Origin of the sequence: Chromatium okenii (genome assembly GCF_002958735.1) — a bacterium.
In the GTDB taxonomy this organism is placed as follows: Bacteria; Pseudomonadota; Gammaproteobacteria; order Chromatiales; family Chromatiaceae; genus Chromatium; species Chromatium okenii_A.
Map to the genome: position 1 here is coordinate 264072 of NZ_PPGH01000035.1, position 57671 is coordinate 321742.

Below are 57671 nucleotides of genomic sequence, written 5' to 3' on the forward strand. Positions count from 1 at the left end.
CCAAAGCATATTCAGTATTTTCGTGATGCAGATATTCGCCGCTATGATGGGCCAGAAACCTGTTTGCGTTGTCATGCGACCATTCGGATTCAACACGGTGATGGTTCTCATGCGACGGTGGACACGTTGAATGATCTTGTTAATTCGGTGCATTTCAAGTTTCAAAGCGAATCCGGTGGCTTTTCAACCTATGGTTATGATGGGCGGCAAGTGAATAGCGGCGGTCATAAAATTCCAGTTGGTAAAATCAATCGCGCTTGTGGTATTCCCGGCAGCTTTACTTGGACGGGTTGGGCAGCTTTAGTTGCCAGTCATCCTGAACAAAATCATGGCGCGATGACGTTGCGCAGTGAAGGTTGCGGGCAATGTCATATCGGTGGCAATTATCAGCCCGCGACAGAAAAAATGATGCCCATTGGTGATGTGCCCAGTGAGGCAAAAAACGGCATTGATTGCTTGATTTGTCATGCAGCAAATTATGCAATGAATGAACGCTATGTGATTAAAGATGATAAGGGTTTACGGTGGAATCAGGATCGCAGTTTACGCGCTGCATTAACGGTTGAATCAATCAGTTCGGACACCTGTTTGCGTTGTCATCAGCACAATATGGGTGGCGATGCGTATCAGCATAATGCGGCAGCGCAGGAATTGGGTTATATCAATCAACGCATTCTGCATCGCGGAGCAAAACGCGGCAATCCATTTAGTCCAGAAGATGATGTACATGCAGCGGCGGGTATTCAGTGCACCGATTGTCATGTTCCTGAAGGTCATCATATTCCGCGTGGACGTAAAGGCGTTGATTTGGTCGCAAATGATATTCCAACAAAAGATGTGACTTGCGAAAGTTGTCACGGTCAAGCGCCGCACAATCAATCGGAACACAAGGCGCTATTAAATGGTCATATTGCGCGGCTGGCATGTGAAACCTGTCATATCAAAGAGTTGGAAGCAAATAATGTGGTGCTGCGCGATTGGGTGCATCCCACTTGGAATACGGAAGAAGGGATTTTTGAGCCAACCGATATTTATCGTTCTGGTGCACCAGGCAAAGGTTTTATTTTCTTGTGGTTTAATGGCAATGGGACGTTTTTAGCGAATGCACTCGGTAGTAATCCGAATGGTGCGACGACCTATAATCCATTGATGCAGCAGGTGGCGCGAATTACCGATCCAGAGGTGATTGCTGCTGTGCGCAATCAAGCAATAGAACTTAAACAGCGGTATTCCGATATTGATGTTGAGGCTTATGTGGAAATGGCGACCAATCCATTGTCACAATTATCACCGGAATTGTTGGCGAAACGTGAGGCGATGATTGCAAATAATTTGCGTAGCGCGATGATGCAGGGCGAAAGTCGGATTTATCCATTCAAGCTATTTAATGCGATGATGTATGAAGATATGTCAAATCAGGGGCCATTTGGTGCGATGATTTTGCCATTTGATTATGCGCGTTATTATGAAACTGGCGATAGTGCTGCGGCAGTAAAGGTGGCAATTGCTGATCCGATTATTCAGCGCATGTATCAGGAACCATTTAAGCGGTATATGATGGATGAATTCATGGCGTATTTCGGTATCACTGATGGTTGGAAAACTATTTATCCATTGGTGAATGGGCAATTGGTGAATGTCGAGCCGCATTGGATGCGACAAATGGGAACGCTGATGGTCAATCACGGCATTCAAAGCAAAGGGCGGGAGTGCGTTGAATGCCACGCGCCGAATGGAATCATGGATTTTAAGCAGTTGGGTTATTCCACCGAACAGGTGGGAAAACTGGAGCAACTGGATGGGATTGACCTGAACCATAAAACAGATTGATTGCAGCACTAAAAAAACCTCGCCTTGGCGGGGTTTTTATTGCGCCAATCTGTCCCCAGTGAACTGGCTTCTCGCAGCGGGCGGGAACAGCGTTGTGATCGTTGCAGTGTTTAAGAAAATCATCATATACCGCCAAAACTTCTCTATAATCGGTTTTGGATTGGATGCGGAACATGACCAATCCGCGATTGCCGTTTCCCGGCATTCGCTTTTCTTTCAGGGCGATGACGCCCATCACCACAGATAAAGAGACTTTAATATGGCACTTGACCAGTCAGCGCGTTACTCCGACTTGAGCCTGAAAGAAGCCGATCTGATTGCGGGCGGCAACCATATCCTCGTCGCATATAAAATGAAGCCGAAGTCGGGCTATGGCTACTTGGAGGCTGCTACCCATTTTGCAGCCGAATCCTCGACCGGTACCAACGTCGAAGTTTGCACCACTGACGATTTCACCAAGGGCGTCGATGCTCTGGTTTATTACATCGACGAAGCGACTGAGGATATGCGCATCGCTTATCCGCTCGATCTCTTCGACCGCAATATAACCGACGGGCGCATGATGATCGTGTCCTTCCTGACCCTGTGCATTGGCAACAATCAGGGCATGGGCGACATCGAACACGGGCAGATGATTGACTTTTATGTCCCTGATCGCGCCATTCAATTATTCGACGGCCCCGCGAAAGACATCTCCGATCTGTGGCGCATTCTTGGTCGCCCCGTGGTCAATGGCGGCTACATCGCCGGCACCATTATCAAGCCCAAACTTGGTCTGCGTCCTGAGCCATTTGCGGCAGCGGCATATCAATTCTGGCTCGGCGGCGATTTCATCAAGAATGACGAACCGCAGGGCAATCAAACCTTCTGCCCGTCCAAAAAAGTCATTCCGTTGGTGTATGACGCGCTCAAGCGTGCGCAAGACGAAACTGGTGAAGCCAAGCTGTTCTCCGCCAATATCACCGCCGATGATCATTATGAAATGTGCGCTCGCGCTGATTTCATTCTGGAAACCTTTGGCCCCGATGCAGACAAGGTCGCGTTTTTAGTTGATGGCTTTGTCGGCGGCCCCGGCATGATTACCACCGCTCGCCGTCAATATCCTGGTCAATACCTGCATTATCACCGCGCTGGTCACGGCATGATTACTTCGCCATCTTCCAAGCGCGGCTATACCGCATTTGTATTGGCGAAGATTTCCCGTCTGCAAGGCGCGTCCGGTATTCACGTCGGCACGATGGGTTACGGCAAAATGGAAGGCGGCGCGGATGACAAAATCATCGCGTATATGATTGAGCGCGATGAATGCCAAGGACCGGTTTATTTCCAAAAATGGCACGGCATGAAGCCCACTACGCCGATTATTTCTGGCGGCATGAATGCGCTGCGGTTGCCCGGTTTCTTCGAGAATCTGGGTCACGGCAACGTCATCAACACCGCTGGCGGCGGCGCTTACGGTCATATCGACTCCCCAGCAGCGGGCGCAATTTCGTTGCGGCAGTCGTATGAATGCTGGAAAGCTGGCGCGGATCCGATTGAATTTGCGAAGGAACATAAAGAATTCGCACGCGCCTTCACCTCGTTCCCGCACGATGCCGACAAGCTGTTCCCGGGCTGGCGCGATAAGCTCGGCGCAGCGGCTGAACACAAATAAGCCAGTGCGTTAATTGATTCAAAAAGCCTCCGTTTTACGGGGGCTTTTTATTGGGCAACATTCACCCAACTCTCTCTTCACCCCTCATTTTTTAATTCTGAGCTGCCATGATGAATACTGACATCGCGCAATACCAAGTCAAACAGGAACCATTTTATCAACCGCAAGGTAATGAAATCGCGCTGTATGAAGCTGCGTATCAACGCCGTTTACCTGTCATGGTGAAAGGGCCGACTGGCTGCGGCAAATCGCGGTTTATTGAATACATGGCGTGGCGGTTGGGCAAACCGCTGGTCACGGTCGCGTGTAATGAAGATATGACCGCTTCTGATTTAGTGGGGCGTTATCTATTGGATGCGACGGGCACACGCTGGCTGGACGGACCATTAACGATTGCGGCGCGGATTGGCGCGATTTGTTATCTGGATGAAATTGTCGAAGCGCGGCAAGATACAACCGTCGTCATTCATCCGTTGACCGATCATCGCCGCAATTTACCATTGGATAAAAAAGGCGAGGTGGTCACTGCGCATTCTGATTTTCAGCTCGTGATTTCGTATAACCCGGGCTATCAATCGCTGATGAAAGATTTGAAGCAATCGACAAAACAACGTTTTTCCGCCTTGGTATTTGATTATCCGCCGGCTGAATTGGAAGCGCAGATCGTGGCGACTGAAACGGGAATTGGTGCGGAATTGGCGACGGGTTTAGTGAAGATTGCGCTTGCTGCGCGCAATTTGAAAGGGCATGGATTAGATGAAGGAATTTCGACGCGGCTGCTGGTATACGCTGCCAATTTAATAGAGGCTGGAATTGCACCAACTGAAGCCTGCCGCATGGCATTGGTTGATCCAATTACTGATGATGATGATATTCGTGCGACGCTGCATCATGCAATTGATGCGGTGTTTGGATAAGGCGGCAGAAAATAGTGGGCAGTTGTCAGAAAATGTTGTATTGACAACTGCCACTAAACGAACAGCCATAAAACGGAAATGTAATTTTATGAAAAAGCTGAAAACGACAGATGCGTTGCGGTCTGAATATAAAAGGTCTGATTTTGGTGAGCTTGTGCGCGGTAAATATGCGGATCGAATCACAGAAGAATCTAATGTCGTTCTTCTTGAACCGGATATTGCACGAGCATTTCCAAACGATGAAGCGGTCAATAAAGCTCTTCGTTATTTGTTAGAAGTAGCCGAAGTTTCAACTCGTCTGATCAATCGCTAGAGTTTGGTTTTTTTACAACAAAGCCCGCTACAACGAATATCAGATCAATACATAATGATTTAACCAAAACGCCAGCTAATACTGCATCCATCTAACCACTTTTTAGGAGTTTCTAATGTCCGCACTCCTCCCGCTCGCTGCTGCTGAACTCCAACCGTATCGCCAGCAATTGCGCTGCAATTTTCCACAACTCGATCAAGTATTTCCCGATTGCATGGCAGAAGCACAATTGCTATTAAGTGCCACGGGAATTCACGATTATTTACACGGTGCTTCAATTATTTGCGGTATTGGGCGCGGCTTTGAGCCAGTGTTGGTGTATTTAGAAAAGATGCCGCAAGTCGCCGCTGAATTGGGCGAGGAAACATTGGCGCTGGTGTCAGATGCAGTGTGGAAAATGTCGCGCAGTCCAAATGGCAAAGCGATTTTGCCGTTTTTACAAAGCATCGCTGAAGTGTCGCGTCGATTACCGTGTACCGATTTATTCGGGCGTTATATCGATATTATTTTAGATTTTATGGAGCGCACGACCGGATCAATTCATGGTTTTCATACCACCATTCCCAGCCCCAGTTTACCGGATTTATTGGAACAAATTCCATATCTATTGCGCCAATTAACCTGTCACGGCTTGCGCAATTGGATTGATTACGGGCTGCGTCATTATGGTGATCATCCCGAACGCCAGCGCGAGTATTTTAGTTTGCAAGCCGCCGATAGTCGCGCCGTATTACAACGCGAACGGCATGGCACTTTATTTGTCGATCACGAGCGCCAGCTTGATTTATATCTCCGCGCTTTATGGCAAGAACATCAAATGCTCGTGCCTTATTCCGAGGCATTTGATGAATTGCGCAAACCGCTTCCGTATTTCGATGCGCTCGGCGTGCGCGTTCCCGATTGTTATGACGACCGCGCTGGCGTCAGCGGCATTGATCGGTATCGCGCCGTGCTCGCGCATATCGCCGCGCATTGGCGCTGGAGCACGCCGCAGGTCGCGGATAATTTAAGCCCTTTTCAACGGGTTGCGGTTGAAACCTTCGAGGATTGCCGCGTCGATACGCTGGCGCTGCGCGAATATCCCGGCTTGCGGCGCATCCTGTTGGCGCTGCATCCGCATCCCGCCGCCGACGATTGCGACTCGGCGCAGGAGTCGTGTATTCGGCATCGGCTGGCGATGTTTTCTCGCGCTGCGCTTGATCCCAATCACGGTTACGAACAGCCGGAACTACTTGATTTTGTTGCACGATTTCAGGCTGCGTTGGCCGACGGCACAACCTCCAGCACCGCCGAAATCGCCAATCTCGCCATTTCCTACATCGCCCGCACCCGTCGCCAGCAGGATTTGTCTTCTAACGTCTATTTCACCGACACCCACGTCGATTACCGCGACGACAATCGGCATCTGTGGCGCTACATCGAAGAGGGCGATGAAGAGGAAACGTTCGCCGAACGCCAGCCGCAGCGAGCGGATGACATTGAGACTTTGCCGCCGCGTCATTATCCAGAATGGGATTATCAATCAAAGACTTATCGCCCCGATTGGGTCAGTTTGTATGAAGGGTTGCATCCCAGCGGCGATCCGGCATTGATTGATGCGCTGCTTGATAAACATCGGCAATTGGCCAAACGCTTAAAACAAATTCTCGATTTGCTTAAACCGCAGCAATACGTCCGGCTGCGTTATCAAGAAGAAGGCAGCGAATTGGATTTGGATGTCGCAATTCGCTCGCTTATTGATTATCGCGGCGGTGCGACGCCCGATCCGCGTATTAATATGAGTCATCGTCACGACGGGCGCGATATTGCGGTGATGCTATTATTGGATTTGTCGCAATCTATTAACCAGATTCCCGACGGTTGTACGCAGAGCATTTTAGAATTGAGTCAGGAAGCAGTGGCATTATTGGGCTGGGCAATTGATCATCTGGGCGATGAATTCGCCATTGCCGGTTTTTCATCAAATACGCGCCACGAAGTGCGTTATCAACACATTAAAGGCTATAGCGAACGCTGGGACGATCAAGTCAAAGGGCGATTGGCAGCATTAGAAGCGGGTTATTCAACGCGCATGGGTGCGGCATTGCGTCATGCAGCGCATTATTTAAGTGCGCGTAAAGCGGAAAAGAAATTGCTGTTAATTCTCACCGATGGACAGCCGCATGATATTGATGTCACCGATGAACGCTTGTTGATTGAAGACACGCATCAAGCCGTGCAAGAATTGGATCAACAAGGGATTTATACCTATTGCATTAACCTTGATGCGCACGCGGATGAATATGTGCGCGATTGCTTTGGTAATCGGTTTACGGTGATTGATCGCGTGGAGCGGTTGCCAGAAAAATTGCCGCGTTTATTTATGGCGTTGACGAAATAAACCACGCACCCAGCAGTTGAATGATTTTGCGCACACGCACCAAAATTATTTAACTGCTCCGCGCTTTATTGAGTGCCAATAACTGCTGTAAAACTTCGGTTTCGCTCAATTCGTTTGACCAGCCATAAGCTGCGGCAACCGCTTGATCTAATTTGACATGCTCATTCACCAACCACGCCGGTTTTTTATTATACAAATTGGTCAGGGTACGTTGTTTTAATAGCGCCGCGTAAGTTGGTTTGGCAATGATGCGATCAGGATAACCCGCCACCACTTCCGGCACTCGCTCAATCCATTCTGGCGGATTTAACCAATTCTCACGCAATTGATTGAGTTGAAATGCTGCCTCAGCAATAGCGACTGCGTGATCTCGGTATTCTGCTGCAACCGTTGGAATAATTGCGCCGCTGTCTAAAGTTTCAATTCCGCTGCCAGTATCCGCTGGCGTTAAACCCATTGGAAATGGAAAGGTCTCAAAACAAGATTTAGCATTGTAGGTTGGTCTACCACCTTCATTTCCATCACCATGCCATGAGCAGGTTGCTAGTGACCAAATTTGATGAATCTGTGATGATAAAATTCCGAACGTCATATCATCAGATCGCGCAACAATTACTAATCGCGTGTCAGGTAAAACGGTTTTATCTAACCAAACAAAAAACCGATATTTAGCTACTCGCGGAGTGCAAAGATAACGCGACAAGCCGGTTAATGCTTTACGCATTCCAGAACGTGCTTCTTCATGAATCCACCAATTTTTTCGAGTTCTTTCGCGTCTCACCGTATCACGATAGGGTTTGACATTATTTAGTAGATGTTGGAATGGAAACTCATATAAAGCGGCATCAATTTCCGACGTATTGAGACCAAAATCAATGATCCAAGTATCAGATGCTCGACTGGCAATGTCTTTTCCATTGCGCCAAGGTTTAACGACATTACTGGTTGGGAGTCCATGTGGATTAGGAATTGCCAGCCATGATCTTGCGAGATCGCCAGAAATATCAAAAGCACCGTATTTTTTTGTTCCTTCAAAACTAACATTGTTATTTTCAAGCAGTAATTTAGCAGTGGTTAAATTCAATTTTTTATCATTATCGCTCTCCGTTAAGTCAGCATAAATTGCTGCAACTTTTTCGCCATTCAATACTGGCGTTACTTCTGTATTCCCGAAGCAAATCAAACTGACGCGCACCGCAGCGCCGCTGTTAATCCAAGGTTCATCTGACCACGCATTAAAAATGGTCGTTGTTTTACAAATGCGTTCTAATACTTGACGATTTGCCCCTCCGCGAATTGAATTCGTTGACACTAAGCCAGCAGCGTTGGCTTTTTTCGTTTCAATCTGCGACCGCGCTTTTTCAAACCAATACGTTACTAAATCCGCACCTGCGGGAATGCGTCCAGCATAAATAGTTCCCAGCGTTGAAAAATAATCATCACCCAATACGCCGCGCTTTTTACTACCACCCAAAAACGGCGGATTACCAACAATGACATCAGCGGTTGGCCAATTCGGTTCCGAGCCATCTGCATTCACCACTGCATCACGTTGGTCAATGATATTGATGGTTTTCAGAATTGGATTTTTTGCCAATGAAAACCCGTGATTCAGCATCCATTGAATTTCACCAATCCACACCGTCACCCGTGCTAGTTCAGCAGCATAGGAATTTAATTCAATGCCCAGCACGTTTTCTGGCCCAACCAAGGTAAAACTACGCGGCAATCCTAAACGCTCCGCATCTAAAATAACGTCGTGTTCTAAATTCTTCAAACCGCGCAACGCCAATAATAAAAAGTTTCCCGAACCACACGCAGGATCAAGCACTCGAAAATTCTGCAAGCGTTCAAATACTGCTGACAATAATGCTTGCGCAGATTTAATCGTTTTGTTGCGAGTGATTGTAGATTTTGCTGCATCCGCTTTTTTCATTAGCGCCGCAATTTTAATCTTTTGAAGACGCCATTCTTCCCGTAATGGATCGAGCACCACCGGATTAACCAACCGCATAATGGATGCTGGGTCGGTGTAATGCGCACCGAGTTGTTCACGTTGATTAGGATCAAGTCCGCGTTCAAATAACGTGCCGAAAATACTCGGCTCAATGGCAGACCAATTCAACCGCGCCAATTCCCGCAACATTCGCACATCATCGCGGGTTAACGGCAGCGGCGTTACTGCATCAAACAATCCGCCATTAAACCAATCAATTTCTTCAGTACCAAAGAATCCGCCAGTTGCCATCGTATTAAATAAATTGGTGAGCATTAGCGGCAAATGCTCCAAACGCTTCTGCCCGATTTCCAATAACTTGCTAAACGATTTGTTGGGTAATAAACCAATATCTTCAGCAAAAAAACAAAACAGAATTTGCTGGCAAAAATGCGCGATCTGCTGGGTATCGTGACCACGTTGGCGCAAGGTTTGCGCCAATTCACCGAATTGTCGCGCCGCGTTTTCCGTTAATGCTGCAGTGGTGAGCGTTGGGCGCAACCGTTCCGGCTCAGAAAATGCCCATTTTAATAATTGCAATTTGGCGGGAATGCGCAAATCTTCCAACGCCAGCGAATGCACTTTAGAAACCGTACCATTAAATGCCGTATGAATAATAATCCGTTCCATATCGGAAACAATTAGCAGTGGCGGATTTTCCAATGCCGGAGCGTAGCGATGCAGTTGAATAAAAGCATCGTTTAAGTTTTTGCGTTTACCTTTGTATTCCCAACCGAAATGATCGCGTTTCCATACATCCGCCCAACCATCACCGCCAGTGGTTTTCTTCGCTCCCTTTTCAAAGCAATAAAAATCGCCAGTTGGATCAATTGACGCCGGTGTTGGTTCATTTAATAATTGGCACAAATCAAGGAAATGTTCTTGTGCAGCAGAACGTTCTTTTAATGTGGTAGATTGCCATTTGGCAATGAATTCATCTGGAGTCATGGCGTTTAGTCGCTCATTAAAGAGGAATTAATATGTGTATGTTACCCAAAACTGTCCGTATGGATGACAATAATTTATGGGTCGAATTGCACGACGGCAGGACAGTCGGTGTGCCGTTGGCATGGTTTCCGCGTTTGCTGGCGGCAACGCCGGAACAACGCAATGATTTTGAACTTAGTCCCAGAGGAATTCATTGGGATTTACTTGATGAAGATATTGCAATTGCCGGGCTGTTGGCTGGCGTGGGCGATATGACAACGCATCGTTGTAAAGCTGCGTAGATTTCAACATGAATCCGTCAACTGGAATATCAATATTGGTTACACCGCTGAAGGTATTGGTGAGATGACGATTCTGGATGCACAAAAAAGCGGATTGTATCCATTACAGATTGAGCGTGTTCACGCAGAAGCCGCTTGATTTTAACTGCTCCGCGCTTTATTGAGTACCAACAACTGCTGTAAAATTTCAGTTTCGCTCAATTCATTTCCACAGCCACGCTGGTTTTTTGTTATACAAATTGATCAGAATGCGCTCAGGATAACCCACCACAACTTCCGGCACTCGTTCAATCCATTCTGGCAGATTTAACCACTGCTCGCGCAATTAATTTAATTGAAATTCCTTCAAGGTAATGGCAGAGACAGCTATACAGAGCTTTGAGATTTTCATCGGTTTTTAGTAGCGGCAGCATGATGTAATTGCTCGACGCATTGCGCTGATGTGAATGAAAAAGCCCCACAAATGCGGGGCTTTTTTGTGTCTGCGTTTATTCAAAAAATCCCATCAGAAAAAGCCCCCCTTTGAAAAAGGGTGGTTGGGGGGATTTAAAGCGGCAAGGATTGTGGATTGATATACGCTTCCAATCGCGCTAATAACTCAGGAAAACGCTCCACGAAAAACAGCGGCTGCGTCTCGCGGGGATTATTCGGACTGGTTTCATTGCGCCCATATTTCAAACCCTCCTCGGTTAAGCTCCAGAACCATTTAATCGTGTTGCCGGTGCTCTTGCGGGAAAGATGTTCCAGAATGCCCATTGCTTCTAATGCCGGATTGACAGTCTTGGCAACGTGATGAAAAAGCGGACTCCTCATCTCTTTTAATAGCGGAGTGATCGCTCTGACCAGTGGTTCATCGACATAATCAGGAAGAAAATCAGGATTGATTCCTTCTGATTCACTGAGTTTAGCCAGCATCCGAATCTTGCTGGTTTCTGATACGCGCAATGCCCGCATTGCTAATTCAAAAATCTGAATCTTCATTGCTGGCTGATAGGGTAAAGCCGAATTGACGGGTTGCAATGTACCTGTAACAACGGCATCAAAGGTACGAATGACCTTCAAATGAAACGACGGGCTGATCCACATTGCGTAAGCGTAGACCAGCTCCTTGACGACGAAAGTGCCAAGTCCTTGTTTTGCAAAGATAGACGGAATTCCGTCTATCTCGCATTCTTTAGCAAGATCAATCGTTTGCTGATTTTGAAGCCAAGTTGCTGGGCGATTTTTAACCGCACCACCTGAAGCCTTGTGCAGATCGTTCAGGCAATACCGACCTTCGGCATCCCTGTGAATTGTGACATCGTCAATGACGATAGAAGAAAAAGACGGATGTTGCGAAACCATAAAGGCCTCCTTTCAGGTTTTCTCAAAGTAAATGCTTAAAAAATAAGCATCCCGCAGGGGCTTGAGACCGCTGAAAGACGGCGAGTTCATTCGTGAGCATCCTGCTCCTTATTTCACCGCACCCCTACGAAATACCGTTAATCTTGGTGTCGTATTACACACAAAAGTTAGATATAAAAAACCGCTAATTCTCGTGTGCGGGTAACGCTTTCAGGTGTGTCTCAAGCACCTACCAATAGAAAAACACGCCAACAAACCAATGTCAACCACTAAATCAAGCGCATTTTCCCCGCGCCAGATTCAACGCTAATAATCGCTGCAAAATCTCCGCTTCATTCAATTCTGCTGCGTCATTTCCCCAGCCATAAGCTGCTGCGACCGCTTGATCTAATTTGACATGTGCATTCACCAACCACGCCGGTTTTTTATTATACAAATTGGTCAGAGTGCGTTGTTTTAGTTGCGCAGCAAATGCGGGTTTAGCAATGATGCGTTCAGAATAGCCAGCGACAATTTCCGGCTGGCGTTCAATCCATTCTGGCGGATTTAACCAATTCTCACGCAATTGATTGAGTTGAAATGCTGCCTCAGCAATAGCGACTGCGTGATCTCGATATTCAGATTTAACTGTCGGAATGATTGCACCGCTGTCTAAAGTTTTAATTCCACTGCCAGTATTCGCTGGCGTTAATCCAATTGGAAAAGGAAAAGTCTCAAATGTCGTGGTTGGAGTATAGCGCGGATTATTACCTGAACAGTGGTAAGTACACATCCGCAATGTCCATAATTTATGAAAAAGTGAGTGTAAAATGCCAAAGGTGGTGTCATCAGAACGGGTAATTGCTGGAGTTGCGCTGTAAGGTAAAACGCTGACTGGTGCAAATGTAAAAATAAGATGTTTTGCCACCAACGGAGTAATGATGTAGCGCGAAATATCTTTTAACGCTTTTCGCATTCCCGGACGCGCTTCTCCATACTGCCACCAATACTTGCGATGATTATCACGTCGAACGTTGTCACGCACGGGTTTAATACGATCTAAAACATAACCGAATGGCATTTCATACAATGCCGCTGTTTCTTCTGGCATTCCGCAACCAAAATCAATCATCCAAATATCACGATTGCGCCGCACAACATCTAAACCGTTCCAGCCCGGACGTAATACATCACTATTCGGTTTTCCATGTGGATTCGGTGACAACAACCATTTCCGCGCTAAATCACCAGCAATATCAAATTCTCCAACTTGCAATACGCCTTGAAAAGCAACGCCAGCATTTTCAGCCAATGTTTTAGCGCCGGTTAAATCCGACATTGCTTCATTTGTGCTAGCTGTCAAATCTGCATAAATTGCTGCAACTTTTTCATTATTCAACACTGGTGTTAATTCTGTATTCCCGAAGCAAATCAAACTGACGCGCACCGCAGCGCCGCTGTTAATCCAAGGCTCATCTGACACGCATTAAAAATGGTCGTCGTTGCACAAATGCGTTCCAATACTTGACGATTTGCTCCACCACGAATTGAGTTGGTTGATACTAAACCAGCAGCGTTGGCTTTTCCCATTTCAATCTGCGCCGCGCCTTTTCAAACCAATACGTCACCAAATCCGCACCGCCCGGAATGCGTCCCTGATAACAATTGCGCAGTCGTTTGACGTATTCATCGCCCATTGCGCCGAGCATTCGTTTATCACCTAAAAACGGTGGATTGCCGATAATGACATCAGCATCTGGCCAATTCGGTTCCGAACCATCTGCATTCACCACTGCATCACGTTGGTCAATGATATTGATGTTTTCAGAATTGGATTTTTTGCCAATGAAAACCCGTGATTCAGCATCCATTGAATTTCACCAATCCACACCGTCACCTGCGCTAATTCAGCAGCATAGGAATTCAATTCAATGCCCAGCACGTTTTCCGGCCCGACCGATATAAAGCTGCGCGGCAATCCTAAACGCTCAGATTCTAAAATTACCTCGTGTTCCAAATCTTTCAATCCGCGCAATGCCAATAATAAAAAGTTTCCAGAACCGCAAGCTGGATCAAGGACGCGAAAATTTCGCAACCGTTCAAATACCGTTGATAGCAATGCTTGCGCAGATTTAATCGTTTTATTACGAGTGATTGTAGATTTTGCTGCATCCGCTTTTTCCATTAACGCAGTAATTTCAATCTGTTGCAGACGCCATTCTTCGCGCAATGGATCAAGCACTACTGGATTGACCAGCCGCATAATTGAAGCCGGATCAGTATAATGCGCACCGAGTTGTTCACGTTGATTGGGATCCAATCCGCGCTCGAATAAGGTGCCAAAAATACTCGGTTCAATCGCTGACCAATTTAACTGCGCCAATTCCCGCAAAATTCGCACATCATTGGGGGTTAATGGCAGCGGCGTTGCTGCATCAAATAATCCGCCATTAAACCAATCAACCGGATCATTCCCAAAGAATCCGCCAGTTGCCATTGTATTAAATAAATTGGTGAGCGTTTGCGGCAAATGTTCCAAACGCTTCTGCCCGTTTTTCAATAATTCACTAAACAATTTATTTGGCAATAAACCAATATCTTCAGCGAAAAAACAAAAGAGAATTTGCTGGCAAAAATGCGCGACCTGTTGGGTATTATGACCACGTTCGCATAATGTTTGCGCCAATTGACCAAATTGTCGCGCTGCCTTTTCCGTTAATGCCGCAGTGGTGAGCGTAGGGCGCAACCGCTCTGGCTCAGAAAAGACCCATTTTAATAATTGCAATTTGGCGGGAATGCGCAAATCTTCCAACGCCAGCGAATGCACTTTAGGCACTGTACCATTAAATGCCGTGTGAATAATAATCCGTTCCATATCGGAAACAATCAGCAGCGGCGGATTTTCTAATGCCGGAGCGTAGCGATGCAGTTGGACAAATGCTTCATTCAAATTTTTGCGTTTGCCTTTATATTCCCAACCGAAATGATCGCGTTTCCACACATCCGCCCAACCATCACCGCCAGTGGTTTTCTTTGCGCCACGCTCAAAACAATAAAACTCGCCAGTTGGGTCAATTGATGCCGGTGTTGGTTCATTTAATAATTGGCACAAATCAAGGAAATGTTCTTGTGCAGCAGAGCGTTCTTTTAATGTGGCAGCTTGCCATTTAGCAATGAATTCATCTGGAGTCATGGCGTTTAGTTGCTCACAAGAAAAGGATGATGGTTTATTGATCGTGATCCAATTGCTGCGCAAGTAATTCAACGGGATGACACACTTCAACGGCTAATCCCATTTCACGCAATCCCGCTGCAATATGTAATGCGCAACCAGCATTAGTAGTAATGAGATAAGTTGGCGCGAATGCCGCAATTGCGATGAGTTTGTCATTCAATAGCGCAGTTGCCATCTCTGGCTGTTGCAATAAATAAGTGCCAGCCGCGCCGCAACAGCGGTCATTGCCGGGCAACGGGATAATTTCCAATTCAGGAATACGTGCCAGCAATTGATAAACCGCAGCATTACCGCCGAGCAAATTGCGGTGTGAACAGGGTTCGTGCACGAGAACGCGCTGTGGCAATGGTTTGATTTTTAGGGTTTTTGGCCAAGAAACTTGATCTAAAAATGCGCAAATTTCGGTGGTGTGTTGCAGTGCTGGAGAGGTGCGCAATTCCGCGACGCAGGCGCTGGTGAGTCCGATCAGTTGCTGCGCAGCGTGGCGCTCGGCGCAGTTGGCGAGATGCGCAGCGGCGGCGGCGGGATAACCGTTGTGCCGCAACAGTGCGCCGCAGCAGGCGGATTTTGTGGAGGTGTTTATCGGCAAACCCAGCCGTTCGCACACGCGGAGCGCAGCGACGATTACCGCACCTTGGGCGCTGGCATCCATGCAGCCGATGAATAATTCCAACGCAGCATTTGGTGCGGAATGCGGCGCGAGGCGGCGGGCGGTGAAACTCAATGCGGTTGCCATGCGGTGATAGGGTCGCAGTGCGGAAAGACGCGCCAATCCGCTGCGTTCGCTCAAACTTGCAACGCCGCTGGTGCGGTAAACGCTGGCGATTTGACCAATTAAATCAGTGATATGACGCTGTGATAACGCAGCCAACCAGCCGTACTGCAACCAGCGTCGCCATGCAGGTAACGCAGCGATGCGGTGCGCTTTGGCGGCATCGGCGAGTTGACCGTAAGCAACCAATGATGGGCAAGCTGCTTCACAAGCGCGGCAGCCTAAACAGCCATCAAGATGCGCGATGAGTGGCGCAGTCAACGCGAGATTTCCCGTTAACCAGCCTTGAATCAATGCGATACGTCCACGCGGAGAATCTGCTTCATGGCGAGTTTGTTCATACGTTGGACACACGGGCAAACATAGCCCACATTTCACGCATTGATCAGCGAGACGCAGCATGTCCTGCGGAGAAATTGATTGAACCTTCATAGATGATAATGGATAAAAACGGACGGGATAATGCGATGAATGGCGGTTAAGTGTACGCGAATCGTTGAATTGATTAGCACTGCATTGAGTGTTGCAGTGTTGAATCGCTATATTAAATGTTCGCTAACTTTCGAGACCTAACGCGATGTCGTTTTATCGTCACCATGTGTTTTTCTGTACCAATCAGCGCGAACCAGATTGTGTCTGTTGTGGTCTAGCGAATGCTTCGGCGCTGCGTGATTATTTCAAACAAAAGGTGAAGGCACTGAAGCTGGAGGGAATACGCATCAATTCAGCAGGATGTTTGAACCGCTGCGCACTGGGACCGGTGATTGTGGTTTATCCCGAAGCAGTGTGGTATCGCTATGCAACAGTTGATGATCTCGACGAAATTTTGCATGAGCATCTCATTCATGGACGTCCCGTTGAGCGTCTCAAACTGCCGGATTAGATCGGATTGCGCAACAGTTTTTCGGAACCTGATGCTTGTCTTGATAAAAATGATCACGTAACATGCGCGATCTTTCTCGACCCAGAAATTCATATTTTTAAGGTCTGTACACCCAAATTTTAGTGGTGAACAGTCCTCTCGGAGCCTAGATCATGACGACGACTGTTAGCGCCAAACCCGCCGAGGTTCGCCGCGCCTGGTATCTGGTTGACGCCGATGGTAAGACCCTCGGGCGGTTAGCAAGTGAGCTGGCACTGCGTTTGCGCGGCAAGCATAAACCGCAGTACACGCCTCACGTTGACACCGGGGATTATCTTGTTGTTGTGAATGCGGAAAAAATTCGGGTAACCGGAAACAAACTCCAAGACAAGATGTATTACCGTCACACCGGTTATGTTGGCAACCTGAAATCTACCAATCTCGCTAAGTTGCTTGAAACCACACCCGAACGCGCTATTCAACTGGCAGTAAAGGGAATGTTGCCACGCGGACCGCTTGGTCGTGCGATGTTCCGCAAACTGCGTGTTTACGCCGGGCCAGAACATGGTCATCAGGCACAACAGCCCCAAGTTCTCGATCTCAACGTTTAGGAATTGACGCATGTCGGAGACGCAACACGCAATCGGCCGTCGTAAGACTTCCGCCGCACGAGTTTTCTTATCGGTTGGCTCAGGTACGATCACAGTCAACAACCGTCCGTTGGATCAATTTTTCGGTCGTGAAACAGCGCGGATGGTCGTCCGTCAGCCGCTGGTCACTGCTGGATTAGTTGATCGCGTTGACATCAAGGTGACAGTCACTGGCGGCGGTAATACCGGACAAGCTGGCGCAATCCGTCACGGTATCGCCCGCGCTTTGGTCATTTATGACGAAAATCTTCGTTCACCGATGCGCCGTGCTGGTTTCCTAACCCGCGATGCGCGTGAAGTAGAACGTAAGAAAGTCGGTCTGCATAAAGCCCGTAAGCGTCCACAGTTCTCGAAACGTTAAACGGTTTCCTTGGGGGATCGTCTAGCGGCAGGACAGCGGACTCTGACTCCGCTAACCTAGGTTCGAATCCTAGTCCCCCAGCCAAACAAAAAGCGCCTAACTTAATAGTTAGGCGCTTTTTTTGTGAGCTATGATCAGTTTTGCCGTGAACACAATTTTGGTTTGCGCCACCCAGCAATCACAAAGCACAATTGCCACGAAATTTTAGTCAGTCTATTCAGCGCAACTGTCTTTATTTTGTGCTATTCAGGATCATGCAAACGACGTATCTGAGCTCAGGACACCACTATGGCACTCGTCAAGAAAACTGGTCTTTCTGCATCCACAACATCCACCGAAACGCGCTCTAGTGCTGCAACTACCCGCGAAGCCGAGGCGCAGCGTAAACGCGCCCGTACGCTCGCCAAGCAGCAACAGGCTGCCGAGCGTGTGGCCTCCGCTACCGCGCAATTAGCTTCTGGAATCAATGAAGCAGCTTCTGCTGCCGAAGAACTCAAACGTTCGGCGGATCAAATTGCCACCGGTGCTGAAGAAGCCTCTGGTGCCGCACAAGAATCGCTCGCTGCGTTTAAGCAAGTTGGCACGGCACTTGGACGACAACTGGACAGCGCCATACAAGCACAGACCAAAGTTGATGCGACGCAGGCATTGATCACGCGGGTAAGCGGCGACGTGATCAGTCTCATTACCAACGTTGGTTTTTCGGCACAGCGACAAACCGATTCCGTGAAAATGGTCGCCGAACTCGAACAGCAAGCCGCGAACATCGGCGACATTGTGAAAGCGGTTGCACGCATCGCCGATCAAACCAATTTGCTGGCGCTGAATGCGGCGATTGAAGCAGCGCGAGCTGGCAAACATGGCAAAGGTTTTGCCGTGGTCGCTGATGAAGTACGCACACTTGCGGAAACTTCCGAAAAAAGTGCTAAACAAATTCAAGACCTTGTGGCGCAGATTCAATCAGAAGTGCAGACCATTTCTGATGGCATCAACACTTCTGCGGCCAAAGTTCAGGCAGAAGTTGATAACGGAAGAACCATCAACAATCAGCTTGACCAGATTCGCCTTGATGCAATTGAAGTTGCACGCGGCGTTCAAGAAATCGCCACGACTGCGCAGCAATCCAATGCCGCTGCACATCAAGCGTTAAAAGGCACGGAAGAAATTGCGGCGGCGGCTGAAGAACAATCCGCTGCCTCCGAGAATCGGTCAAAACCGTTGCCGAACAAACGCAAGCCCTCACTGAATGCGAACAGGCAGCACAGAATCTGTCTGAATTGGCGGAAGAATTGAAGAATTCGACTGACATCGCCAAAAGTGCCGAAGAGGTCGCATCGGCCGCCGAGGAGCTGTCTTCGGCAGTGCAGGAAATCAACCGTTCTGGCGGGCAAATTATGACTGCCGTGGAGCAGATTCGGAAAAGTGCTCAGGTGCAGGCTTCGGCAACTGAGGAATCTGCGGCGGCGATTACGCAAATTGAGAAGGGTTTAGAAATTGCGCTGGCGCGGGCGCGATTGGCGAATGAAAAAGTGCAGGCGATTCGAGCATTACTTGGTACTAACAAAAGCAGTATTGAGTCATTGATTGCTGGCGTCTCTGAATCGGTGGTCGTGTCGCGCTCAAATTTCAAACAAATAAAAGGTTTGGAATTAGTTTCACGGCGAATTGATAAAATCGTTGACGCAATTACTACGGTCTCAATTCAAACCAACATGCTGGCAGTCAACGGTTCAATTGAAGCAGCACGCGCTGGTGAATTCGGTAAAGGATTTGTCGTCGTTGCTACTGATATTCGCAATTTGGCGCACGATTCAGCCGAGAATGCCGATCGCATTAAAGATTTAGTGAAAGCAGTTCAGGATCAAATTGGCATCGTTGGGCGTGATTTAGAAGAAATTATTTCTTCAGCGAGTGCGGAGACCGAAAAAGCTAAAGTCATTACCAGCGGTCTTATTACCATCGAAACCGATGTCAGTTTGATTGAACAGGGCACGAATGAAATTCTCAATGCCGCTGGCGAAATTGCTGCGGCAATTGCGCAGATTAAAACCGGTGTTGATCAGATTTCTGCTGCGGCACAAGAAGCAGAAAAAGCAGCGGGAGAATCTGCTGCTGCGGCGAAACAACAGTCGCAAGGCGCAGAAGAATTAGCGGCTGCTATTGAGGAAATCGCCTCACTCGCTGACGAATTGCAAAGCGCCTGAACGTCATCGCCGGTACGCAGGAGCGAATCAATATGAGCAATGAACAGGTCGAATCTCAGCGCGATAACGCCGCGCCAGAGCGCGAGGCAGACATTCGGCAATTCGTGATTTTCATGTGCGATAGCGAGGTTTTCGCGGTCGATATGACGCCAGTGCAGGAAATCATTCGCGTACCGGACGTGGTGCGCGTGCCGCTCGCGCCAGCCACGCTGGAGGGTTTGGCGAATCTGCGTGGAAAGGTGTTACCAATCATCAGTTTGCGCCGATTATTTGGGTTTGCAGAGTGTGCTAACGATGATGCCACCCGTGCGCTGGTGATTGATCTCGGTCAACCGCTGGGTTTCGTGGTGGATCGAGTGCACAGCGTCGTGGGCGTGGAGCTGGGACGCATTGAAAGTGTGGACACGCTCACTGCGACCGTGAGAACCGATTTGTTATCGGGAATTCTCAAGGATGTCGGCGGCTATCCGATGGTGCTGGATTTTGAGCGGCTGATTCGTACTGAATTTGCAGCGATTGCGGCATTGACGCGCAAACAGAGCGGCGGCGGATTTGGCGCAGCAACCGGCATTGATGCTGAAGACGATGAAGCGGCGACTGACGAATTGCAGCTGGTCAGTTTTGAAGTTGCCGAGCAGGAATATGCGATTCCGATTGAGAATGTGCAGGAGATCGTGCAATTTCCTGAACAGATCGTGCACGTTCCGCGTTCTGAAGCGCATGTGCTGGGCGTGATGACGCTGCGCAATCGGTTATTGCCGCTGGTGTCGCTGCGCTGCCTTTTGAATTGCCGACGCAGGTCGCAGATGAACGCAGCCGAATTGTGGTCGTGCGGCTCGGCGAATTGTCAGTCGGGCTGGCAATGGACAGCGTGAATGAAGTATTGCGCGTGCCTCGGTCGGCAGTGGACACCATGCCCAAGCTGCTGGCGCGTCACGGCGATCTCTCTGATATTACTGAAATTTGCCGACTTGATGCTGGGCGGCGACTGGTGTCGATCATTTCCACTGACCACCTGTTTCGCCATTCATCCATTCAGGAGGCGCTCACCAGCGTTGCCGCCATGCACGATGACACGCAGTTAGACAATGATGTAGACAGCGACGATCAAACTGATGATGAAGAACAGGTCGTGGTGTTTCGGCTCGACAAGGAAGAATTCGGCGTACCGATTGAAAGTGTTCAGGAAATTGTGCGCATTCCCGACGAACTGACGCATGTCCCCAAAGCGCCGAACTTTGTCGAAGGCGTGATCAATCTGCGCGGTTCCGTGTTGCCGGTAATTGACCAACGACGGCGGCTGGGACTGCCGACGTTGAGCGCAATGATCGGCAGCGCATCATGGTGTTTTTACTTGACGGTGTGCGCACTGGGTTTATTGTTGATTCGGTGGCGGAAGTATTGAAAATTCCCAAAGCCGCAATTGAAAGTGCGCCGCATTTATCGCCAGAACAAACCCGGTTAATTGCACGGGTTGCCAATTTGGAACAGCAAAAACGCATGATCCAGTTAATTGAACCCGCGCATTTAATCGCTGCGGAACAGCGTGAAGAAATGGCGGCGTTGAATAAGGTTTGAACATAATCGGCATGACGCAATTGATTTGATTGGCAGTTAGCAGTTTTCAATTGTCTGCGGGAAACACGATGTGTCACTGCCAACTGACAACTTATAAACTGATTGAGGCGCTTAGTGATTAAACTGCTGATCGTTGATGACTCCGCGCTCATGCGTCGTCAATTGACGACCATTTTTCAAGATGCAGGTAATTTTGAAATTCGCACTGCCCGCAATGGACGCGAGGCAGTGGAAGAAAATCGCATCTTTGCGCCGGATGTCATCACCCTTGACATCAACATGCCAGAAATGGACGGACTAACGGCACTGTCGTTGCTGATGGCTGAACGCCCCGTGCCGGTGGTGATGGTGTCATCGCTCACGGAAAAAGGCGCACTTGCTACGCTGGAAGCACTCAACCTCGGCGCAGTCGATTACATTCCCAAGCCCGGTGGGACGATTTCGCTGACCATTTCCGAAATCGAAAATGAAATCATCAGCAAAGTGCGGGCAGCAGCACGAGCGCGGCTAAAAACCACCCGCAGTTTGGCAGCGCGATTGCGCGACGATATGCGCAGTAAACCAGCGGAAAAACCAGCTCCAGCGCCAGTGTCGCGCCCATTGATTCGGCGCGGTGGCGTCCGCGATAAAGGCGTTGTTTTAATTGGCGTGTCCACGGGCGGACCGCGCACGTTAGAGGAAATTTTGCCGCTGTTACCAGCAGATTTCGCGTGGCCGGTGCTGGTGGCGCAACACATGCCAGCCAGCTTTACCCATCCATTTGCTGAACGGATGAACGCGCTCTGTCCGCTTACCGTGTCAGAAGTGAGTCGCCCAACGCCATTGGAAGCTGGCAACATTTATATTGGCAAAGGTGGTGCTGATATGGTGCTGGCGCAACGCACCAATAAACTCATCGCGCTGGTGCGACCAGAACATCCAGAATTTCTGTGGCATCCATCAGTGGAATTACTCGGACGCTCGGCGTTAGAACATTGCGATCCCGCAAATGTGATTGCCGTGATGCTCACCGGAATGGGTTATGACGGAGCGCAAGCATTCACCGATTTGAAACGACAGGGCGCACGCACCATCGCCGAATCGGAAGAAACCGCTATTGTTTTTGGAATGCCCGCTGAATTGATTGCGCGCAATGGCGCGACATTGACGTTGCCTGCTGATCGCATCGCGCTGCAATTGCAAAATTGGATAGAACGTTAAAATTTCTTTCGTGTTGCCTTGATTGAAATACAAACCAGAGACCGAAATGGCACTGACCAAAGCGGCGTTGCAGCCGACAACCACTGACGATGAACGGCAACATTCCCGCGATCAAGCCGGACTATTGCTGGCGCTTGCCGATCCCAGTTCGCTGGTGCGGCGCTGGGCGGCACGCGATTTGCTGGCATATCCCAATGCTTCAGCAGCACTCGTAGAGCGGCTACTGATCGAAACCGAACCGAGCGTGATTGAAGTGATTTTGACCACCTTGACGCGCATTGGTGACGAGTGCGCAGTGGCTGGACTCATCCGCTGTTTGCGCACTGAAAACGCGATGTTACGCAACGCAGCGATTGAAGCCATGAAACTGCTGCCGGACGAAGTCGCACCATTGATGGGTCGCCTGCTCAACGATGCTGATCCTGATGTGCGCATTTTCGCCGTCGATGTCCTCGAATCCTTGCGGCATCCGCAGGTAGAATTTTGGCTCATTCACGTCATCACCGAAGATGCACATCTCAATGTCTGCGGCGCCGCAGTTGATCTGCTCGGTGAAGTAGGTAGCGAATGCGCCCGCCCAGCATTACTGGCGCTAAAACAGCGGTTTACTGATGAACCGTACATTCAATTTGCCGCTGATTTGGCACTGACGCGGATCGCCGCAGGCTGACCAGAATATGGCCACGCCGTTAACTATTAACGATGAAGATTTTCTAAAATTCCGCGAGTTTTTCTATCGCAAAACCGGTATTTTATTTGAAGACAGTAAGCGTTATTTCGTTGATAAACGCTTATTGGAACGCATGACGGTCACTGCAAGTGAAAATTTCCGCAGCTATTTCACCATGCTGCGCTTTCAAGCCTCTGGCGAAGAATTGCAAACACTCATTAACACAATGACCGTTAATGAGACTTATTTTTTCCGTGAAGAATACCAGTTTCAATGTTTAGTCAATTCAATGTTGACTGAAATCATCGCGCATCGCACCACGACGACCCCAATTCGCATTTGGTCAGTTCCTTCCTCTTCTGGTGAAGAACCTTATGGAATTGCCATTTATTTACTTGAATACTGGTCACAATTAAGTGATTGGGATGTAGAAATCATCTCTTCTGATATTGATACCAGCATTCTCAATCGTGCCCGACAGGGTCATTATAGTCCGCGAGCAGTGCAATATCTGCCAGCGACACTTCTGAACAAATACTTTCATCATGATGGCGAGTATTTTCAGATTAATAAAGAATTGCGTGACGCGGTTGAATTTACTCGCGTCAATGTCACTGATGCGACTGAGATGCGTCTACATCGTTATTTTGACGTGATTTTTTGTCGCAATCTGTTGATTTATTTTGACGATCTGTCACGCAAACAAACCGCAGAATCTTTTTATGATGCCCTTAATCCCGGTGGATTCATTTGTTTAGGACATTCTGAATCGATGAGTCGAATTTCTGCATTGTTTCGTGTGCGCAAATTCCCAGAAGCAATTGTTTATCAGAAACCTTGGGGGGTTAAATGAAGCGCATTCTGGTCATTGACGATGCCGCAACTGTGCGCCTTTATCATCGTGGCATTTTGGAAGGCGCGGGATTTACGGTGATCGAAGCGGTCAATGGCTTAGAAGCATTGGAGCGGGTCGCCAATATGACATTTGATCTCTATTTGGTGGACATCAATATGCCTAAACTTGATGGCTACGGTTTTCTGCGTGAATTGCGCAGTAAAGATATTCCGCAAGCGCCAGCAATTATGGTTTCAACTGAAGCCGCTGCGAATGATCAAAAACTCGCTTATGCCAGCGGTGCAAATCTGTATCTCATTAAACCAGTACGTCCGCAGCGGCTGCTCTCACATGTGCTGACGCTGCTCGGATTAACGCTACCGAACCCGGATCATTTGTTATGAATCCGTTGCTTATTCAATTCCTAGCTGAAGGACGCGAGTTTCTCCAAAGCATTAGTGAGAAATTGCTGGCGCTTGAAAATGATCCCAGCGACAGCACCAGCATGAATGAGCTGTTCCGACTGGTGCACACGCTCAAGGGCAACAGCGGGCTATTCGATTTCCCAGAAATGAGCCGCGTTCTTCACGCCGCTGAGGATGTGATGGATGCCGCTCGCGCTGGGCAAGTGACATTTAGTCGGGCGCTGGCGGATCAATTGTTAGAGGCGATGGATTTCGTCTCCGGGTTGCTTGATGACATTGATGCAGCGGCGAGCGATCAACTGCCTTCAACCCATCAACACGCGACCGAAGCAGCTCGGCTCGGCGCAGCACTGCGCGGATTGATGACCCAATCACTGACGACGGTTGCTGCCGCTGCACCTGAATCCGTGAGCACCGCAGCGCCGCCAGTGGAAAATTCCGCGCCAGCGGAGTGGGTTGTCGCCATTTCCGAACCAGTGCGGATGGAGCTTTATCGTCGTTTAGACGCAGGCGAAACGCTGTACCGCTTGATTTATCAGCCAGAAGAAGATTGCTTTTTCAAAGGTGAAGACCCGTTTTTCCAAGTCATTCAATTGCCTGAAGTGCACTGGCAGCAAGTCACAGCGCGGGAAGACTGGTCGCCCTTGGCGGAACTGGACGCTTATCGCTGCATCCTACGTTTTGAGCTGATTTTAAGTGCTGATGCTGCGGATTTAGCCGAGCATTTTCGCTATGTTCCCGATCAAATTGAAATTTTGCCACTGAACGCAGCGATGCTGGTCGTGCCTACGGGACGCGCTCAGGCAGAACCGATGGCTGCCGATTTCGTGCGAGCAGCGCAAACAGCGTTGGCATCTGCGGATTATGTCGCGCTGGCGCAGGCCACGCGCACCTTGCTGGAACTTTCCGCGCCGGATTTGTGGATTGCCTCGGCGCTGCGTTGGCTGTTGTTATTGCTGGATTTACCGCAATCAGCCGATGACTGGTTGCAGTTGCTGTTGGCAGAAATTGGCAAGCATTTAGTCTCGCAACTCCCTTCCGCCCCGCTTTTTGCAAAGAGTGGAGTTAAATCTCCACTTTTACCAAGTGGGAAAGAAGAAAAGCCCTCCGTTGAAAAAGGAGGTTTGGGGGGATTCATCAGCTCTGACACGCTCTGGTCAGCGCAGGTGGTGCTGGAGGCACAACGCGAAATCCTCACGTTGCCTAATCATCCGCCATGGTTGAGCGGGCAATTAAAAGCAGTGGCAGCGAGCTTGACTGGCGTGTGTATCAGTCTCGGTCGGGAAGCGGAATTAATCACGCTGCAACAAGCACTTGAAACCGCGTTAACCGAAGCTGCGCCGCAAGCATTACTGACGTGGCTCGACCAACAAACGTTGCCACCAACAGAGCCGCTGCCGCAATTCGTACCCGCGCTATCCGTTGTTAAATCAGCATCTTCTGCGCCAGCAACACCTGCTGCACCCAAAGAGCCGGTGGCATTCAATCGTCGCGCCGAAGATCATCCGAGCAGTTCGCCAACGATCAAAGTTGAGCAAGTCAAAATCGACCGTTTGATGAATCTGATCGGCGAAATGGTCGTCGCAAAAAATGCGCTGCCTTATCTCGCCGGACGCGCTGAAAATGTGTTTGGTGTCCGCGAGTTATCCCGCGAAATTAAAAGCCAATACAGCGTGATCAACCGCATCGCCGAGGAGATGCAGGACGCGATCATGCAGGTGCGCTTGCTGCCAGTGTCCTTTGTGTTTCAACGCTTTCCGCGTTTGGTGCGGGATTTGGCGCATCGGCTGGGAAAAGAAGTGCGGCTGGTGATGGAGGGCGAAACGACCGAAGCCGATAAAAACATCATTGAGGCGCTCGCCGATCCGCTGATGCACATTGTGCGCAACAGCCTCGATCACGGTCTGGAAACACCGGAACTGCGCCGCGCTGCGGGCAAACCCAGCGAAGGGCGATTGACGATTCAAGCGCGGCAGGAATCCGACCGCGTGTTGATTGAAATCAGTGACGACGGGCGCGGCATTGATCCGATGGTGATTCGTCATAAAGCCTATGAAAAAGGCGTGATTGATGAAGCGACGCTGGAACGCTTGACCGATCAAGAGGCGATTAACTTGGTGTTTGCCGCAGGTTTTTCGACTGCCGAACAAATTACCGATGTGTCGGGGCGCGGCGTGGGCATGGATGTCGTGCGCGATGCGATTACCCGCGTCAATGGCACGATTGAACTGCGCAGCCAAGTTGGGCAAGGAACGCGAATTACTTTGTCATTGCCGCTATCAATGGCCGTGACCAACGTGATGATTATTGCGTCAGCGGGGCAGCGTTTTGGCGTTCCAATGGATGCAGTGGTGGAAACAGTGCGGGTTCCACGCTGCGCCATTCACACCATCAAACGCCGATTGACGACGGTGTTGCGGGAACGGCTGGTGCCGCTGGTGTCGCTTAATGAACTGCTGGCGCTGAATACGCTGCAACGCACGAATAGCGATGATGAATTTGCGGTATTGGTGGTGCGCATTGAGGGCGAATATCTTGGCATCATCGTCGATGATTGCCGCGAAACTGTAGACATTATCTTGAAACCGCTGGCAGGTTTTCTGGGCGCAGTGAACGGTTATGCGGGATCGGCGCTGCTCGGTGATGGCTCAGTGTTGCTGGTGCTCAATCCACGGGAGTTGTTGTAAATGCCATTTGAAGCGAAAAAAACTACGCTGATCGCCGGAGAATTATTAACAATTGAAGACGCAGAATCGTTATTGGAGTGGCTGCTGAAACATCCACGTGGTCAGCTTGATTTAACGGCGTGCACCCATCTTCACGCCGCTAATTTGCAGGTCTTACTTGCTGCTCGTCCAAAAATTGCTGCGTGGCCACAACACGCGCCGTTGGCTACTTGGCTACACACTGCGTTGAATTGAGAGAATAATTTATGGCAAAAACAATTCTGGTTGTTGACGATTCCGCCACGATGGTAATGAGTCTGAAATCCAGTTTAGAAATCGCTGGCTTCAAAGTCGAAACTGCGAATGATGGAGTGCAGGCGATTGATAAACTAAAATCCGGTATTAAACCCGATCTCATTATTACTGACATCAATATGCCCAATATGGGCGGTATTGATTTTATTCGCAATGCTCGTGCTTTACCGGGATTGCGCTTTACACCAATTCTCGCGCTCACCACTGAAAGCCAGCAGGAAAAACGCGATGAAGCGAAAAAAATCGGTGCGACCGGCTGGCTATTGAAACCGGTTGGCGGTACGGATTTAGTAAAAGTCATTAAACAAGTATTGCCGGGCGCGTGAGGTTGGAATGATGTCACAGCGTTATCAACGCCAATCCATTATTGATGCGAATCTCGTGCAAGCGAAATCATTGCAGCGAATGATGGCGGTATTCACTCTGGTTGGAACGGTAGTGCTGTCGCTGTTTATTTATTTTAGCCATGATTGGATTGTTGCTGAAGCCAATCGATTTGGCGTCAGCGATGAACTGTTTCATGCGCTATTCGTTGGCAGTGCGTTGCTGGTGACGAACTTTATTGCCGGTCTAATTTTTTTCGGATTAAACGCTCGCACCACTAGCACAATGGAACGCGCACTTAATAGCGTTAAAGAAGCATTGATCCGCGCAGAACACAAACACGATGCCGGAATTAAAACGCTGGTGCTCACGGTTAATCAAGATCAAGCAATGCAGGAGCAATTGAATGAGGCAGTGCGCGATACTGAAAATTCGGCATTGACGCTGGTTGAGCGGGCAACCAATCTTAATCAAGCAGCGAGTACGTTATTGAATTATCTCGATCATTCCGCTCGCAGTGCTTTGGATATGGAAGATGATATTAATCTTGGTGTTGAGGACATTACTGAAGTAGCCAATTTTGTGCAGGAATTGCCGCAGAAAATTAATGATGACATGCAGGCAATTCAGCACGTTTTGGGCAACATTCGCCAATTGGAAGGATTGGCAATGTCAATTAAACGCATCAGTAAACAAACCAATTTGCTGGCGCTTAATGCCGCAATTGAAGCGGCACGAGCAGGTGAAGCTGGACGTGGATTTGCTGTGGTTGCTGATGAAGTGCGGGCATTAGCGAATGATGCAGCAATAGCAGCAAATACGATTGAAGCAGGATTAAGTCAGGCGTTGGGTGCAGTTGAACACAATTTACAACTTGATTTACTTGGTGCTTCCAGTCAGCAATTAAATCGCGCCAATCATGCCGTTGAATCAATTCAACATCTCCGCGATAACTATGAAGATATGCGGCAATTTTATAAAACGCTATTTTCAGTGATTACCCAACATAATAAAGCATTGGCAGAACAGATTTCTGACATGCTGGGAATGCTGCAATATCAAGATGTAGTCCGGCAGCGCATCGAGCGAGTGCAGGTATTATTAACCCAGCGTGGTGAATTATTTAACGCCTGCGCCAGCGATGATAACGACGACAATTTATTCACGTTGCCAGATCAATTAACGCAAGTGCTGGAGAAGTATTTAGTGAACGAGGCGTGTCATTCTCGCTCAACCGCAAATAGCAATGCTCAAAATGAAGTGCGTATTGAATTGTTTTAACCTGAGTTGGTAGTTTTCAGGCGTCAGTTGCTAATGAACTGTTATTTAAAAACTGCCAATTGAGATTAAAACCATGTGCGGAATTTGCGGTGAATTGCGGTTTGATGGAGCGCCAGCCGATCTCGGCGCAATTGCGGCAATGTTGAATACTTTAACGCGACGCGGTCCTGATCACGGCGGGAGTTATAGCGATGGAGCGCTGGCGTTCGGCCATCGGCGGTTGGCGATTATTGATCTTTCGGTGCGTTCCAATCAGCCGCTGGTGGATGCGGCGTTGGGGCTGGCGCTGGTGTTCAACGGGACGATTTATAACTACCGAGCACTGCGCGGCGAGCTGCAAAACAAGGGCTATCAGTTTTTCTCTGAGGGCGACGGCGAGGTCATTCTGAAGGCGTGGCACGCTTGGGGTACGGATTGCGTCGCTCGTTTGCACGGGATGTTCGCTTTTGCAATTTGGGATGCGAATCAACGAGTTCTGTTTCTGGCGCGAGATCGGCTCGGCATCAAACCACTTTATTGGACGCAGCAGGGGCAAATTCTGCGATTCGCTTCTACACCGCAGGCGCTGCTCGCTGCCGGTGGCGTGGATACCAGCATCGACCCAATCGCGCTGCACAATTTATTCACCCTTCATGCCGTCGTTCCTGCGCCGCGCACCATTTTTAACGGCGTGCGCAAACTTGCCCCCGCGCATTGGCTCAAACTCGACGCCAGCGGCAATCACACCGAACAAGCCTATTGGCGACTGCAAGCCACGCGCCCCGAATGTGTATTGAGTGAACCCGAATGGCTGGCGGCAATTGCCAGCGCCCTGCGTGAAGCAGTGCGAATACGCAGCGAAGTAGCCGATGTGCCAGTTGGCGTATTGCTGTCGGGCGGACTGGATTCCAGTTTGCTGGTCGCGCTGTTGGCCGAAGCTGGCGCGAGCGATTTGCGCACCTTTTCTGTTGGTTTTGAAGACACGCCGGAGGAAGCGGGCAGCGAATTTCAGTATTCCGATCAGGTAGTTGAACGTTACGCCACCCAGCACCGCAAATTTTTAGTGCCCAATCAGCAGGTGCTGGCGCGGCTGCCAGAGGCGATTTCCGCCATGGCGGAGCCGATGTTTGGACAAGACGCAGTGGCGTTTTATCTGCTCGCCGAGCAGGTCTCGCGTGAGATTCGTGTCGTGCAATCGGGTCAGGGCGCAGATGAAGTATTCGGCGGTTATTTTTGGTATCCGCGCATCGCTGCCGAAACCAGCGGCAGTTCGCTGGAGCGGTTCAGCAAACATTATTTCGACCGCGATCACACAGAATATCTGCGTTTAGTGACAACCACTTACGGCGGCGCAGATCACACCAGTGCGTTAATTGCCGAGCGGCTCGCTGAACCCGAAGCCGATGAATTGATGGACGCAGTGCTGCGATTGGATGTGACCACTTTAATTGTCGATGATCCAGTCAAACGAGTGGATAACATGACAATGGCGTGGGGATTAGAAGCGCGAGTGCCATTTCTCGATCATCAATTAGTTGAATTGGCAGCGCATTGTCCACCAGCATTAAAACTAAAAAACGGCGGTAAATATCCACTCAAAATGCTGGCGCGGGGCATTCTGCCAGATGCAGTGATTGACCGCCCGAAAGGTTATTTCCCATGCCCGCGCTTAAATATGTGCGCGGGTCATTTCTTGAATTGATGCGCGATGCAGTCACTTCGCAACGCTGCCGTGAACGCGGTATTTATCAACCGGAATATCTCAATCAATTGCTCAATGCACCTGATATGCACCACACGCGCATTCAGGGAAATAAACTGTGGCATCTCGCATTATTGGAATTGTGGTTGAATAGCGTCGGCGTATGAATTGCATTTTACAATCCTTTATCGAGCATCAACGCCTTAATATGTCCAATTGCGCGAGTCGGATTGAGCAATTTTGGACACGCTTCAACGCAATTCATAATGCTATGACAGCGGAATAGTTTGTATGGACCAGCCAGCGCATCGAGGCGTTCATCACTCGCTTGATCGCGGCTATCCGCAAGAAAACGCCAAGCCTGTAACAGCGCAGCAGGTCCATGAAATTTATCTGGATTCCACCAAAACGACGGGCAAGCAGTGGAACAACAGCCACATAAAATGCACTCATAAAGTCCATCTAAACGCTCGCGCTGCGCTGGCGTTTGCAAAATCTCTTGTTCTGGCAAGGGATCATGCCGCACTAAATATGGCTTAATTGCTCGATATTGTTCATAAAACTGCGTCATATCCACAATTAAATCACGAATCACTGGACGCCCCGGCAATGGGCGTACTTGCAGCGGCAAACTCAGGTCAGCAATCGGCGTGATGCAGGATAAACGTTGTGTCCATTGACATTAACGCCATCAGAACCACAGACTCCTTCGCCACAGGAATGACGAAAACTAAAGGATTCATCCTGCTGCTTAATGGCTAATAACGCATCGCGCAGCATCATGCCCGGAACAATGTTGATGTCGTAATCCTGCATTAAAGGTGCGGTATTGGTATCTGGATCATAGCGATAAACGCTGATATTCATGTATTCGTCCTAAAAGTTAAGCGGCGAACGGTTAATGTGACTCGTTTGAGCTTTATTCAAATGGCAAGGATCAACGCTACTTCACAGTAAAATTGCGTTCTCGTCAATCTCATTGAAAGTGAACAAATACGCATGAATCTATTCGATGCTCGCACGGTTTTTTTGTTCCATGGCATACTTTCCGTTATGGTTTCTTTTGCCTTATGGGGGACATTAAAACGACGAAATATCCTCGGTTTATCACTATGGTGTAGTGCGTCGTTTATTCTTGGAATTGGCATGATTCTATTAGCTCTGCGCGGATTGCTGCCAGACGTGCTGAGTTTTACGGTTGCCAATGTATTTTTATATGGTCATACGGTTTTACGGATTCAATCAATACGATTGGTGCTCGGCACACCGGAACCAGCTTATCGCATTATTCTTGGCGTTCTGCTCTTTCTCAGCGTATATGAATATCTCAGGCTGGTGATTGGTGGTGATTTACTACGCTTTAGCTTTTCAGTTTTAGTATTTGCTTTAATGTCTCTGCGACTGGCGTGGTGGGCATGGCGTTTAGGGAGCCAAGAAAGTTTTCGTGGTGCACAATGGATTGCATGGGCTGCGCTATTACTTGCAGTCACATATGTTTTGCGTTTAATTAGTGTAGCAACTGGCATCGCAGAAAGCAGTATTTTAACCCGAGATTTAAATGCCTTTGTTTTCGGAACGGCAGGGATTTTTTCACTGGTATTTAGCAATGTTGGTTATCTCGGTATTGCCTTAGAACAATCTATTCGGAATCAAATCACGGCAGCAAAAGCGCAAGCGCGAGCCGAAGAAAATCAGCGTTTAAGTGAACAAATCGCCCAGCTCGATCGCCAGCGCAATCTCGGTATTTTATCTGCCTCACTCGGTCACGAATTGAATCAACCGCTGACCGCAATTCTCACCAACACGCAGGTTGCCGGACGCGGTTTGCGGCTTGGACGTTTTGATAAAATTCAATTGCTTGATTTGATTGAACGCATCGAAACGAATACCCAACGTGCTAGCCAAATTATCGAGCGCATTCGCAATTTTATTCGTCCAACCGGAACGCGCAGCACTTTAATTGACATCGAAAAACTGGCGCATGATGTGGCGGCATTGGTGGCGCATGAAGCGCAGCAGCGGCAGGTGCAATTTAATTTTTTACCAGCGTCAACGTTACTGCATGTGAATGGTGATTCGGTTCAGCTTTCACAAATCATTTTGAACCTATATCGCAATGCGATGGATGCGTTGATTGAATCCACTCAAGCGGAGATTCAAATTCACTTTGAAGAACGCAATGGACGGGTATTGCTAGCGGTGCGCGACAATGGTTCTGGATTAAATGCTGCTGCGCTTGCTCATGTAGGAGAGGCGTTTTTTACTACGAAAGACAATGGCTTGGGTATGGGATTATCAATTTCGCGTCACATCGCCGAGCAGCACGGCGGCACCTTGCGTTTAATCAACGCAGAATCTGGTGGCGCGTTAGCAATACTCGATTTACCTTCAAAGTCAATATCTTAAATTACATGGGAATTGCCTACATGAGCAGATGCGAATCGCTTTACTGTCCACACACGATCAATGACAACCTCGTCACGACACCCACAATGCGCGGGCGAATTATTTTGATTGATGATGATGCTGAAATTTTGGCTGCGATTCGTTCGCTGCTAGAACTCGAAGACTATATTTGCGAAACCTATTCCTCAGCATTGAGCTATTTGCGGGTTCAACGCACTGAACCAATGGATGAGTTCATTCCGTCTTGTGTATTGTGCGATGTCAAGATGCCGGAATTGGGCGGATTAGAATTGCAACGCCGTTTGGCTGAACACAACGACGCGCCAATGTTATTGATGAGTGGCGCAAGCGGTGCACAGGAAGTGACCGCTGCCTTTCGCGCTGGCGCAGTAGATTTTCTGCTTAAACCCATCGACATTGATGTTTTATTAGCGGCCATTGCTACTGCATTGGAAATCAGTTGCCAGCGGCGGCGCTGGCGTAACCGCAATACTGATCTCACCGCTCGTATTAGCACCTTAACAGAAGGTGAATGCCAAATTGCGCGGCTGCTGGCGCGAGGTCAATCGCATCGTGATATTGCGGAAATGCTCAATCTTCCGCTTGAATTGGTAAACGCGCAGCGCCAGCAAATCATGGCAAAAATGGGCGTTAAAACGCTGGTGGAGCTGGTGCGCGTGATTGATGACATCAATTTACATTTGACCGCTGAAGGTCAACCTCGCCGCGTGTGGGGAACGCTCCATGACGTCGCCAGCCAACAAGCGAAACAGGAAGAGTTTCAACAACTTGCGCATTATGACCATCTGACGCATTTACCCAATCGGCGGTTATTTCTCGAACGGCTGCATCAGGCGCTCGCCGACAGCGCCCGTCATCATGCTTGGGGTGCGCTGGTGTTTATTGATCTGGATAATTTCAAGCATATCAACGACCACTTTGGGCATGACGTGGGCGATCAATTGTTGCAACAGGTCGCCCAGCGGTTGCTCAGTTTTGTACGCGGTAACGATACGGTGGCGCGGCTAGGTGGTGATGAATTCGTTATTATCTTCAAATACTTAAATACAGATCATGTGCAGGCAGTGACGTATGCCGATCAACTCGGCAAGAAAATTCTCAACCTGCTCAATCCGCCTTATCTCATCGCAGGTCATGCGCATCAAAGCACTCCCAGCATCGGTATCGCGCACTTCAACGGACAGACTGCATCACTGGAAACCGTAATGAAACAAGCAGATGCAGCAATGTACCAAGCGAAAGAACGCGGTCGTAACTGCGTTTGTCATTTCGATACCAACTTGCAGGAAGCGTTGACCACCCGTGAGGCGCTGGCTGCCGATCTGCTGGCGGGTCTCGATTCCGGGCAATTTCATTTGCATTATCAAACGCAAGTGAATACCGACGGCAAAATCACTGGCGTTGAAGCACTGGTGCGCTGGCGACATCCTGAACATGGCTGGATTCCACCAGACGAACTAATTCCGCTGGCCGAACGCAGTGGATTGATTTTGCCCTTGACGCAGTGGATTTTGGAAACAGCCTGTCAGCAACTGTTTGAATGGTCAAGGATTCCAGCACTGGAGCCGCTCAATATGGCGGTAAACATCAGCACCCGCCAGTTTTATCACCCAGATTTTGTTGACACCGTGCAAGACATTCTCAAACAGTGCGGCGCAAATCCCCAACGACTCCGTTTAGAACTTACCGAAGACTTGCTACTGACTGATATTAAAAACAGTTTTGCCAAAATGACGGCATTAAAAAAGAGTGGAATCAGTTTTGTATTGGACAACTTTGGCACAGGCTACAGCTCGCTGTCGGCGCTGCGGCAATTGCCTTTGGATGGATTAAAAATCGCGCCAGATTTTGTCAATAACGTGCTCACCAGTCCCGGCAATAGCAGTTTACCAATTGCTTTAATTTCACTGATGCGTAGTCTGGGAATTGAAGTGATGGCGGAAGGAATTGAAAATCAACAACAACGTGAATTCCTTACCGAGCAGGGTTGTTTAACCTTTCAAGGTTATTTATTTGGCTATCCAACGCCAATTGAATCCTTGACGCTAAATTGAATGTTGACCAGCAACTTAATCCGCTGCTGCCAACCCTGCTCATTGCTTTTTTTACTCACAGGGAATGTTTATTAATCTTCGCCAATCACCCGTTCATCTCGCGGCGCTGACAACAGTTTTTCCGCTTCACCAGGTTGACTGGCAAACACCAGCCGATATTCCACTCCAGCACCGGTTTCCGCTTGGCGGCGCGTCCGTACCAAAGCGCGAGCGTCTTGATAATTCTCGCAAGTTTGCAAATGTGCGAGCTGGCGCGGGAGCGTGATTTGATACACAAAATAAGGCATGGTTGATTGATCCGTAGTCGTTGAATGACGAATAATTTTTTATTTTCGTCATAAATAGAACTTTGTAAAGCCGAATTGGCTGCCGTGATAAAGTTTAATGACCGCTCGCTGCGAGCGGATTATTCACTTGAGCACGAGGAGCGCCAGCGTATGATTAAACCTGTAGGTTCTGACATCTTAAAACCGCTGTTTGTTTACGATCCCGACGCGCATCACGCGCTGCAACACGAGGCAGAAACGCTACCGTCAGTCATCATCAGTTCGCAAGCAGCGGGCAATGCGGTGATGCTCGGCGCAGGTTATTTCAGTCCGCTGGCTGGCTTTATGACCGTTGCCGATGCCGTCAGTGTGGCGGAAACGATGCGCCTGACCGACGGGCGTTTTTTTCCCGTGCCATTATTGTGTTTAATCAATGATTTAAGCGCCATCGGCAACGCTCGGCGCATTGCGCTGCGTGATCCAAATGTCGAAGGAAATCCGGTGCTGGCGATCATGGACGTCACCGCCATCGAAACGGTCAGCGAGGCGCAGATGACGCTGATGACCGCGCAGGTTTATCGCACCCAAGACCCCGCGCATCCCGGCGTCGCGGCGTTCAATAGTCAAGGACGATGCGCGATTTCTGGCCCGATTCAGGTGCTAAATTTCTCGTATTTTCAAACAGATTTCCCTGATACCTTTCGCACTGCCGTAGAAATTCGCAACGAAATCGCCGAGCGCGGCTGGCAGCGCGTGGTCGCATTTCAAACCCGGAACCCGATGCACCTCGCGCACGAAGAACTCTGTCACATGGCGATGCAGCGTTTGAATTGCGATGGGCTGGTGATTCACATGCTGCTGGGCAAATTAAAACCCGGCGATATTCCAGCGCCGGTGCGCGATGCGTCAATTCGCAAAATGGTCGAATTGTATTTCCCACCCAATAGCGCAATGGTGACGGGATACGGTTTTGACATGCTATACGCGGGACCGCGAGAAGCCGTATTGCACGCTTATTTTCGGCAGAATATGGGCGCGACGCATTTCATTATTGGACGCGATCACGCAGGCGTTGGTGATTATTACGGCGCATTTGATGCACAAACGATTTTTGATGAATTGCCAGCGGGCGCATTGCAGATTGAAATCTTCAAAGCGGATCACACTGCGTATTCTAAAAAGCTCAATCGTGTGGTGATGATGTGTGAAGCGCCAGAGCATACAAAAGATGATTTCGTATTGCTGTCGGGAACGCGAGTGCGGGAATTACTCGGCAGCGGCATTGCACCACCGCCGGAGTTTTCGCGCCCAGAAGTAGCGCAGATTTTAATGGACTATTATCAATCGCTGGATGCGTAATTCTTGATTGAAAAATCTGCTGCATCAATCGCAATGATGCAGCAGATAAGGTCTAATCCCAGCTATGAATATCCGCATTCTCGCCCTCGCCACCATCGCGGTTATCTGCACCGAGTGACCACAGATCAACGCTGCCGTTTTCGCCCGGATAACGGTATTGATAATCAAATCCCCAAGGGTCTTTGGGTACATCACCCTTTTTCAAATAGGGACCATTCCAATTTGGCGCATCATTCGGCTTTTCCACCAAGGCTTTTAAGTCTGCCGGATAACGACCAATTTCTAAGCGATACAAATCAAGGGTTGCCACCAAATCGTTAATTTGTAAATTGGCGGTTTTGGTTTTAGAACTGCCCAAGAATTTCATTACCTGTGGTCCAACCAATCCGGCGAGTAAACCGAGAATGGCGAGCACGACCAGTAATTCAACCAGCGTGAAACCGCGTTTACGTTTTAATTGCAATGAACGCATTGAAAAACCTCTACTGAAAAGCGCAATTTTGCGCGATTGAATCCGTTGATTTAACGCAGTATGTTACCAACACGGCGTTAAAATACTTGACATCATGCCCATTGCATCGCCGGGCATAGGCGTTGGCATTCCGCCCCAGCCGCCACCGGATTTGAGCCGAAGCACATATTCCGCCCATTGTAATGAACGCGGCAAATAACCGGTTTGCGCAGCGAGTAAATGTAATTCATTGACAAAGGTGCGATCGCAAACAGTTTCGGGAATCGGCGCGGCAGTGCATAAGTCGTGGCGCATACAGGCAGCATCAAAAATATCAATTGGCGGCAGCGCCATTCCAGATGGATGTCCGGGTCCGCACCAATTGCCGTAAATGGGCAAGCATTTGAAAGCGTGAGCGGCGTTGATTGGGAATAGTGCCATTAAAAATAATAGGGTAATAAAAGTCGTCAAACGAGTGAAAAAATGAAGCATTTCAATTCTCCAAAATGTTTTAATGCTTTGTAATAACGCCGTGTGTTTTAGCGCCATAACCCACAGGTATCAATCACGATTTTTTCCTGCAGTATCTGCCGCGACAACTTCTGAAAACGGCGGTGCGCAACCAAACCCAGCACGATGTCGGCTTCAGCCAGCGCGTCATCCGCGCCGCGCAATTCCACGCCCGCCTCCGCCAGCGCCTTCGGCAACACGTCAATATGCGGTTCCACCGCCAGCACCCGTCCAATGCGCTCGTGCGCGAGATGCAGCGCAATTTCGACCGCCGGACTTTCGCGCAGATCATCAATGTCCGGTTTATACGCCAGCCCAAAACAGGCAATCGTTGGATTTTGAATTCGCGCCGCTTTCGCTCGCGCTTTGGCGACGACCAACTCCGGTTTCGCGGTGTTGACCTCGCGGGCAGTACGAATCAGCCGACTTTGCTCCGGCGCAGAATGGACGATGAACCACGGATCAACGGCGATGCAGTGTCCGCCCACGCCGGGACCGGGGCGCAAAATGTTGACTCGCGGATGGTGATTGGCTAGTTGAATCAGCTCCCAGACATCGACGCCGAGATGGTCGCAAATCTGCCCCAGCTCGTTGGCCAGCGCGATATTGACATCGCGGAAAGTGTTTTCAGTGAGCTTGGCAAGTTCGGCGGTGCGGCTGTCGGTGGTTAAGACTTTACCGGCAACAAATTGATGATAAAAATCCGCTGCCGTTGCGGTTGACAGCTCGTCAACTCCACCCACAATCCGATCATTATCAACCAGTTCGCGGATAATTTGCCCCGGCAGCACCCGCTCTGGGCAATGCGCGACGCGGATCATTGCGGCAGCATCGGCGGTGTCATTGCCGCGCCCCGGCAATTGGAGATCGGGGCGCTCTTCTGCCAGCCACTGCGCCACTAATTCCGTCGTGCCCACCGGACTGGTGGATTCCAAAATCACCAAATTGCCGGCGACAAGATAAGGCGCAATCGCTCGCGTCGCTGCTTCGACATAAGTCAAATCCGGTTGATATCCGTCCTTAAACGGTGTCGGCACAGCGAGAATGAACACATCCGCTGGCGCAGGCTGCGTTTCAGCTTTGAGTCGCCCGCTTTGCACGGCGGATTTGACCAAAATATCCAGCTCCGGTTCGCGGATGTGAATGCGCCCTGCGTTAATGGTTTCAACCACTTGCGGCGTGACATCGACGCCATGCACGTCGAAACCTTTGCTGGCGAGCAAGCTGGCGGTGGGTAAACCAATGTAGCCCAAACCCATGACACAGAGTTTGCGGAATTGCGGGTCGATATGGCTCATAACATGCTGTTCCTATTTTAGAAAACATCAGATTGAAAATCGCTCGCGCAGCGTCGTCACAATCCGCGCTGCTGCCAGACCGTCACCGTAGGGATTATGCGCCCGCGCCATCGTCTGATAATCCGCTGGATCGTCAAGCAGGCGCGTCGTTTCGCGGACGATGGCGGCAGGATCAGTGCCAACCAGTCGCACCGTGCCTGCGTCAACTGCTTCTGGGCGCTCGGTCGTGTCGCGCATCACTAAAACGGGTTTGCCGAGCGACGGCGCTTCTTCCTGCACGCCGCCAGAGTCGGTAATCAAAATATCAGCGCGATCCATCAGCGCGACAAACGGCAAATAATCTAGTGGCGCGATGAGATGGACGTGATTTGCTGCGCCGAGCAGTCGCCGCACCGGTTCCTGCACGTTGGGATTGAGATGCACGGGATAGACAATCTGCACATCTGGGCGCTGCGCCAGAGTCGCCAACGCCTCACAGATACGTTCAAAACCAGCGCCAAAATTCTCGCGCCGATGACCGGTCACCAAAATTAAGCGGCGCGTCGCATCCAGAAAATTAAATTGGCTTAACAACCGCTGGCGCAGTGCGTCATCCGTGCGCAGCCGCTGCACCACATCAAGCAGCGCGTCAATCACGGTATTGCCAGTGACGTGGATGCAGTCATCATTCACGCCCTCGCGCAGCAAATTGGTACGCGCCTGCGCGGTCGGCGCAAAATGGAGCTCAGTGAGTTGTCCGGTTAGACGCCGGTTCATTTCCTCTGGCCACGGCGAATAAATGTTGCCGGTGCGCAAACCGGCTTCGACATGCCCAACGGCAATGCGCTGATAGTACGCGGCGAGCGCAGCAGCGCAGGTGGTCGTAGTGTCGCCATGTACCAGCACCAAATCTGGTTGAAACTCCTGCAACACGCCGCGTAAGCCGAGCAGCACATTGGCGGTGATGTCGGTTAAATCCTGTCCCGGCTGCATCAGATTCAGATCAAAATCCGGCTGAATCGCAAAGAGCTGCAACACTTGATCGAGCATTTGCCGATGTTGCGCGGTGACGCAGACGCGGCTCTCAAACATCGCGTCAGCCGCAAGTGCCTGAACAACGGGAGCCATTTTGATCGCTTCGGGGCGTGTGCCAAAAACGGTGAGAATTCGCGGTTTAATGAAACAAGACATGGCGCATCCTTTCCGAATAAAAATGTGAATTGTGAATTAACCAATCAAAAGCCTAAACACTCATGCGTATTCTGCACATTTTGGATCATTCATTACCGCTGCATTCTGGTTATACCTTTCGCACCGCCAGCATTTTGCGGGAACAGCGCCAGCGTGGCTGGGACACTTGGCAGTTGACTAGCCCGCGCCAAACAGGTTGTAACGTGCTAGAGGAAAGTGCCGAAGGGCTGCATTTTTATCGCACTGCTGCGCCGTCGAGCGCACTCGGACAATTTCCGCTGCTGCGTCCTTGGCTGGAGATGCGGCAGACCGAACTGCGTCTGCTAAAACTTGCGCAACGTTTGCAGCCAGATGTACTACACGCGCATTCGCCGGTTCTCAACGCCATTCCTGCGCTGCGCGTTGGACGCCGTTTGGGGCTGCCGGTGGTCTATGAAATCCGCGCTTTTTGGGAAGATGCTGCAGTCGATCACGGCACCACGCATGAAGGAAGTTTGCGGTATCGCGCCACTCGTGCGCTTGAAACTTGGGCGCTCAAACGGGTCGATCACGTTTTTACGATTTGCGACGGGTTGCGACAGGACATCGTGGCGCGTGGTCTTGCAGCAAACAAAATCACCGTGATTCCGAATGCGGTGGACATTGAGCGTTTTCAGCTTTCTGGTGAAGCCGATGCCGCATTAAAACAACAGCTTGGGCTTGATAACGCCATCGTGCTCGGTTTCGTTGGCTCTTTTTATGCTTATGAGGGACTTGATCTGCTGCTCGATGCCCTGCCGCGCTTACGCCACAGTCATCCCAATTTGCGCCTGTTATTGGTTGGCGGCGGTGCTCAGGCTGCATCTTTGAAAGCACAGGCGCAACGTCTCGGCATCGCCGATCAAGTGATTTTTACCGGGCGCGTCCCGCACAACGAAGTCAGCTGCTATTACGATCTCATTGATTTACTAGTTTATCCGCGCCATTCGCTGCGACTCACCGAATTGGTGACACCGCTTAAACCACTCGAAGCAATGGCGCAAGGGCGCATTTTTATTGCTTCTGATGTTGGCGGACACCGCGAACTGATCCGCGATGGTGAAACGGGCTGGCTGTTTCCTGCTGGTGATGTTGCCGCCTTAGCCGCAACTATTGCGAAGACGCTTGACCAACGGGCAGAGTGGCCAGCGTTGCGGCAAGCAGGTCGCCGTTTTGTTGAAGACGAGCGCAATTGGCGACGCAGTGTTGGATATTACGCAGCACCTTACTTGCGCTTGGCTGAACAATTGCGGAGCGACATCTGTTGAAAACCACAAACCGTTCTATTCTCGGCGCGATCAGCGTTGCGCACCTGCTCAACGACACCATGCAATCGTTGATGATCGCCATTTACCCGCTCTTCAAAACTGAATTTCAGCTCAATTTTGCGCAGATCGGCTTGATTACCTTGGCGTTTCAATTCACCGCCTCGCTGCTGCAACCGCTGGTTGGCAGCTACACCGACCGGCATCCGCAACCCTTTTCGCTCGCCGCTGGCATGGCGTGTACCTTTTGCGGATTACTCACGCTCTCGCTGGCGAGCAGTTTCCCAATGTTGCTAATTGCTGCCGCGATGGTCGGCAGCGGCTCGGCAGTGTTTCATCCCGAAGCCTCGCGGGTAGCGCGAATGGCGTCTGGCGGACAGCACGGTTTGGCGCAATCCATCTTTCAAGTTGGCGGCAACACCGGCGCAGCAATTGGTCCACTGCTCGCAGCTGCGATTGTGTTCCCGCACGGACAACGCAGTATCGCGTTCTTTTCAGTGCTGGCGCTGGTGGCGATGTTCATTCTGACCGGTGTCGGCATCTGGTATCGCAACCAAAATCGCCAACCCAAAGCACCGCTCACTGCGCCAGCGTTATCACCGCTGACCAAACGCCGCGTACTGCAAACGCTCGCGGTGCTGTTAGCGCTGATGTTTTCCAAATTTTTCTACTTCGCCAGCATCAGTAGCTATTTGATTTTCTACCTGATTCAGCACTACGCCCTCAGCACCACGCAAGCGCAGTATCAACTGTTTTATTTCTTTTTCGCCGTCGCAGCGGGAACGCTGCTCGGCGGTCCGATTGGCGACCGCATTGGACGGCGACAAGTGATTTGGGCATCAATTTTGGGCGTGGCACCGTTCACGCTGCTGCTGCCGTATGTGAGTTTGGAGCTGTCGGCAGTGCTGATTGTGATCATCGGCTTCATGCTGGCGTCCGCATTTCCGGCGATTGTGGTGTATGCGCAGGAACTGCTGCCCGGGCGCATCGGCACGGTCTCAGGGCTATTTTTCGGCTTGGCGTTTGGATTGGCGGGAATTGGCGCAGCAGTGCTGGGACAGGTGGCGGATCACTGGGGCATTGAAACGGTATATCAAATTTGTGCCTTTCTCCCGCTGATCGGGCTGCTCGCAGTCTGGCTGCCCGATTTGCGTGAACGCGGTTGAATCAAAAAGTGCAGTGCAATCGGCGGTGGTGAATGGTCGGAAAATTGCGGCGAATGGACTCCTGAAATTCACGGTCAACCGCGCAGCAAATCACGCCGCGTCCGCGTGGCACCTGCGCCAGCACGGTTCCCCACGGATCGACAATCATGCTGTGCCCATGCGTTTCGCGTCCGTTGAGATGAAATCCGCCCTGCGCTGCAGCGACGACATACGCCAGATTTTCAATTGCCCGCGCCCGCACCAGCGTTTCCCAATGCGCCTTGCCGGTGATCGCAGTAAATGCTGATGGAATTGCCAGCACTTCCACGCCAGCATCCAGCAGCGTCCGAAATAATTCGGGAAAACGCAGGTCGTAACAGACCACCACGCCCAGCCGTCCGAACGGACTGTCAATCACCACGATCTGCTCGCCGGGTTCAATCGTTGCCGATTCGTGATAACGCTCATCGACGCCCGGCAGCGTGACATCAAACAGGTGAATTTTGTCGTAGCGAGCAACCCGTTCGCCGCGGTCGTTGTAGACCAAACAGGCAGCGCGAACTTTGCTGGGATCATTGGCTACCAGCGGAATCGTGCCGCCGACCAGCCAAATCCGCTGCTGTTTGGCGACCCGAGCGAGAAAGGTTTGCAATAGACCCTCGCCATCGGGTTCACGCTGCGCCAGTTGATCTTGATCGTGCTTGCCCATGAACGCGAAATTTTCCGGCAGCACCACCAGCTTCGCGCCACCGTCCACTGCTTCTTTAATTAGTCGTTCGGCTTCGCACAGGTTCGCGTTGACATTGGGGCCGGTCGCCATTTGTACCGCACCAAGTTTCTGTTTTATCGTCATAAATTATACTCGTCGCCAAATCCAAACCCGCTGATGCAGATCGACCGTAAACGCGATTGCGCTCGCAACCGCTTGATTGTTGCAACAATACCACTCGCATCGCTGACCGCAAACCACCAGCGTCTGGCTCAATGCTGATCCAGAAAATGATTGGTCGGCGCTGGCGCGTCAGCTTTACGGGGATGAGACATCAACGATTCCCAGCCGAGGCGTTTGAACTCTGGCTCGCGCCACGGACCGGTCACGCGATAACGATAACGACCCAGCCGATCCAGCGGATTTCCGGCAATCGATCAACGAGATACACCGCTGCGCCGACAATTGGTCCACCCGCCACCGCGCCAGCGAGTGCAATTCCTGATCCCAATTTTGGTTCCACCGTCACCGTTTGGTCAAAGCGCCGCGTGACCAAATCGGTCAAACCATCAATCAGCACCCGCCCGGCGGACCGTCAATCGTAAAACCGGACATTCGCGCCCGCCCAGTGTTGACGTTTAATGTGCCGTGAATGCGCTCAAACGCAAAACCTTGTCCGTATAAATCACTGAAATCTAAAGTTAAACGCCGATTAAGTGCCGCTAAATTGACCACGCCGAGCAGTCGTCCCAGCCCCGGCTCCACTTTTGGCAAGCGTCCACTGCCAATGTTGAGATCAATCACGCCTTCAGCTTGTTGCCAGTCAAAGGCTTTAAATCCACCGTTCCAGTGCAATTGCACCTTGGCATGAGTCGCGCCAGCTTCGACGGCGGCTGGTTCATCCAGCGTCCGCAGTAACGCGCCGAGATTGCTGGAATCGACGATTAAATCCAGTTGCGTATGACCATTGCCAACATCGGCGCGTTGCCATTCGCCTGTGCCGTGCAGCGCCAGCAAGCCGTTTCCGTCCAGATGGAGCGCAGATAATTGTTGCCCAGTCGCACTGTTGCGCAAGCCCAGCACCAAGCGCCCCAGCGCGACCTTACCCCAGCGCAAATCCGCCACCTGCACCTCCAGCGATGGAATTTGCGAGGAACGTTTGACGGCAGTTTCCGTCTTTCGAGCGAGCGGATGATCGGTCATGGCGGTCAACAGTGGTTGCAGATTTAACCGCTCCAGCGTCAGCGTTAACGGGCGATTGACGCCATGTGCCAGCCGCACTCGTCCCGCCAATTCATCTGCTTTCACGCTGATTTCACCAGCGGGCTGCGCCGGATCGCGTTTGAGCGTCACCGCATGAAGCCAGAGATCACCGAGTCGCAGCCGATCAAAACGCACATTGACGCCGAGTTGCATTTCCCCTCGCGGGTGCTTGGTTTTTTCGACGTTTGCTAACCGCTGGGAAGCATTCAGCCATTCCTCCAGATTCAAATCTTTCATCTGCGCCAGCAGCCACAATCCCGATTGCTGCGGCACTGGTGGCGCATTTTTCCCCAAACGGACATAACCGCCGGTGAGTCGAAAAGCGCCGTTATCCAAACGCAGCGCCAATTGCGTTTCGACCTCGGCCATGCGTCCGGCAACGGTCAGCGTGTGCTGCGGAAGCAGCGTTCCGTGCAGCGCCAGCGCCCGTGTCGCTGGCGCAGTTTTACCCAGCGGCGCAGGCAATTGAATCGCTAACCCTTTCAAATTAGAAGATAATTTATAATCAATCGCAAACGGTGTGCTGCCCGGCGGCGGCAGCGTTGCGGTTAAATCCCAAGCTGCCGCGCCGCTGAAATAGCTCCACAACGGACTCGGAATCTGCCGCGCCAATTCCGCCACCGGCGTTTTCGATTGTGCGCGGAGACGCAGCCGCCGCGCTGCCGCAACGCCTTCAGTGGTGAGCGTGAGTTGCAGCGGTTGTCCCCACAGTTGCGCGGTTAACGCCTCGCCGTGCACCGCGCTTTCCGTAAAGTGCAACACGCCACCGAGCGCGGAGAGCTGAATTGGCGTGTGCTGGAGACTGAGCGTTGCGGCTTGCGGCCAACTGAGTTGACCGGTGACGCCGAACGGCAGCGATTTCACCAGCGGCAGATCAATCTCCAGCGCCAGCTGCGATTGCCCGCTCACCGTCAACATTTCGGCGAATTGTCCTAATTTGGTTGACAGCGGCGTGTTGCGCAGCGCCCGTAATCCGTCAGTTAACGGGCCGACGATGTCGCCGCGAATCACGAGCTGCTGCAATCCACGCGGTTCGGGAATGTCCACCGCGCCGTTGCGGAAATCGCTGTCGTAAATCCGCCCCTGCGCCACTGCAATTTCAATCGCTTGATTATGAAACTGAATTACGCCGTTGGCTCGCGTGAGTGGCGGCCAATCCGGGTGATACGCCAGTTCCAAATCGGCAAAATTAATGCGCAGATCAAATTGCCCGGACTGGTCACGAAACGGGTAATCGGCGATCCGCCCCGCTAAATCCACTGCGGCGCTGGTGATGCGTCCACCACGCAGCGAGCGATCAAGCCACGCGAGCAACGGCGGACGCAATTTATCTGCCAGCAAATACGCGGGAATCTGTGCGATCTGGGCGTCGTGAAGCTGTCCGTGCAGTTTGAGCGTCGGACTGCTGCGATCTGCCGGCAGCGTGAGTTCAAACTGAAAATCTCCGGTCAGGTCTGGATTGGCAAGGACGAATTCGCGCCCGACCAATTGCCACGCATTCGCTGGCGCTCGCAACCAGTTCAGTTGTCCGCGCAGTTGATTAAACACCAGCGGAGCGCGGAAATGCGGCGGCGCATTGAGCGTGAATCCTGACGAATTGAGCTGCAACGTGCCGCCGTCTTGGTCGGCGGTGAGTTGTCCATCAAGCCCGTCAATCCCCGGCGCAGTCGCCGTCAACGCCGCGCCAACTCCAGCGAGCGCAGCGGTTAAGTTCCAGCGCCACGGCTGCGCGGTATCTGCATGATCGGCAAGGATTTTCAGCGCACTAATGCGCCCGTGCGGTTGCGCGGCGAGCAGCGGCGCAATGGCGGCGGAGGATTGCCACGGACTGGCGCGGAGAAATGCCGCGAGATCGGCGAGTTGCAGTTGCTCAGTAATTAAATCGAGACGCGAAACGCTGCCGTTGTCACCGAGTAGCAGATTGAGATTTAGCCCGGAAATGCTCGCAGTATCAGCAACGCGGCTGGCGCTGAGATCAGCAATTTCGAGTTGCCAACCGCCCGCAGCTTGGCGGCGCATTCGTGCTTGCGCTTGGATTTGATGCACGGCGAACGGCGCAGCGTCAGTGGTAAAGATCAATTTATTCAACGCGATGTGCACCAGCGCCTGCTCGAAGCGACCGGCTTGAATGCGTAACCAACTATCAAGCTGCAACGTGCCGCTGTTCACCGTCGCGCCAGCCAGCCATTCCGTCGGCAGCATTTTTCCCACATTGTCGCCCTTGAGATGCAGATGCGCAGTGCCGTCCCAACTGGCAAATGCGCTGGGTGCGCCACTGAGTTCGGCGTTTACAGAAAATCCCCCCAACCCCCCTGTTTTGATAAATCCCCCAACCCCCCTTTTTCAAAGGGGGGCTTTTGTAACTCCCCTCTTTGAAAAAGGGGGGGCGGGGGGATTTCTCTTCGGTACTCGCGGACAGATTGAGCTGGTGCTGCCAGCCGGCGTTGTGCAATTGCACATTCACGTCATTCAATTGCAGCGGCGCGGTATTCGGACGATTGTCATCAATGACACGAACGCTGCTGTCAGTGAGGTTGATTTGCCCTTGATCGAGAAAGCGGGTCACGACATCGGGCTGCGCGAGCGGCAGCGCCTCAAATCCCAGAAGCGACCATTGACCGGTACGCTGGCGCAGCAACGTGAGCTGGGCAGCAATCAGCGTGAAGTTTTTGAATTGCGGCGTTTTATTGCGCCATGAACCGAGCACATCGAGATCAAGTTCTAATGCTTGCGCAGTAAATGCGGGCGTATTGGTATTCAGTTTAATCAGTTGAAGATTGGTGAAATGTAAACGCGGTTGCCAACCAGAAAGGCGCAGGCTTAACGCGCTGAAATTGACTTGATAACCGAGTTGATGACTGAGAAGGTCGGCGAGGTGATGGTGATAGTTTTCAATGAGCGGGAAAGCGAGTCGTGCTGCCGAAAGCACACATGCAATGAGAATTAAACTTGCTAAATTGAATTTGAGCGTCGCTGCAGTAATACGACTAAAAGATGCAAATTGGCGAATCCGATTCACAGCAGCGACGCGGCACTCATTTAACGGTGTAAGTCTTGGTCATTTGATTATTCGCTTCATTTGATTCCGACGTTTGACACCAGCTATCGGCGAAAGCGCGGAGCTTTTTAGAACCAGCGCCATTTGAGCGCAAACTCAATGTTAAAGTTTTACTCGCTCCGGCGTCCAATGAACCAATATCAATCCATTCTTCACCAAATGCGCCGCAAATTTGCTCTGCTGCCTGATTTGTCCACACATCTAAATAACCGCCGTTAGCTGGTGCAGAACCTTGATTTTTAACCGTGATTACCGCGCTAAAAAGGCTATTAGCGCCGGGTGAAGTTGGAATGAGTTTAATGGCAGTGACTTTAATATCGGCCATTCCTACGGCTCCGAAAGTTGCGGTCACATTTTTATTGGTAGTGAGCTTGACCGTACATTGCAACGGCTTATTCGCAACTGGAGTGCAGTTTTTCCATTCGATAAATGTCGCGCCAATATCCGGTTTAGCCGTGAGCGTCACGGTACTTCCGCTGGCAAATTCTTTATTGCAAGTTGAGCCGCAGCTAATTCCCGCAGGGCTACTGGTGACAGTGCCATTACCAAATTTGTTAATGGTTAGTTTTTTAGTGATTGGCGCAGCAGTGAAATTAGCGGTAACTGTCATATCTCGCGTGACATCTAAATTGCAGGTCGTTGTCATTCCCGTGCAATCGCCACTCCAACCGAGGAACTTTTTACCCGTATCTGGAATGGCGGTGAGCATGATGTGAGTGCTATGTGCGATTAAATCTTCGTCACATGTAGTGGTGCAACTAAAAGAACTGGAATAGGAACTAGTGACTTTACCATTTCCAGTTATATTAAGATGCAGTGAATGTTGTGAAAAAGTATCAGTCCAATCAGAGATGGAATTATTTCCTGCATAATAATTCGCAGAAATACTCTGCACATTAACATCAGCAAAAGCACTGCGCGGAATACGCATTTCAGCGATGCCATTAAGAGCAGTACCATTCCCTTGAGGGCGTTCTTCAATTCCTTCAATCGACTTAAAAACTACTCCAGAAATACCGAATTCTGGATTATTGATCCACACTCTGGATTCAATTCTGCTTCCGAGATTAACATTGTCAGCCCAACCATATTCGTCATCGAACTCAATCGTTGGCCCACTGTCATGGATCGCTAAATCGTAATTGCCGACGATATCAATTCGCCAATAGATATAATCATCATCTGCTGCGACATACACCGCTGTAATATCTTGGTTAGCAGGAACAGATGCGTCAGCCAGCATTGATTCTTGCGGATCAACGATTATTGGATTAATTCCTACCCAATCATCACCAACACCATCAATTGTAATCGTGGCGCGGGGAAACGAATTCAAACCGAATGAACCCGTATCTAAATCTTCAGCTTGCGCAGGAATTGTCAGCGTAGTGCTGGCGAGCAAGGCGGCAAATACTGCACCATGTGTAAGCGAATAAAGATAGGGCATCGGTTATTTCTCTGAAGTTGAATGAAAAAAACGCCACCGTAAAATGCCAAATTTGCGTTAATCAGCAAATAACATTCACGGCGGCGCGGTGATTATTTCACTGTGTATTTCTTGGTCATTTGATTATTGTCCTCATTAGATTCCCGCGTTTGACACCAGCTATCAGCGAAGGCACGGAGTGTTTTAGAACCATGACTATTTGAACGCAAATTAACCGTTAAGGTTTTGCTCGCGCCGGCATCCAATGAACCAATATCAATCCACGCTTCACCAAAAGCACTACACTTTTGCGTTTTTGGCTGATTGCTCCAGACATCTAAATAACCGCCGTTAACGGTCGCAGAACCTTGATTTTTAACGGTGATTTCTGCACTAAAAACGCTATCGGTACGGGGTGAAGCTGGAGTGAGTTTAATCGCAGTGACTTTTATATCCGCTGTTTCAGCAGCTCCGAAAGTCGCCGTCACGGTTTTTTTATTAGTCAAGGTGATTGAACATTGCAGCGGTTCACTCGCAAGTGCCGTGCAACCTTTCCATCCAATAAAGGTCGCGCCACTATTCGGTTTAGCTGTGAGTGTAATCACCAAGCCGCTCGCGAATTTTTTATTGCACGCTGTACCGCAATTAATTCCTGCGGGCGAACTGGTGACAGTGCCTTTGCCAATTTTATTAATTGACAGCATATAACTCGATATCGGATTAAAAATGGCGGTGACGGTTTGCGCTTGATTCATGTTTACGATGCAATCATCAGTCTGATTGCTACACGGGTCGCTCCAACCACCGAAAACAAAATCGCCGATAGGTTTGGCAGTGAGAATAACGCTGCTGCCGCTTTCAAAATCGCCGCTGCATACAGAACCGCAATTGATGATGCCATCTTTACTCGTGACTAAACCATCGCCTTTTTTATTGACAAAAAGTTGGTACATTTCAAGCGGATTTAAATAAAAATCGTGCGTTATCGTTGTGTTCGCAACGAGGTCAAGATTGACGGTTTCTGATTGATAACCAACAATAATATCAGCACGCAAATTAACTAATCCCGCAGGTACCTGTTGCATTTCATAATAACCAGCAGCATTAGTTTTAACTTGAGTCGTACTCGCCGCCACCATTGCTTCTGCCAGCGGTTGACTCGTTATTTTATCAAAAACGTAGCCATTGATTATGCCAGTATTTTGCAATTGACGTGGGTTTATGAGCAGGCGAAAGAAATCAAAAGCAAAGCCATCGCCAGCACCAGTTTCTGGATCATCCACCATGATTTTGAGTTGGTTATCGTGCATGGTGTCAATGATGTAGTCAGGGATTTGGAAAGTAATTAACTTACCAATCGGCCCAGTTTGCTCCAAGCTATTTAACAGTTCTTCTAACTCCGGTACGCGCACACTATTCATGGTGACTTGATAATGCGCCTGCCATACCAAAGCTTGAAAATCATCCACAAATATCTGCAAAATAGCACTATTCAATAATGGATTTGGTGCTGTAAATGGGATCACGATTTCACGCGGCATATTGTCCGGTCTGCTCGTATAACTGGTATAACCATCTTGACCAGCAGGCGGAGTGCCGACATAACTGGAAACAACCATAATGCGATCGGTTCCATCTGCATCTTCAGAATTCGCTATCCACGGATAACCATGTCCTGGTGTTGATTCCCCAGAAAATGGATCGAAACCTTCCGGCCAGCCAAAGCCTAAATTGTCAATATCACCATATCGAACAATTTGTTGTGCTTCAGCAGTATTGAACATTTCTTCATGCTGCAAGGTGTAATTTTCTGCATTCGCAATTGCGGCATAACTTAGTACAACAGATAATAAATAATGAATAAGGCGTTTCATTAGAATATCTCCACTGAACATTGACGGATCGTGTCGGCATCAATCAGAGTTGCTCTGTGTTAGAGCATCCATAGTATAGATGTTTTTACGCAAATTTGCCGAAACTGGAGAAAGTGCATGGGTCATCGCGCTGGGTATTTGGTCAGCAATCATGGCAATTCAAATCGCTCTTAACGCCTATTCTTTGGTGACGCGGTTGAGTTCTTCCAAACCAATTAACCCCGCTTTTACTTTACGCAATCCCGATTGCCGCAAATCAGCAACGCCTTCGCGTTGCGCTTGATCGGCGAGCTGCATGGCATCTCCGCCTTGCAGAATCAATCGAGTAATTGCTTCCGAAATCTTCATCACCTGAAAAATGCCAACCCGACCTTTATAGCCTTTATTACAATACTCACAGCCGACTGGTGCATAAATAGTTAATCCAGCATCTAATTCGGCATCGGTAAAGCCTTCTTTGCGCAGTGCTTCACGAGGAATATCGACTGGTTTGCGGCAATGAACGCAGAGTTTTCGCGCCAGCCGCTGCGCCATAATAAGTAATACGGAAGAGGCAATGTTAAATGGTGCTATACCCATATTTGCCAAGCGCGTTAGTGTTTGCGGCGCGTCATTGGTATGCAATGTGGAGAGCACTAAATGACCAGTTTGCGCAGCTTTTACTGCGATTTCTGCTGTTTCTAAATCCCGAATTTCACCGACCATCAATACATCTGGGTCTTGGCGCAGAAAGGCACGCAATGTAGACGCAAAAGTTAAACCGGATTTCGGATTGAGATTAACTTGATTGATTCCGGGCACTTGAATTTCCACTGGGTCTTCCACTGTGGAAATGTTGATTTCTGGCTTATTGAGAAGGTTGAGCGCGGTATAAAGCGAAACCGTTTTACCGGAACCGGTTGGGCCAGTAACGAGAATCATCCCATAGGGTTTTTTAATTGCTTTGAGAAAATCTTCGCGCTGTTCCGGTTCAAAACCCAGCGCCTCAATTCCGACCTGCGCTGAGGACGAATCGAGAATACGCAGCACCACTTTTTCTCCGTATACCGTCGGCAGTGTATTGACACGAAAATCAATATCCCGCGAGCGACTCAATTTCAAACGAATGCGCCCGTCTTGTGGAATACGCCGCTCGGCGATATTCATTCGTGACATTACCTTGAGGCGAGCAGTTAAACGTCCGGCTGTATTGAGTGGTGGGCTGGCTACTTCACGTAAAATACCATCTTGCCGAAAGCGAATTCGAAAGAACTTTTCAAAAGGTTCAAAATGAATATCCGATGCGCCGCTGGTAATTGCATCAACGAGTATTTTATTGATATAACGCACAATTGGTGCGTCATCGATATTCGCTTCAGAATCATCTGCTTTGTCGTCATCTTCGGCGGAAAAATCTAATTTTGCTAAATCAGCATCGGCGACATCACCGCCAACATTGGAGCTGTCTTGTGCTGCTATTGCATTTTCAATCGCAGTATTCAGCCGATCTTCTTCTACTAGAATTGGATCGGTTGCTAAACCGGTATTAAATCGAATTTCTTCTAGTGCTTGATCGTTCGTTGGATCAGACAACGCAATGAATAAGCGATTGCCTCGGCGCAATAATGGTAAAGCGCGATGTTTGCGGATCAGTTTTTCATCAACTAAATTTAGCGGCAATGTGCTTAATTCAATGGCGCTAAGGTCTAGCAACGGAATACCAAACTCATGCGATGCTGCAACTGCAATCCGCCGACTATCGAGTAACTTTTTATCAATGAGATAACGCACAAACGAGCTTCCTTGCCGTATTGCTTCTTCGTAAGCCGTTAACATTTGCGCTTCAGGCAGCAGATGATCTCTAACCAAGCGCCAAGCGAGTCCCGAAGGTTTAAAGGTAGGTTGATCGGTTGACATGAAGTGCCTTTAGTTGATCGTGTTATCGTCCAGCGAAATCCCTCAATCCTACGAATTGAGGGATTTCATTTGTTATTCAAAACAAAAAGACACCGATCCTATCTTTCTGTACATCGTTTAACACACTAAAAACATTAAAATTAGCGATTGACGGTAAAGGCTAATCGTACATTGCTAGCGACCAAACCATTGTCCTTTTGATCGCTTTCATTAATATAAAATTCCAGTACTGTTTCCCGATTGGATAGCATGTCTTCATTCACATCTTCAGCCAGTTCATTGATATGACAAAACACGCTGGCATAAGGTGAATGCGGATCACGCGGATCAGTAATCCATAAATGCGGCGAAATATGATCCATGATGCGTAAAAAACCATAACCCTTATCTGCAAACCATTTGGTGCACACGCCACGCACGCAAGAGCCGGGTTTTCCCCATTCGTTGCGCGGTTCATAGTTAATTGGTAGTAATTCAGGGATCACAAAACCAGAATAATACGCATCTACTTCTTGTTGGAGCAACCGTGACACGTTTTTAAAGCCAATCAATTCTACGCGGCAGCCAGTATTTTGAAGCGCCTCAACTACTTGTAAGAAATCACCGTCACCCGTTACGAGCAGCACTTGATCAAGTTTATTGGCTTGCAGCATGGCATCAACTGCCATATCTAAATCAGCATTAGCTTTGGTTGTGATATTGCCTGCTTCATCGGTATAGCGACGTACCAGTTTAACAGTAATTTTCCAACCGAAATCTCGCACCATCTGTTGATAAGTCTGCGCTTTTTTGCGGTATTCAATATCCTCACGCGCCCGCTCGGCATCAAATGCCATATACGTATTTAATCGTTGTAAAGTGCCGCCTTCACGGGCAGCAAAGCGCCGTAACACGTCATAACGCATCTGATAGCCGCCGTTATAACGTACATTTTCTGCGTCAACAAAGACGCCAACCCGAACATTTGTACTCAAAACACAACCTCGATCTTTACATGGTAATTAAATAAAAAATGATCTGTGAATTGCTTCCCGCGCATGATGTACGAGGGAAGCAATGCGCAATGTGATCTATTGATTTGCGCGGTTTTCAATCAAATCAGCGACCACTGCCGGATCAGCCAGTGTGGAAATATCACCGAGTGAATCAATTTCATTCGCAGCGATCTTGCGCAGAATGCGCCGCATGATTTTACCGGAGCGCGTTTTCGGTAAACCGGGTGCCCATTGAATAATATCGACAATGGCAATCGGGCCGATTTCATTACGCACCAGCGTCACCAGTTCTTTTTTCAGCGCGTCGGTCGGTTCGATGTCGGCCATCAAAGTGACGTAAGCATAAATGCCTTGTCCTTTCAAATCATGCGGATAACCGACTACTGCGGCTTCGGCGACCTGCGGATGCAGCACCAATGCCGATTCAATTTCCGCCGTGCCGAGGCGATGACCGGACACGTTGAGCACGTCGTCGATGCGCCCGGTGATCCAGTAATACCCATCGGCATCGCGCCGAGCGCCGTCGCCGGTGAAGTAATAACCGGGATATTGACGGAAATAGGTGTCGGCAAAACGGGCGTGATCGCCGTACAGCGTCCGCATCATGCCGGGCCACGGACGCGATAACACCAGCGCACCTTCACCAACGCCTTCAATCAATGTGCCTTCTGCCGGATCAACCAACGCGGGCGCGACGCCAAAAAATGGTCGCGTGGCCGAGCCGGGTTTGAGCGGCGTTGCGCCGGGCAGCGGCGTAATTAAATGACCGCCAGTTTCGGTTTGCCACCAGGTGTCCATGATCGGGCAGCGGCTGTCGCCGACGATGTGAAAATACCATTCCCACGCTTCGGGATTGATCGGTTCGCCAACCGAGCCGAGCACGCGCAGCGACTGGCGCGAAGTCTTTTTCACCGGCTCTTCACCCGCCGCATCAACGAGCGAATCGCAGTCGGCGCAGTGTAGAAAATGGCGACGTTGTGTTTATCAATGACTTGCCAGAACCGCGACATATCTGGGTAATTCGGAATGCCTTCAAACATCAGCGAGGTCGCGCCGTTCGCCAGCGGACCGTACACGATGTAGGTGTGACCCGTGACCCAGCCCACGTCAGCCGTGCACCAGTACACCTCACCTTCTTGATAATCAAAGGTATATTTATGCGTCATCGCCGCATACACCAGATAACCGCCGGTGGTGTGCTGAACACCTTTCGGTTTGCCGGTCGAGCCGGAGGTGTAAAGAATAAACAGCGGGTCTTCGGCGTCCATCTGCTCCGGTGCGCACTCTGGCGCAGCAGCAGCAATTTCGTCGTGATACCAAATATCGCGTCCTTCCGTCCACGCCACCGCGCCACCAGTGCGCCGTACTACGACGACAGTGTCCACGCTGGGGCATTCGGCAAGTGCAATATCGGCGTTCTTTTTCAACGGGATATGTCGCCCGCCGCGCACACTTTCATCCGAGGTGATGACCAATTTGCACTCGGAATCTAACACGCGGTCGCGCAGCGAATCCGGTGAAAATCCACCAAATACAATCGAATGCACTGCGCCGATACGGGTACACGCCAGCATCGCCACTGCCGCTTCTGGAATCATCGGCAGATAAATGCAGACGCGGTCGCCTTTATTGACGCCACGCGCTTTGAACACGTTGGCGAGTTTGCACACTTCGGCGTGAAGTTCGCGGTAAGTGATTTTGCGATCTTCGTTGGGGTTGTCGCCTTCCCAAATGATGGCAACCTGATCGCCGCGAGTGGCGAGATGCCGATCCAAGCAGTTTTCAGACACGTTGAGCTTGCCGCCTTCAAACCATTTGATATGTAAATCATCGGCTTTGAAGCTGTAATCCAGCACGTTCGTCCACGGCGCTGACCAAGTCACAAACTGGGTGGCCTGCTCTCCCCAAAACCCAGCCGGATCATCAATCGAACGCTGATACATCGCTGCGTATTGCTCGGCAGTGACATGTGCTTTGGTCGCAATTGCAGCGGGCACGGCATAAATTTTTTCTTCTGACATACGTCTTTTTTCTCCAAGTGGTGGTTGATGAATAAATCGGTTTTCGAGAAAGCCAATGGTGCATTCCACGAATACCGACACGCGATAAACCGCTGCTGTCAATACTAATCCTGTCACTTGCGATTTGTCTCAGCACAGGAATTCCGCCAAACGCACTCCGCGTCCATCGTTGCGATGCGCAGCCTGCGCCAAAAATAACTCCGCCGCAGCCAGCGCATCACTCAGCGCATTGTGCGCACCGTAACGCGGCAAGTTGTAGCGATGACCGAGCGAATGAAGGCGTAAATCTGAGACTTTGAAAGGAATTTGTCGGCGCTCAAACGTTTGGAGCGCCAGCGCCTGCGTATCAATCACCCGCAGCGGCAGTCCGCAATGCCACAGTTGGCGACACGCCGTCGCTAAAAATCGCTCTTCAATCGTGGCGTGATGCGCAATCAGCACCTTGCCCGCTAACACGCCCAGCAATTCGCTCAACACCTCGCCCAGTTCCTCGCCTCGCGCCGATTGATCGTCAGTGATTTGATGAATGATCGCGCTGGATTCGGGGATGGAGCGGTCGATCCGCACCACGCGATGCTGCGCGGTGGACAGATCAATCGACATTCCGTGCAGCGTGACGTAACCCACGCTCAAAATCAGATCGTGGCGTGGATCAAGTCCGGTGGTTTCGAGATCAAGCGCGAGATAATCCACCTCGCGGTAATCGCTGCGCGGACGCGGGAATGGGTGCGCCAAATAATCGCGCAGCGCCCCGGGCGGAGCGCGTCGCGCCAGCCAGCGCCGTTGCCAATCGCGCACCATCTAACCGAATTTCCCAGCTTGATAACGCTGCCCGACTGCTTCTTGCATCGCGTGAATCAAGAGAAACGCTTCTTTCAAATGCCCGCGCTCCAACGGTGACAGCGCATCTGGTGAGACAAAATTGTCGGCTTTATTGCCGCTGCGCAGTTGCTGCGCTTGATGGCGCATTCGTAATGTGCCAATAAATTCAAGCGCATCGCAGAGATTAGCGGCTCCGTCACGGCTCAACGCGCCGCAATCGGCAGCGGCTTTCAATCGCTCCAGCGTGTTGGTTTCAGGAATGCCCGCTGCCAGCGCCGACACTCGCGCCAAGTCGATGATCGGCACGGTTCCGCGATGTTTGATGTCGAGCGTGTGATCGTGGTCGCCGCCTTGAATTAAAACGATGTTGCGGAAAAAGCCGATTGGCGGACGGGTTTTCAGGGCGTTGGCGGTCAAATACGCGAGAAATAGTTGATTGGAACGCGCTTGTTCCAGCAGCTTTTCCTGCAACCCAGCGTATAAATTGGCGGGATCGTACAGCGGGCGCAAGTCGAAAAAGACGCTGGAGAGCATCAGCGCCAGCGGCTCCGGGCGCATGATCCAATTCATAAAATACTTGTGCCACACCCGTAACGGCTGCCGCCATTTCGGATTGGATGCCATCACTTCACCGGGACAATGAATGAACCCGCACACATCCAGCCCGTCATTCACAAATTTGGCGAGCGCAGCGAAATAGGCATCATCTTCGGGCTGGCGTGATCGGCGAGTAGCAGTGCGTTGTCTTGATCGGAATGTGCCGACTGCTCGCGCCGCGCTTGCGAACCGCCGACCAACCACGCATACGGCACTGGCGGTGCACCGAGCGTTTGTTCTCCCAGCTCCAACAAACGCAACGTCAGCGCGTCCGTGATCGCGCTTATCGCCTGCCCAATGGCATTGGCGGTGGCACCGCTGCTGATGAGATGCACCTGCAATTCTT

The 57671-nt window shown here is 50.2% G+C and carries 43 protein-coding genes, 1 tRNA gene and 7 pseudogenes (2 of these 51 cut by a window edge); 28 read left to right on the plus strand and 23 right to left on the minus strand.

What is annotated here, in order from left to right; genetic code table 11:
- From CXB77_RS09525 to CXB77_RS09550, 5 genes are all read left to right on the plus strand, one after another.
- Nucleotides 1–1830, plus strand: the 3' portion of a protein-coding gene (locus tag CXB77_RS09525) for a multiheme c-type cytochrome (protein WP_105073701.1). Its footprint begins 306 nt before the window's first position; 1830 of the gene's 2136 nt are visible here — the last part of the coding sequence; its start codon lies beyond the left edge, outside the window; the stop codon is at nt 1828–1830.
- A gap of 259 nt (nt 1831–2089) precedes the next feature.
- Nucleotides 2090–3484, plus strand: coding sequence for a ribulose-bisphosphate carboxylase (locus CXB77_RS09535; protein WP_105073703.1), 1395 nt, complete (start codon nt 2090–2092; stop codon nt 3482–3484).
- A gap of 110 nt (nt 3485–3594) precedes the next feature.
- Entirely contained in the window at nt 3595–4401 is an 807-nt protein-coding gene (locus CXB77_RS09540) for a CbbQ/NirQ/NorQ/GpvN family protein (RefSeq protein ID WP_105073704.1), read from the plus strand.
- Entirely contained in the window at nt 4394–4714 is a 321-nt protein-coding gene (locus CXB77_RS09545; protein WP_242445605.1) for a hypothetical protein, read from the plus strand. The genes CXB77_RS09540 and CXB77_RS09545 overlap by 8 nt, the downstream gene beginning before the upstream one ends.
- Before the next feature lie 115 nt (nt 4715–4829).
- A complete protein-coding gene (locus tag CXB77_RS09550; protein WP_105073705.1) occupies nt 4830–7094 on the plus strand; it encodes a nitric oxide reductase activation protein NorD in 2265 nt (754 codons plus the stop codon).
- A 49-nt stretch (nt 7095–7143) separates the two neighbouring features.
- Here CXB77_RS09550 and CXB77_RS09555 read toward each other — a convergent pair whose 3' ends face one another.
- On the minus strand, nt 7144–10038 hold the full coding sequence (locus CXB77_RS09555; protein ID WP_105073706.1) for a class I SAM-dependent DNA methyltransferase: 2895 nt from the start codon (nt 10036–10038) through the stop codon (nt 7144–7146).
- A gap of 32 nt (nt 10039–10070) precedes the next feature.
- Here CXB77_RS09555 and CXB77_RS09560 point away from each other — a divergent pair, with 32 nt between their 5' ends.
- Nucleotides 10071–10319: a DUF2442 domain-containing protein gene (locus CXB77_RS09560; RefSeq protein WP_105073707.1), complete on the plus strand. Its 249-nt coding sequence runs from the start codon at nt 10071–10073 to the stop codon at nt 10317–10319.
- A gap of 202 nt (nt 10320–10521) precedes the next feature.
- Here the strand turns inward: CXB77_RS09560 and CXB77_RS23080 are convergent, their stop codons facing one another.
- From CXB77_RS23080 to CXB77_RS09575, 6 genes are all read right to left on the minus strand, one after another.
- Nucleotides 10522–10644: a hypothetical protein gene (locus CXB77_RS23080; RefSeq protein ID WP_277949387.1), complete on the minus strand. Its 123-nt coding sequence runs from the start codon at nt 10642–10644 to the stop codon at nt 10522–10524.
- Nucleotides 10645–10865: 221 nt separating this feature from the next.
- Nucleotides 10866–11663, minus strand: coding sequence for a KilA-N domain-containing protein (locus CXB77_RS09565; RefSeq protein WP_105073708.1), 798 nt, complete (start codon nt 11661–11663; stop codon nt 10866–10868).
- A 274-nt stretch (nt 11664–11937) separates the two neighbouring features.
- Nucleotides 11938–13125, minus strand: coding sequence for a class I SAM-dependent DNA methyltransferase (locus CXB77_RS20310; RefSeq protein WP_197711033.1), 1188 nt, complete (start codon nt 13123–13125; stop codon nt 11938–11940).
- Between the two features lie 79 nt (nt 13126–13204).
- Nucleotides 13205–13432 (minus strand): class I SAM-dependent DNA methyltransferase, encoded by a 228-nt coding sequence (locus CXB77_RS20315; RefSeq protein ID WP_197711034.1) that lies wholly within the window; start codon nt 13430–13432, stop codon nt 13205–13207.
- Complete coding sequence (locus CXB77_RS20320) at nt 13429–14835, minus strand: class I SAM-dependent DNA methyltransferase (RefSeq protein ID WP_197711035.1); 1407 nt, start codon at nt 14833–14835, stop codon at nt 13429–13431. Before CXB77_RS20320 ends, CXB77_RS20315 begins: the two co-directional genes overlap by 4 nt.
- 34 nt (nt 14836–14869) lie before the next feature.
- Entirely contained in the window at nt 14870–16081 is a 1212-nt protein-coding gene (locus CXB77_RS09575) for a (Fe-S)-binding protein (protein ID WP_105073709.1), read from the minus strand.
- A 145-nt stretch (nt 16082–16226) separates the two neighbouring features.
- Between CXB77_RS09575 and CXB77_RS09580 the strand changes: the two genes are divergently transcribed.
- The 17 genes and pseudogenes from CXB77_RS09580 (at nt 16227) to CXB77_RS09650 (ending at nt 30868) form a co-directional block, all read left to right on the plus strand.
- Nucleotides 16227–16532 carry a (2Fe-2S) ferredoxin domain-containing protein gene (locus CXB77_RS09580; RefSeq protein ID WP_105073710.1) on the plus strand — a complete coding sequence of 102 codons (306 nt, stop codon included), beginning with the start codon at nt 16227–16229 and terminating at the stop codon, nt 16530–16532.
- 152 nt (nt 16533–16684) lie between these two features.
- Nucleotides 16685–17122: a 50S ribosomal protein L13 gene (gene rplM, locus CXB77_RS09585; RefSeq protein WP_105073711.1), complete on the plus strand. Its 438-nt coding sequence runs from the start codon at nt 16685–16687 to the stop codon at nt 17120–17122.
- A gap of 10 nt (nt 17123–17132) precedes the next feature.
- Nucleotides 17133–17522 (plus strand): 30S ribosomal protein S9, encoded by a 390-nt coding sequence (gene rpsI / locus CXB77_RS09590; RefSeq protein ID WP_105073712.1) that lies wholly within the window; start codon nt 17133–17135, stop codon nt 17520–17522.
- Nucleotides 17523–17532: 10 nt separating this feature from the next.
- Nucleotides 17533–17606 (plus strand) — tRNA-Gln (locus tag CXB77_RS09595).
- A gap of 204 nt (nt 17607–17810) precedes the next feature.
- Entirely contained in the window at nt 17811–18815 is a 1005-nt protein-coding gene (locus CXB77_RS21745) for a methyl-accepting chemotaxis protein (RefSeq protein ID WP_242445606.1), read from the plus strand.
- The gene (locus CXB77_RS21750; RefSeq protein WP_242445607.1) at nt 18812–19726 is read left to right on the plus strand and encodes a methyl-accepting chemotaxis protein; all 915 of its coding nucleotides are present in this window, start codon (nt 18812–18814) and stop codon (nt 19724–19726) included. Before CXB77_RS21745 ends, CXB77_RS21750 begins: the two co-directional genes overlap by 4 nt.
- A 143-nt stretch (nt 19727–19869) precedes the next feature.
- Nucleotides 19870–20169: pseudogene (locus tag CXB77_RS23770) on the plus strand (chemotaxis protein CheW); the annotation flags it as partial.
- A 27-nt stretch (nt 20170–20196) separates the two neighbouring features.
- Nucleotides 20197–21304 (plus strand): annotated as a pseudogene (locus CXB77_RS23775) (chemotaxis protein CheW).
- Nucleotides 21305–21418: 114 nt separating this feature from the next.
- On the plus strand, nt 21419–22504 hold the full coding sequence (gene cheB, locus CXB77_RS09610) for a chemotaxis-specific protein-glutamate methyltransferase CheB (protein WP_105073713.1): 1086 nt from the start codon (nt 21419–21421) through the stop codon (nt 22502–22504).
- Nucleotides 22505–22550: 46 nt separating this feature from the next.
- Nucleotides 22551–23174 carry a HEAT repeat domain-containing protein gene (locus CXB77_RS09615; protein ID WP_105073714.1) on the plus strand — a complete coding sequence of 208 codons (624 nt, stop codon included), beginning with the start codon at nt 22551–22553 and terminating at the stop codon, nt 23172–23174.
- A 7-nt stretch (nt 23175–23181) separates the two neighbouring features.
- Nucleotides 23182–24027, plus strand: coding sequence for a CheR family methyltransferase (locus tag CXB77_RS09620; RefSeq protein ID WP_105073715.1), 846 nt, complete (start codon nt 23182–23184; stop codon nt 24025–24027).
- The gene (locus tag CXB77_RS09625) at nt 24024–24413 is read left to right on the plus strand and encodes a response regulator (RefSeq protein WP_105073716.1); all 390 of its coding nucleotides are present in this window, start codon (nt 24024–24026) and stop codon (nt 24411–24413) included. The genes CXB77_RS09620 and CXB77_RS09625 overlap by 4 nt, the downstream gene beginning before the upstream one ends.
- Nucleotides 24410–27121: a chemotaxis protein CheA gene (locus CXB77_RS09630; protein WP_105073717.1), complete on the plus strand. Its 2712-nt coding sequence runs from the start codon at nt 24410–24412 to the stop codon at nt 27119–27121. Before CXB77_RS09625 ends, CXB77_RS09630 begins: the two co-directional genes overlap by 4 nt.
- The gene (locus tag CXB77_RS09635; RefSeq protein WP_105073718.1) at nt 27122–27355 is read left to right on the plus strand and encodes a hypothetical protein; all 234 of its coding nucleotides are present in this window, start codon (nt 27122–27124) and stop codon (nt 27353–27355) included.
- 11 nt (nt 27356–27366) lie between these two features.
- Nucleotides 27367–27741, plus strand: a complete 375-nt coding sequence (locus CXB77_RS09640) for a response regulator (protein ID WP_105073719.1) — start codon at nt 27367–27369, stop codon at nt 27739–27741.
- A 10-nt stretch (nt 27742–27751) separates the two neighbouring features.
- On the plus strand, nt 27752–29020 hold the full coding sequence (locus CXB77_RS23085) for a methyl-accepting chemotaxis protein (RefSeq protein WP_105074021.1): 1269 nt from the start codon (nt 27752–27754) through the stop codon (nt 29018–29020).
- A gap of 73 nt (nt 29021–29093) precedes the next feature.
- Nucleotides 29094–30868 (plus strand): annotated as a pseudogene (locus tag CXB77_RS09650) (N-acetylglutaminylglutamine amidotransferase).
- 8 nt (nt 30869–30876) lie between these two features.
- Here the strand turns inward: CXB77_RS09650 and CXB77_RS09655 are convergent.
- Nucleotides 30877–31568, minus strand: a pseudogene (locus CXB77_RS09655) (succinate dehydrogenase iron-sulfur subunit).
- 279 nt (nt 31569–31847) lie between these two features.
- Here CXB77_RS09655 and CXB77_RS09660 point away from each other — a divergent pair.
- Both CXB77_RS09660 and CXB77_RS09665 read left to right on the plus strand, forming a co-directional pair.
- The gene (locus CXB77_RS09660; protein ID WP_172452617.1) at nt 31848–33107 is read left to right on the plus strand and encodes a sensor histidine kinase; all 1260 of its coding nucleotides are present in this window, start codon (nt 31848–31850) and stop codon (nt 33105–33107) included.
- A gap of 20 nt (nt 33108–33127) precedes the next feature.
- Complete coding sequence (locus tag CXB77_RS09665; RefSeq protein ID WP_172452618.1) at nt 33128–35182, plus strand: EAL domain-containing protein; 2055 nt, start codon at nt 33128–33130, stop codon at nt 35180–35182.
- 71 nt (nt 35183–35253) lie between these two features.
- Here the strand turns inward: CXB77_RS09665 and CXB77_RS09670 are convergent, their stop codons facing one another.
- Nucleotides 35254–35469 carry a hypothetical protein gene (locus CXB77_RS09670; protein WP_105073722.1) on the minus strand — a complete coding sequence of 72 codons (216 nt, stop codon included), beginning with the start codon at nt 35467–35469 and terminating at the stop codon, nt 35254–35256.
- 150 nt (nt 35470–35619) lie between these two features.
- Between CXB77_RS09670 and sat the strand changes: the two genes are divergently transcribed.
- Nucleotides 35620–36807 carry a sulfate adenylyltransferase gene (gene sat, locus CXB77_RS09675; RefSeq protein WP_105074022.1) on the plus strand — a complete coding sequence of 396 codons (1188 nt, stop codon included), beginning with the start codon at nt 35620–35622 and terminating at the stop codon, nt 36805–36807.
- A 52-nt stretch (nt 36808–36859) separates the two neighbouring features.
- On the opposite strand, the gene gspG is transcribed toward sat, so the two are convergent.
- The 4 genes from gspG to wecB form a co-directional block, all read right to left on the minus strand.
- Entirely contained in the window at nt 36860–37279 is a 420-nt protein-coding gene (gene gspG, locus CXB77_RS09680) for a type II secretion system major pseudopilin GspG (protein WP_105073723.1), read from the minus strand.
- A gap of 63 nt (nt 37280–37342) precedes the next feature.
- The gene (locus CXB77_RS09685; protein WP_105074023.1) at nt 37343–37750 is read right to left on the minus strand and encodes a hypothetical protein; all 408 of its coding nucleotides are present in this window, start codon (nt 37748–37750) and stop codon (nt 37343–37345) included.
- A gap of 47 nt (nt 37751–37797) precedes the next feature.
- Nucleotides 37798–39066, minus strand: a complete 1269-nt coding sequence (gene wecC, locus CXB77_RS09690) for a UDP-N-acetyl-D-mannosamine dehydrogenase (protein ID WP_105073724.1) — start codon at nt 39064–39066, stop codon at nt 37798–37800.
- 27 nt (nt 39067–39093) lie between these two features.
- Nucleotides 39094–40236 (minus strand): non-hydrolyzing UDP-N-acetylglucosamine 2-epimerase, encoded by a 1143-nt coding sequence (wecB, locus tag CXB77_RS09695; RefSeq protein WP_105073725.1) that lies wholly within the window; start codon nt 40234–40236, stop codon nt 39094–39096.
- 62 nt (nt 40237–40298) lie between these two features.
- Between wecB and CXB77_RS09700 the strand changes: the two genes are divergently transcribed.
- Both CXB77_RS09700 and CXB77_RS09705 read left to right on the plus strand, forming a co-directional pair.
- A complete protein-coding gene (locus CXB77_RS09700) occupies nt 40299–41522 on the plus strand; it encodes a TIGR04063 family PEP-CTERM/XrtA system glycosyltransferase (RefSeq protein WP_105073726.1) in 1224 nt (407 codons plus the stop codon).
- On the plus strand, nt 41519–42685 hold the full coding sequence (locus CXB77_RS09705; RefSeq protein WP_242445608.1) for an MFS transporter: 1167 nt from the start codon (nt 41519–41521) through the stop codon (nt 42683–42685). The genes CXB77_RS09700 and CXB77_RS09705 overlap by 4 nt, the downstream gene beginning before the upstream one ends.
- Before the next feature lies 1 nt (nt 42686).
- Here the strand turns inward: CXB77_RS09705 and CXB77_RS09710 are convergent, their stop codons facing one another.
- The 10 genes and pseudogenes from CXB77_RS09710 to CXB77_RS09760 all read right to left on the minus strand — a co-directional run.
- Nucleotides 42687–43517, minus strand: a complete 831-nt coding sequence (locus CXB77_RS09710; protein ID WP_105073727.1) for a carbon-nitrogen hydrolase family protein — start codon at nt 43515–43517, stop codon at nt 42687–42689.
- A 241-nt stretch (nt 43518–43758) separates the two neighbouring features.
- Nucleotides 43759–46838 (minus strand): annotated as a pseudogene (locus CXB77_RS09720) (YhdP family protein).
- The gene (locus CXB77_RS21770) at nt 46780–47655 is read right to left on the minus strand and encodes a hypothetical protein (RefSeq protein WP_105073730.1); all 876 of its coding nucleotides are present in this window, start codon (nt 47653–47655) and stop codon (nt 46780–46782) included. Before CXB77_RS21770 ends, CXB77_RS09720 begins: the two are co-directional and overlap by 59 nt.
- 16 nt (nt 47656–47671) lie before the next feature.
- Complete coding sequence (locus CXB77_RS09730; RefSeq protein WP_105073731.1) at nt 47672–49141, minus strand: InlB B-repeat-containing protein; 1470 nt, start codon at nt 49139–49141, stop codon at nt 47672–47674.
- A gap of 92 nt (nt 49142–49233) precedes the next feature.
- Nucleotides 49234–50994, minus strand: a complete 1761-nt coding sequence (locus tag CXB77_RS09735) for an InlB B-repeat-containing protein (RefSeq protein WP_172452620.1) — start codon at nt 50992–50994, stop codon at nt 49234–49236.
- Between the two features lie 177 nt (nt 50995–51171).
- Nucleotides 51172–52890 (minus strand): type IV-A pilus assembly ATPase PilB, encoded by a 1719-nt coding sequence (pilB, locus tag CXB77_RS09740; protein ID WP_105073733.1) that lies wholly within the window; start codon nt 52888–52890, stop codon nt 51172–51174.
- A 140-nt stretch (nt 52891–53030) separates the two neighbouring features.
- On the minus strand, nt 53031–53864 hold the full coding sequence (locus CXB77_RS09745) for an NYN domain-containing protein (protein WP_105073734.1): 834 nt from the start codon (nt 53862–53864) through the stop codon (nt 53031–53033).
- Between the two features lie 96 nt (nt 53865–53960).
- Nucleotides 53961–55906, minus strand: a pseudogene (acs, locus tag CXB77_RS09750) (acetate--CoA ligase).
- A 129-nt stretch (nt 55907–56035) separates the two neighbouring features.
- Nucleotides 56036–56707, minus strand: a complete 672-nt coding sequence (locus tag CXB77_RS09755) for an exonuclease domain-containing protein (protein WP_105073735.1) — start codon at nt 56705–56707, stop codon at nt 56036–56038.
- Nucleotides 56708–57671: pseudogene (locus CXB77_RS09760) on the minus strand (putative nucleotidyltransferase substrate binding domain-containing protein); it runs 895 nt beyond the window's last position. It lies immediately after the preceding gene.

Bases quoted from the DNA above. Each gene is read 5' to 3' on its own strand.
- CXB77_RS09535 (WP_105073703.1), top strand. From the start codon at position 2,090: ATGGCACTTGACCAGTCAGCGCGTTACTCCGACTTGAGCCTGAAAGAA.
- CXB77_RS09540 (WP_105073704.1), top strand. From the start codon at position 3,595: ATGAATACTGACATCGCGCAATACCAAGTCAAACAGGAACCATTTTAT.
- CXB77_RS09550 (WP_105073705.1), top strand. From the start codon at position 4,830: ATGTCCGCACTCCTCCCGCTCGCTGCTGCTGAACTCCAACCGTATCGC.
- CXB77_RS09555 (WP_105073706.1), bottom strand. From the start codon at position 10,038: ATGACTCCAGATGAATTCATTGCCAAATGGCAATCTACCACATTAAAA.
- CXB77_RS09560 (WP_105073707.1), top strand. From the start codon at position 10,071: ATGTGTATGTTACCCAAAACTGTCCGTATGGATGACAATAATTTATGG.
- CXB77_RS09565 (WP_105073708.1), bottom strand. From the start codon at position 11,663: ATGGTTTCGCAACATCCGTCTTTTTCTTCTATCGTCATTGACGATGTC.
- CXB77_RS20320 (WP_197711035.1), bottom strand. From the start codon at position 14,835: ATGACTCCAGATGAATTCATTGCTAAATGGCAAGCTGCCACATTAAAA.
- CXB77_RS09575 (WP_105073709.1), bottom strand. From the start codon at position 16,081: ATGAAGGTTCAATCAATTTCTCCGCAGGACATGCTGCGTCTCGCTGAT.
- CXB77_RS09580 (WP_105073710.1), top strand. From the start codon at position 16,227: ATGTCGTTTTATCGTCACCATGTGTTTTTCTGTACCAATCAGCGCGAA.
- rplM (WP_105073711.1), top strand. From the start codon at position 16,685: ATGACGACGACTGTTAGCGCCAAACCCGCCGAGGTTCGCCGCGCCTGG.
- rpsI (WP_105073712.1), top strand. From the start codon at position 17,133: ATGTCGGAGACGCAACACGCAATCGGCCGTCGTAAGACTTCCGCCGCA.
- CXB77_RS21745 (WP_242445606.1), top strand. From the start codon at position 17,811: ATGGCACTCGTCAAGAAAACTGGTCTTTCTGCATCCACAACATCCACC.
- CXB77_RS09615 (WP_105073714.1), top strand. From the start codon at position 22,551: ATGGCACTGACCAAAGCGGCGTTGCAGCCGACAACCACTGACGATGAA.
- CXB77_RS09620 (WP_105073715.1), top strand. From the start codon at position 23,182: ATGGCCACGCCGTTAACTATTAACGATGAAGATTTTCTAAAATTCCGC.
- CXB77_RS09625 (WP_105073716.1), top strand. From the start codon at position 24,024: ATGAAGCGCATTCTGGTCATTGACGATGCCGCAACTGTGCGCCTTTAT.
- CXB77_RS09630 (WP_105073717.1), top strand. From the start codon at position 24,410: ATGAATCCGTTGCTTATTCAATTCCTAGCTGAAGGACGCGAGTTTCTC.
- CXB77_RS09635 (WP_105073718.1), top strand. From the start codon at position 27,122: ATGCCATTTGAAGCGAAAAAAACTACGCTGATCGCCGGAGAATTATTA.
- CXB77_RS09640 (WP_105073719.1), top strand. From the start codon at position 27,367: ATGGCAAAAACAATTCTGGTTGTTGACGATTCCGCCACGATGGTAATG.
- CXB77_RS23085 (WP_105074021.1), top strand. From the start codon at position 27,752: ATGTCACAGCGTTATCAACGCCAATCCATTATTGATGCGAATCTCGTG.
- CXB77_RS09660 (WP_172452617.1), top strand. From the start codon at position 31,848: ATGATTCTATTAGCTCTGCGCGGATTGCTGCCAGACGTGCTGAGTTTT.
- CXB77_RS09665 (WP_172452618.1), top strand. From the start codon at position 33,128: ATGAGCAGATGCGAATCGCTTTACTGTCCACACACGATCAATGACAAC.
- CXB77_RS09670 (WP_105073722.1), bottom strand. From the start codon at position 35,469: ATGCCTTATTTTGTGTATCAAATCACGCTCCCGCGCCAGCTCGCACAT.
- sat (WP_105074022.1), top strand. From the start codon at position 35,620: ATGATTAAACCTGTAGGTTCTGACATCTTAAAACCGCTGTTTGTTTAC.
- gspG (WP_105073723.1), bottom strand. From the start codon at position 37,279: ATGCGTTCATTGCAATTAAAACGTAAACGCGGTTTCACGCTGGTTGAA.
- CXB77_RS09685 (WP_105074023.1), bottom strand. From the start codon at position 37,750: ATGCTTCATTTTTTCACTCGTTTGACGACTTTTATTACCCTATTATTT.
- wecC (WP_105073724.1), bottom strand. From the start codon at position 39,066: ATGAGCCATATCGACCCGCAATTCCGCAAACTCTGTGTCATGGGTTTG.
- wecB (WP_105073725.1), bottom strand. From the start codon at position 40,236: ATGTCTTGTTTCATTAAACCGCGAATTCTCACCGTTTTTGGCACACGC.
- CXB77_RS09700 (WP_105073726.1), top strand. From the start codon at position 40,299: ATGCGTATTCTGCACATTTTGGATCATTCATTACCGCTGCATTCTGGT.
- CXB77_RS09710 (WP_105073727.1), bottom strand. From the start codon at position 43,517: ATGACGATAAAACAGAAACTTGGTGCGGTACAAATGGCGACCGGCCCC.
- CXB77_RS09730 (WP_105073731.1), bottom strand. From the start codon at position 49,141: ATGCCCTATCTTTATTCGCTTACACATGGTGCAGTATTTGCCGCCTTG.
- CXB77_RS09735 (WP_172452620.1), bottom strand. From the start codon at position 50,994: ATGAAACGCCTTATTCATTATTTATTATCTGTTGTACTAAGTTATGCC.
- pilB (WP_105073733.1), bottom strand. From the start codon at position 52,890: ATGTCAACCGATCAACCTACCTTTAAACCTTCGGGACTCGCTTGGCGC.
- CXB77_RS09755 (WP_105073735.1), bottom strand. From the start codon at position 56,707: ATGGTGCGCGATTGGCAACGGCGCTGGCTGGCGCGACGCGCTCCGCCC.